The organism is Bifidobacterium moraviense (genome assembly GCF_012932365.1).
Classification (GTDB): Bacteria; Actinomycetota; Actinomycetes; order Actinomycetales; family Bifidobacteriaceae; genus Bifidobacterium; species Bifidobacterium moraviense.
On the sequence record NZ_JAAIIH010000006.1, the window covers coordinates 1 to 57671 of the forward strand.

Annotated in this window: 42 protein-coding genes (1 of these 42 running past the window's edge); 27 read left to right on the forward strand and 15 right to left on the reverse strand. The window is 67.2% G+C overall.

The annotated features are described in order from the left end of the window. Positions 1 to 250: 250 nt before the first annotated feature. From G1C96_RS05245 to G1C96_RS05255, 3 genes are all read right to left on the reverse strand, one after another. Positions 251 to 2437 carry an InlB B-repeat-containing protein gene (locus tag G1C96_RS05245; protein ID WP_169275606.1) on the reverse strand — a complete coding sequence of 729 codons (2187 nt, stop codon included), beginning with the start codon at positions 2435 to 2437 and terminating at the stop codon, positions 251 to 253. A gap of 105 nt (positions 2438 to 2542) precedes the next feature. Further along, the gene (locus G1C96_RS05250; RefSeq protein WP_169275607.1) at positions 2543 to 3820 is read right to left on the reverse strand and encodes a tyrosine-type recombinase/integrase; all 1278 of its coding nucleotides are present in this window, start codon (positions 3818 to 3820) and stop codon (positions 2543 to 2545) included. Positions 3821 to 3994: 174 nt separating this feature from the next. After that, the gene (locus tag G1C96_RS05255; RefSeq protein WP_205832059.1) at positions 3995 to 5017 is read right to left on the reverse strand and encodes a glycosyltransferase; all 1023 of its coding nucleotides are present in this window, start codon (positions 5015 to 5017) and stop codon (positions 3995 to 3997) included. A gap of 156 nt (positions 5018 to 5173) precedes the next feature. On the opposite strand from G1C96_RS05255, the gene G1C96_RS05260 reads away from it, so the two are divergent. Beyond that, positions 5174 to 6094 carry an NAD-dependent epimerase/dehydratase family protein gene (locus tag G1C96_RS05260; protein ID WP_169275608.1) on the forward strand — a complete coding sequence of 307 codons (921 nt, stop codon included), beginning with the start codon at positions 5174 to 5176 and terminating at the stop codon, positions 6092 to 6094. Positions 6095 to 6218: 124 nt separating this feature from the next. Next, on the forward strand, positions 6219 to 7595 hold the full coding sequence (locus G1C96_RS05265; protein WP_169275609.1) for a glycosyltransferase family protein: 1377 nt from the start codon (positions 6219 to 6221) through the stop codon (positions 7593 to 7595). A gap of 56 nt (positions 7596 to 7651) precedes the next feature. Here G1C96_RS05265 and G1C96_RS05270 read toward each other — a convergent pair whose 3' ends face one another. Continuing rightward, positions 7652 to 9547 (reverse strand): DUF4422 domain-containing protein, encoded by a 1896-nt coding sequence (locus tag G1C96_RS05270; protein WP_169275610.1) that lies wholly within the window; start codon positions 9545 to 9547, stop codon positions 7652 to 7654. A gap of 166 nt (positions 9548 to 9713) precedes the next feature. On the opposite strand from G1C96_RS05270, the gene G1C96_RS05275 reads away from it, so the two are divergent. The 4 genes from G1C96_RS05275 to murA all read left to right on the forward strand — a co-directional run bounded on the left by G1C96_RS05275 (position 9714) and on the right by murA (position 14761). Beyond that, positions 9714 to 10541, forward strand: a complete 828-nt coding sequence (locus tag G1C96_RS05275; protein ID WP_169275611.1) for an ABC transporter permease — start codon at positions 9714 to 9716, stop codon at positions 10539 to 10541. Between the two features lie 117 nt (positions 10542 to 10658). Continuing rightward, positions 10659 to 11888 carry a CPBP family intramembrane glutamic endopeptidase gene (locus tag G1C96_RS05280; protein WP_169275612.1) on the forward strand — a complete coding sequence of 410 codons (1230 nt, stop codon included), beginning with the start codon at positions 10659 to 10661 and terminating at the stop codon, positions 11886 to 11888. Between the two features lie 166 nt (positions 11889 to 12054). After that, complete coding sequence (locus tag G1C96_RS05285) at positions 12055 to 13248, forward strand: beta/alpha barrel domain-containing protein (protein WP_169275613.1); 1194 nt, start codon at positions 12055 to 12057, stop codon at positions 13246 to 13248. A 190-nt stretch (positions 13249 to 13438) separates the two neighbouring features. Beyond that, positions 13439 to 14761, forward strand: a complete 1323-nt coding sequence (gene murA, locus G1C96_RS05290) for a UDP-N-acetylglucosamine 1-carboxyvinyltransferase (protein WP_169275614.1) — start codon at positions 13439 to 13441, stop codon at positions 14759 to 14761. A 914-nt stretch (positions 14762 to 15675) separates the two neighbouring features. Here murA and rplS read toward each other — a convergent pair. Continuing rightward, positions 15676 to 16044, reverse strand: a complete 369-nt coding sequence (gene rplS, locus G1C96_RS05295) for a 50S ribosomal protein L19 (RefSeq protein ID WP_169275615.1) — start codon at positions 16042 to 16044, stop codon at positions 15676 to 15678. Between the two features lie 1264 nt (positions 16045 to 17308). Here rplS and G1C96_RS05300 point away from each other — a divergent pair. From G1C96_RS05300 to araA, 4 genes are all read left to right on the forward strand, one after another. Beyond that, positions 17309 to 18685 carry a sugar porter family MFS transporter gene (locus tag G1C96_RS05300; RefSeq protein ID WP_169275616.1) on the forward strand — a complete coding sequence of 459 codons (1377 nt, stop codon included), beginning with the start codon at positions 17309 to 17311 and terminating at the stop codon, positions 18683 to 18685. Between the two features lie 436 nt (positions 18686 to 19121). Next, the gene (locus G1C96_RS05305) at positions 19122 to 20753 is read left to right on the forward strand and encodes a xylulokinase (protein WP_169275617.1); all 1632 of its coding nucleotides are present in this window, start codon (positions 19122 to 19124) and stop codon (positions 20751 to 20753) included. 75 nt (positions 20754 to 20828) lie between these two features. Continuing rightward, complete coding sequence (locus G1C96_RS05310) at positions 20829 to 21521, forward strand: L-ribulose-5-phosphate 4-epimerase (RefSeq protein WP_169275618.1); 693 nt, start codon at positions 20829 to 20831, stop codon at positions 21519 to 21521. A gap of 167 nt (positions 21522 to 21688) precedes the next feature. Further along, positions 21689 to 23206 (forward strand): L-arabinose isomerase, encoded by a 1518-nt coding sequence (gene araA, locus G1C96_RS05315; protein ID WP_169275619.1) that lies wholly within the window; start codon positions 21689 to 21691, stop codon positions 23204 to 23206. A 347-nt stretch (positions 23207 to 23553) separates the two neighbouring features. On the opposite strand, the gene G1C96_RS05320 is transcribed toward araA, so the two are convergent. From G1C96_RS05320 to G1C96_RS05335, 4 genes are all read right to left on the reverse strand, one after another. Continuing rightward, positions 23554 to 25377: an AMP-dependent synthetase/ligase gene (locus tag G1C96_RS05320; RefSeq protein ID WP_169275620.1), complete on the reverse strand. Its 1824-nt coding sequence runs from the start codon at positions 25375 to 25377 to the stop codon at positions 23554 to 23556. Positions 25378 to 25676: 299 nt separating this feature from the next. Further along, positions 25677 to 27437 carry an ABC transporter ATP-binding protein gene (locus tag G1C96_RS05325; protein WP_169275621.1) on the reverse strand — a complete coding sequence of 587 codons (1761 nt, stop codon included), beginning with the start codon at positions 27435 to 27437 and terminating at the stop codon, positions 25677 to 25679. A 271-nt stretch (positions 27438 to 27708) separates the two neighbouring features. Beyond that, entirely contained in the window at positions 27709 to 28446 is a 738-nt protein-coding gene (locus G1C96_RS05330; protein ID WP_169275622.1) for an energy-coupling factor transporter transmembrane component T, read from the reverse strand. 94 nt (positions 28447 to 28540) lie between these two features. Continuing rightward, positions 28541 to 29191 (reverse strand): MptD family putative ECF transporter S component, encoded by a 651-nt coding sequence (locus G1C96_RS05335; RefSeq protein WP_169275623.1) that lies wholly within the window; start codon positions 29189 to 29191, stop codon positions 28541 to 28543. A 1155-nt stretch (positions 29192 to 30346) separates the two neighbouring features. On the opposite strand from G1C96_RS05335, the gene G1C96_RS05340 reads away from it, so the two are divergent. The 4 genes from G1C96_RS05340 (at position 30347) to G1C96_RS05355 (ending at position 34731) form a co-directional block, all read left to right on the forward strand. Then, on the forward strand, positions 30347 to 30919 hold the full coding sequence (locus G1C96_RS05340) for a hypothetical protein (protein WP_169275624.1): 573 nt from the start codon (positions 30347 to 30349) through the stop codon (positions 30917 to 30919). A gap of 93 nt (positions 30920 to 31012) precedes the next feature. Then, on the forward strand, positions 31013 to 31882 hold the full coding sequence (locus tag G1C96_RS05345; protein WP_169275625.1) for an aldo/keto reductase: 870 nt from the start codon (positions 31013 to 31015) through the stop codon (positions 31880 to 31882). A gap of 10 nt (positions 31883 to 31892) precedes the next feature. Further along, a complete protein-coding gene (locus G1C96_RS05350; protein ID WP_169275626.1) occupies positions 31893 to 32720 on the forward strand; it encodes an HNH endonuclease family protein in 828 nt (275 codons plus the stop codon). Between the two features lie 700 nt (positions 32721 to 33420). Next, entirely contained in the window at positions 33421 to 34731 is a 1311-nt protein-coding gene (locus G1C96_RS05355; RefSeq protein WP_169275669.1) for an Nramp family divalent metal transporter, read from the forward strand. 407 nt (positions 34732 to 35138) lie between these two features. Here G1C96_RS05355 and G1C96_RS05360 read toward each other — a convergent pair whose 3' ends face one another. Then, positions 35139 to 36716 (reverse strand): MDR family MFS transporter, encoded by a 1578-nt coding sequence (locus G1C96_RS05360; RefSeq protein WP_169275627.1) that lies wholly within the window; start codon positions 36714 to 36716, stop codon positions 35139 to 35141. A 238-nt stretch (positions 36717 to 36954) separates the two neighbouring features. Here G1C96_RS05360 and rfbB point away from each other — a divergent pair, with 238 nt between their 5' ends. From rfbB to rfbA, 3 genes are all read left to right on the forward strand, one after another. Beyond that, positions 36955 to 37977: a dTDP-glucose 4,6-dehydratase gene (gene rfbB / locus G1C96_RS05365; protein WP_169275628.1), complete on the forward strand. Its 1023-nt coding sequence runs from the start codon at positions 36955 to 36957 to the stop codon at positions 37975 to 37977. A 76-nt stretch (positions 37978 to 38053) separates the two neighbouring features. After that, the gene (locus G1C96_RS05370) at positions 38054 to 39505 is read left to right on the forward strand and encodes a sugar nucleotide-binding protein (RefSeq protein WP_169275629.1); all 1452 of its coding nucleotides are present in this window, start codon (positions 38054 to 38056) and stop codon (positions 39503 to 39505) included. An 84-nt stretch (positions 39506 to 39589) separates the two neighbouring features. Continuing rightward, a complete protein-coding gene (gene rfbA, locus G1C96_RS05375) occupies positions 39590 to 40480 on the forward strand; it encodes a glucose-1-phosphate thymidylyltransferase RfbA (RefSeq protein ID WP_169275630.1) in 891 nt (296 codons plus the stop codon). 17 nt (positions 40481 to 40497) lie between these two features. Here the strand turns inward: rfbA and G1C96_RS05380 are convergent, their stop codons facing one another. Next, a complete protein-coding gene (locus G1C96_RS05380) occupies positions 40498 to 41883 on the reverse strand; it encodes a 3'-5' exonuclease family protein (protein WP_417852172.1) in 1386 nt (461 codons plus the stop codon). A 395-nt stretch (positions 41884 to 42278) separates the two neighbouring features. Then, positions 42279 to 42713 (reverse strand): hypothetical protein, encoded by a 435-nt coding sequence (locus G1C96_RS05385; RefSeq protein ID WP_169275631.1) that lies wholly within the window; start codon positions 42711 to 42713, stop codon positions 42279 to 42281. Between the two features lie 375 nt (positions 42714 to 43088). On the opposite strand from G1C96_RS05385, the gene G1C96_RS05390 reads away from it, so the two are divergent. From G1C96_RS05390 to pstB, 6 genes are all read left to right on the forward strand, one after another. Then, the gene (locus tag G1C96_RS05390; protein ID WP_240945118.1) at positions 43089 to 44489 is read left to right on the forward strand and encodes a sensor histidine kinase; all 1401 of its coding nucleotides are present in this window, start codon (positions 43089 to 43091) and stop codon (positions 44487 to 44489) included. Between the two features lie 238 nt (positions 44490 to 44727). Further along, the gene (locus G1C96_RS05395; RefSeq protein ID WP_169275632.1) at positions 44728 to 45435 is read left to right on the forward strand and encodes a response regulator transcription factor; all 708 of its coding nucleotides are present in this window, start codon (positions 44728 to 44730) and stop codon (positions 45433 to 45435) included. 266 nt (positions 45436 to 45701) lie between these two features. After that, positions 45702 to 46820, forward strand: a complete 1119-nt coding sequence (gene pstS, locus G1C96_RS05400) for a phosphate ABC transporter substrate-binding protein PstS (protein WP_169275633.1) — start codon at positions 45702 to 45704, stop codon at positions 46818 to 46820. A 113-nt stretch (positions 46821 to 46933) separates the two neighbouring features. Beyond that, a complete protein-coding gene (pstC, locus tag G1C96_RS05405; protein WP_335341924.1) occupies positions 46934 to 47908 on the forward strand; it encodes a phosphate ABC transporter permease subunit PstC in 975 nt (324 codons plus the stop codon). After that, complete coding sequence (gene pstA / locus G1C96_RS05410) at positions 47908 to 48903, forward strand: phosphate ABC transporter permease PstA (RefSeq protein ID WP_169275634.1); 996 nt, start codon at positions 47908 to 47910, stop codon at positions 48901 to 48903. Before pstC ends, pstA begins: the two co-directional genes overlap by 1 nt. Positions 48904 to 48932: 29 nt before the next feature. After that, a complete protein-coding gene (pstB, locus tag G1C96_RS05415) occupies positions 48933 to 49712 on the forward strand; it encodes a phosphate ABC transporter ATP-binding protein PstB (protein WP_169275635.1) in 780 nt (259 codons plus the stop codon). 1088 nt (positions 49713 to 50800) lie between these two features. Here pstB and G1C96_RS05420 read toward each other — a convergent pair. The 3 genes from G1C96_RS05420 to trxA all read right to left on the reverse strand — a co-directional run bounded on the left by G1C96_RS05420 (position 50801) and on the right by trxA (position 54149). Then, on the reverse strand, positions 50801 to 52183 hold the full coding sequence (locus G1C96_RS05420; protein ID WP_169275636.1) for an NCS2 family permease: 1383 nt from the start codon (positions 52181 to 52183) through the stop codon (positions 50801 to 50803). Between the two features lie 340 nt (positions 52184 to 52523). Continuing rightward, positions 52524 to 53582 carry an aggregation-promoting factor C-terminal-like domain-containing protein gene (locus G1C96_RS05425; RefSeq protein WP_169275637.1) on the reverse strand — a complete coding sequence of 353 codons (1059 nt, stop codon included), beginning with the start codon at positions 53580 to 53582 and terminating at the stop codon, positions 52524 to 52526. Positions 53583 to 53804: 222 nt separating this feature from the next. Next, on the reverse strand, positions 53805 to 54149 hold the full coding sequence (gene trxA / locus G1C96_RS05430) for a thioredoxin (protein ID WP_169275638.1): 345 nt from the start codon (positions 54147 to 54149) through the stop codon (positions 53805 to 53807). A 207-nt stretch (positions 54150 to 54356) separates the two neighbouring features. Here trxA and G1C96_RS05435 point away from each other — a divergent pair, with 207 nt between their 5' ends. The 4 genes from G1C96_RS05435 to G1C96_RS05450 form a co-directional block, all read left to right on the forward strand. Continuing rightward, positions 54357 to 54983: an NUDIX hydrolase family protein gene (locus G1C96_RS05435; protein ID WP_169275639.1), complete on the forward strand. Its 627-nt coding sequence runs from the start codon at positions 54357 to 54359 to the stop codon at positions 54981 to 54983. An 87-nt stretch (positions 54984 to 55070) separates the two neighbouring features. Next, positions 55071 to 56015 carry an alpha/beta fold hydrolase gene (locus G1C96_RS05440; protein ID WP_169275640.1) on the forward strand — a complete coding sequence of 315 codons (945 nt, stop codon included), beginning with the start codon at positions 55071 to 55073 and terminating at the stop codon, positions 56013 to 56015. Then, positions 56012 to 57175 (forward strand): NAD(+) diphosphatase, encoded by a 1164-nt coding sequence (gene nudC, locus G1C96_RS05445; RefSeq protein ID WP_335341925.1) that lies wholly within the window; start codon positions 56012 to 56014, stop codon positions 57173 to 57175. Before G1C96_RS05440 ends, nudC begins: the two co-directional genes overlap by 4 nt. A 144-nt stretch (positions 57176 to 57319) precedes the next feature. Further along, a protein-coding gene (locus G1C96_RS05450) for a L,D-transpeptidase (RefSeq protein ID WP_169275641.1) crosses the window boundary here: on the forward strand, positions 57320 to 57671 show its 5' end (the start). Its footprint extends 1601 nt past the window's final position; the window shows 352 of its 1953 coding nt (coding positions 1-352); it begins with the start codon at positions 57320 to 57322; its stop codon lies beyond the right edge, outside the window.

Genomic DNA, 57671 nt, shown 5'->3' on the forward strand with positions numbered 1-57671 from the left:
CCGCCAAGGGCGTCTGATCCGCTTTCGGTAGACTGATTCCCTGAAAAGCGAAGAGGTCGGCTCCGGGTATCCCGGAGCCGGCCTTCGTTCGTTTGGCGTGGAAGCGCCGGGAGGCGGCGGCCCGGCGCATACCCCATACCGCCATCTTGCGTGTGGATGATGAAAGGGGACTTGCGTTCCGGCAGTGCCGGAACGCAAGTCCCCTTTTCTTTAGTCAGGCATCAGGCTTCCGCCGATCGGAATATTCCGATCAGAAGGCCTTGTAGGCGACGCCTTCAACGGTCCAGCCGGACTGCTGCAGGATGGCCTGCTCGGAATCCGACACGGACAGCAGGTGACGGTTCAGCTCGCCGTTGTACAGACGGACCACGTTGCGCAGGCCGTTGTAGGCGGGCACGGTGAACGCGGAGCCCTCGATGCTCCAGGAAGCGTCGGCCTTCAGAGCCTTGATCTCCGCGGCGTCGGTGGACCACACGTGGTCGCCGGTCACCAGATTGAACGCGCGGGTGACTTCCTTCGCGATCGCGAAGGAAGCAAGACCATCCTCGATGTCGGCCTTCTTGTCGTCGTCGATGGTGGTGCCGTAGGCAGCCTCGACGGCGGCGGTGAAGTCAACGTAGTTTTCGGCGTTGGCGGGCTCGTAGAAGAGCGCGCCCTCGTCGTTCCAGTTGCCGTTGGTGTGCTGGGTGGAGGTCAGGCCGTCGATCTCGGCCTGAGTGGCGGAGTAGAAGTGCTCGCCGGAGACCGGGTTGTACAGACGGTGCACGAAGTCGGCCTTCTGCGGGTTGCCGTTGGTGGACTGGGCCTTGAACTGGAGCTGCTTCCAGCCCTCGTTCAGCTGGTTGACGATCTCGGCGCTCTTCTCGGCGGACAGGTCGCCCACGGTCTGGGCGGCAGCGGTCTCGTAGGCCTTCTTGGCGGCCTTGTAAACCGGCTCGTACCTGGCCCAGGAGGCGGCAGTGAAGTCGGCCTCGTCGTTCAGGGTCACGTACTCGAGTGCGGCCTTGGCCAGATCCGTGGTGACCGGGGTCCACACGGCCGTCAGGATGACGTCGTAGCCATTGTTGAGGATGGCGACGGTCTTAGAACCGTCAGTCAGCTCGGATTCGGTGTATTCGGAGCCGTTGTCCGCGGTCCAGCCAGACAGCAGGTAGCCGGTACGGGTCCAGTCCGGGATCTGATCGGCGGTCAGGGACTCGCCGTTGTTGACCTTGACCTCGGTGGAGGCCTGAGCGCCGCTGTAGTCGGTGTCCTTGAAGGTGACCTTCACGGTCTTGGTCTTGTCGGTGTCCCACTTGGCGTAGGCGACCACGGTGCCGCCGACGAAGGCGTCGGTGACCTTGGTGCCCTCCTGTCCGAACTTGTACTCAACGTTGGAGCCCACGGCGGTCTCCCAACCGGCGAACACGGACTTGTCCTTGGTCGGGGCGGTCGGAGCCTGGATAAACTCGCCGCTCTTGTAGTACGCGCCGGCAACCTTGGTGCCGCCGGTGGAATCGAACTTCACGAGCTTGTAGGTGGTCGGGGAAGCCGGGGCGAAGGTCGCATCCTCGGAGGCCTTGTAGTCGGCGCCGAAGGCGACGGTCTTGTCGGCGTTCGCCGGATCGGTCCACGCGGACTCGGCGGTGTACTCGTCGCCGGCCTGCAGGGTGACGAGAGACGGCAGCTTCACGGTCTCGTCCTTGGCGACATCGACCTTGTAGTCCGTGTCGGCGGTGCCGTCGGTCTTGGCGCCCGGGACCTGGCTGTCGGCGTCACCGGTGAAGGTCAGGGTGACGACGGACTGGTAGTAGTCCTTCGCGGCCACGGTCACCGTGGTGTCCTGAGGGTTCTCCCAGGAGACGGTGGTCAGGTCCGTGACGGTCTTCGCGGACTCGTCGCCGACCTTGACGGTGTAGTCCTTGGCCAGAGTGCCGTCAGCGGCGTCCGTCGGCAGCTGGGCCGCGGTCAGCGCGGAGTTCAGCGGGGCGTAGAACTTGTACGCGTCGGCGTTGGCGGTGCCGGCGATCGGGAAGAAGGAGTACTCGCCCGCGTTGGAGAAGGTCACCTCAACGGCGTTATCGGCGGCCACGTACTTCGGAGTCAGGGTAACGTCTCCGGTCACCGGGGCGGAGAAGTCCACGGCGTTGCCGTTCGCGTCGACCCAGCCGACGAACACGGAGCCGTCGGAAGCGACGGCACCATCGGCAGGCGCGAAAGTCTTGTCGGCAATGTTGAGAGAATCGGACAGAGCGAAACCGGCGGTCAGTGCATCGTCGGTAGTGGTCTTGTTGCCGGCCTTGTCAACAACGATCAGATCAAACTTGCCATTCGGCGTGTCGGACGGCGTGCTGTCCGCAGCATTCGCCGTGAGCGCGCTCACGCCCATCGTGGCGAGCATGGCCACCGACGCCAGGCCGGCCAGCGACGCGCGCCACACCTTGTTGTTTCCTGTCATGTCAGGAACCTTTCTTCTAGGGACATGGGTTCATGCGTCGCGCCGAGCAACAAAACCCAGTCGGGAGAACGGTTCCGACGTCATCGTCGTGCCCAGTCCCAGCGATCAGCCACGTCTGGACACGAGGGCGGCGGTCACTTCGGCGTCCACGGCGTCGGCCACCTGTCCCAGCCGCTCGGGGAAGAGGAAGCCGTAGACGTCCAGGGTGAGGCTGGCGGAGGTGTGGCCCATCTGGCGCTGCAGGATCTTCACGTCGGCGCCGGCCTTGATGGCGATGGCGGCGTATGAGTGGCGCAGGCTGTGCGGGGTGAGGCCCTCCACGTCCTGCAGACCGGCGAGTTCCACGGCCTTGTGCCAGACGCGTCGGCGCCAGTTGTGGTCGTTCACGTGTCCGCCTTTGGCGGAGCGGAACACGTAGGCGGTTTCCGGCTGTCCTTTGATCTGTTCGCGCAGCGGCTTCACGAGGAACTTGGGGATGGCCACGGTGCGCGGCTTGCCGGATTTGGGCGGTCCCAGCCGCTGCTTGGAGGCGCTGTTCTTCCATGTGCGCCGGATGCGGATCTGCCGGTTCGTCAGGTCCAGATCGCCCACCTGCAGTGCGAACGACTCGTTGATGCGCGTGCCCACGTAGCTTTGGAAGCGGATGATGAGTCCGTCCACCGGGCGCCCGATCACTTCTGCGGAGCGGGCGAGCTGTTCGATCTCCGGTACGTTGAGGAACACCAGATCCTTGTATTCCGGGCGTGGCACCTCCACGTCGCGCGCCGGGTTCTCCATGAGGTAGCGCGCCTTGACGGCGTATTCGAGCACGCCGGCGAACACCACCTTGACGATGCTTTTGACGGATCTGGGGGAGAGGGGTTTGGCGGCGCGACCCCGATGCAGCTCCGCCGGATAGTCGCCGGTGGCGAGGCTCGCCACCCAGCGGGCGATGTCGTCGTGCGTGATCGCGCCTATGGGCACGTCGCTCCACCGCGGGTTCACGTAGACGCGCAGTTCGCATTCGTAGCGCAGCCGCACGCCTTCGCTCACGTTGTTCTTGGAGCGCAGCCACATGTCCGCCACGTCTCTGAACCTGCGTTTCGCGTCGTGCGGGCTGGCGTAGCGCCCGCGGCGCACGTCGTCCTCCATGGCGGCGCGGAACGCTTCGGCGTCGGCGAGCTTGGCGAACGACTGCGAGTGTTGTCGGCGCGTGGTGCCCTCCACGGTGTACCAGCGGCATCGCCATCGGCGTCCCCTGCCGTAGCGCGACGACCGCCACCGTTCGTCCACCTGCGCGCGCATCGGGTCGCGGCATGCCGCGAGCGACCGTTTCGCCTGCGGCGGGGGCGGGACTCCGTCGTCGTTCTTCAGCCACAGGTCATCGATCCATACGCGCGCCATGCCTTTCATTATCGGCGTTGCACGATGGTCGTCCTGGCGTTGTTTCGGCCGTGAAACCGTTGTGGCGACGGGCTTTCGGGGACACGATCCAGACACGATGAAGGAGAGCCGCCGTGAGCGTGGCGATACGGTGCTCATGGCAGCTCTCCATGAGCACTACGTAGTAGGGAACGATCAGTCGTTCGGGGTGTTCGGGCGCTTGCCCAGCGGTCCCTTGGCCGGGTCCTCGCCGATGCGATACAGCGGCATGCCCATGGCGTTGTGCACGATAATGCCCAGATACTCCGCCATCACGCCGATCGCCAGCAGGATCAGACCGCTGAAGATGAGCACCACCACCATGAGCGACGTCCATCCCTGCACGGAGATGGCGTGGCTGAAGAGCTGGATGCAGATGAGCACGATGGCCCAGATGATGCCCACGATCGAGGTCAGTGCTCCGAGGACGCTGATGAAGCGCAGCGGCCTGGTGCCGCTGGTGAAGACCATGCGCCAGAAGTGGCCGAGCAGGCGGGACAGGTTGTAGGTGGACTGGTGGTCGCCTTCGGAGCGCAATGCGACCGGGCAGGTGGCGATGCGGCTGGCGATCCATCCCAGAGCCACGTCCAGATAGACGTCGTTGCCGGACTGGTGGGCGAGCGTGCGCGCCACGCTGCCGAGGATCAGGCGAAAGCTCTGGTATTTGGGCGCGTCGTTGGAGCCGAGCAGATGCTTGGCGACGAACTTGGCGCCCCATGAGGTGATGTTGCGGAAGAACGAGTGCGGCGCGGCGTTGGTGGGATCGGCGTAGACGACGTCCGCCTGCTGTTCAAGGGCATGGTCGAGCATGTCGCCGATGCAGTTGGGATCGTGCTGGCCGTCCTCGTCCATGGTAACGACCCAGTCGCCGGTGCTCTGCGAGATGCCGGCGAGCGTGGCCGGATGCTGTCCGTAGTTGCGGGTCAGCCATACTCCGTGCACGAACGGGTACTGCCGTTCAAGGCTGCGGATGACCTCATCGGAACGATCGCGGCCGTGGTCGTAGGCGAGCAGGATCTGGCTGACGCGGTAGCGGTTGCCGCCTTTAGAGCGACGCACGGCATGGAACGCAGCCAGTTCGGAGACGACGCCCGTGAGCGTCTTTTCGCCGCCGTACACGGGGATGACGGCGGAAACCGTATGGATGTACTGCTGTTCCTCTGGTGCTGCTTCGCCCAATCCAAAAGCCTCCTCGCGTGATGACACGTGCTAACATGAGAGCGTCCACATAAAATATAGCAATCCATCAGTGCCGGCGGTACGAGAGCCCCGGGCGCTTCGTTTGCTTTGGGAATACTGCCGTCCGGCGGCTAACAGGAATGGGGCGGCGCAACGGTGAAAACACTGGTTCTGGGAGGATCGGGCTTCATCGGAAGTGCCCTGAACGCGCTGCTGCTTGAGTCGATCGACACGGACGTCGTCGTATTCGACGCGTCGCAGCCGCGGTCGTTTCCCGACGATGCGCGCGTGCGGTTCGTCAAGGGCTTCTTCGACTCGGGCACGGACTTCGACCAGCTGACCAAGGGAGTGGACGTCGTCATCCATCTGGTCAGCACCTCGGTGCCTGGCACGGAACAGGACGCGCTCCGCGAGATGAACCGGAACGTCATTCCCTCCATCGCGTTGTTCGAGGCCGCCGTGGCCAACGGCGTGCGTAGGATTGTGTTCATGTCCAGCGGCGGCACCGTCTACGGCAAGGGCGACGGCAACGGCACGCCGAACGCGGAGACGGATCCGCTGCGTCCCATGAACACCTATGGGTTCCAGAAGGTGATGATCGAGAACGCGCTGCGCTTCGTCTGCCGCAACTCCGCCACGGAGTATCAGATCATCAGGCTGTCGAATCCGTACGGGCCGGGGCAGAACCCGCACGGCCCCCTCGGTCTGATTACCAAACTGGTGTACCAGACGCTGCACCATGAACAGGTCACGATCTACGGCGACGGTTCCGTGACGCGGGACTTCATCTACATCGATGACGCCGTGCAGGGCATCATCGATATTCTGCGGCACGGCAACGCCAACGACACCTACAATCTGGGCACCGGCGTGGGCGTCTCGGTGCGTGACGTGGTGGAGACCATACAGCGTGAGCTGCCGGAACGCATGTTGCTCACGCATCAGCCCGGACGACCGGTGGACGTGCCGGTCTCCGTGCTCGACGTGGGCAAGTACCGGGCCATCAGTACGATTGCACGGTTCGTTCCGCTCGACGAGGGGATACGACGCACGGCGCGGTTCTTCGAAGGCCACTGACCGTTGGAGCGACCGATTGCCTAGGAGACCGACTGGAACCATGCGCAAAGGACGGCACGTCATGCAGACGATCGAAGAAGATGCAAGCTCCGGACACGGCCGGCATGGTCGCGGGCCGATCCGTGTGAGCGAACGTGTGCTGCTCTGGCTTGCCGTTACGGCGTACTTCCTGATGCTGTGCTACATCGCGTACCGCCTGCCGTTCAGCGAATATCCGAAGGCGTTCCCGGACGAGGACGCGCGTCTGAGTCTGCCGCAGTACTTCTACGACACCGGACGCCTGCCCACCGGCGCCGAGGAAGCCGTGCGCTACCCCGGGTGGGGATTCTCCTATGCCAGCTATCCGCTGATGCTCACCACGCTGGTCGCCGGCGTGCTGATGAAGGTCATGGGACTGTTCACGTCCAACCCGGACTGGATCGTGTTCGCCGCGCGACTGGTGAGCATCACCTCCGCTTCCGCCGTGGTGTACTTCGCGTTCCGGACCGGACGGGTGCTGTTCGGCAGACCGCTGGGATACCTGTTCGGGCTGTTCCCCATGCTGCTGCCGCAGTTCATCTTCTGCGGGCTCTACTTCAACAACGACATGCCCGCCCTCTGCGGCGCGTCCATGGTGCTGTACGCGTGGGCGCTGGCTCTGAGGAACGGTTGGCAACCCTCGAACGCCGTGTTGCTGGGTGCCGGCATGGGCATAGTTGCGGTGACGTACTACAACGCGTATTCGTGGATCCTGCTGAGTCTGGTCTGCTACGCCTGCGTCTGGCATTCACGCGTCAGGGACTGGGGGTTCCTGCGACCGGCACGTTCGGCGTTCTGGCGCATCACCGGTCTGATCGTCGGCGTGACCGCCATCATCGCGCTGCCGTTCTTCATCCGCGCCGCCGTCATCAACCACGGAGACTTCCTCGGCTTCGCCACGATCAGACGCTACGGCATGCAGTACGCCGTCCCCGAGCTTCGGCCCGATCTGCGTCCCACGCCGCAGCATCTGGGCATGTCGCTGGGGGAGATGCTCACCACCGATCACTACATGGGAGCCGGCACCAACTGGCTGCTGATGGTCTACAAGAGCTCCATCGGCCTGTTCGGCTACATGGCGGTGCCGGTGCCGAACGTCATGTACTGGGCGTACGGCGTCTTCATCGTCGCGGGACTGGTCGGGTTCCTGCTCGCCTGCGTGCGCCGTCTGCACCATAGGGGAGACGACGATACCTATGCCGTGCTCGACGCGCTCATGTTCGCCAACATCGTGCTGGTGATGGGATTGGCGATGTACTACAGCTACGCGACCGACTATCAGGCTCAGGGACGCTACGTGCTGCCGATGCTGCTGTCCGTCGTGTATTTCGTCGTCGGAGGATGGCGGTACTGGGTGAGGACGCTGGTCTCGCGTGCGACACCGTCCCTGCAGACGAAGGCGCAGTGGGTCTTCGTCGCGGCGGCCGCGCTGCTCATGCTGTTCGGCGACTACGTCGCCATCGCCAAGTACCTGCTGGTATAGGTATACGGACCGTGAGGCGCACGGCCGTTCTGGTCGCGCGCCTCACGGCGTCATGCTCACCGCTTCCCCTGCACCTTCCTCGCGACCACCTTCATCAGCTCGCGCTGCTTGGAGCCCACGGGGGCCACCACGTCCACGTACTTGCGGATGGGGCTGTCCTCGCGCAGGGCGCGGTCGTGGTGCACGGCGGGTTGCGGCTTCTCGATGCCGTCCAGGATGGCCATCATCTGCAGCGAGAACGGCGTGGAGTGCGCGTAGTGCCAGTAGAGCGGGCCGAAGTCGCACCACGGGTTCTTCCACGGCTTGTCGTAGCCGGCGTAGTGCACGATCTTCGGGTCCTTGCGCGAGGCGAGGTACGCCCTGTACATGGCGGCGGGGGCGAAGTTGAAGATGCCGTGCACGCGGCCGGCGCAGTCGTGCATCACGTTCCACTCGTACGGCAGGTAGTGCACGTCGCCGCGGCACTCCTTGTTGAGGATGTCTTGGTCGTTGTAGATGTAGTCCGGGTCGGAGGCGATGGCGAGCCACTCGTCCACGGTGTGCAGGTCGCGCATGCGGTTCAGGTCCATCACCAGCACGCCCGCCTGGAAGTAGCCGTACGGGTCCGCCATGCCCAGCTTCGCGTCCGCGTAGCGGCGGCGCTCGCCGTTCGGCATGTTGAGGTTGCCCACGAAGTCCAGGTCGTGCACGGCGCCCAGCACGTGCCCCTCCAGATCCGTGTCGAACAGCTCGGCCACGTCGCCGCGGATGATGAGGTCCGAATCGAGGTACAGGATCTTCGAGTAGTACGGCAGCGCGTCCTGGATGATGAACCGGTAGTAAGTCTCCATGCTGATGTGCGCGTTGCTGGTGGTCAGGTCGTAGCCTTCCACCGCGGGGCGCACGTCGTAGAAGCGCACGGTGGCGTTGGGGAACTGCTCCAGGTACTGGCGGATGAGCTGGCGGTTCTCCGGCGTGATGTCCTTGTGCAGCACGATCACGTCGTAGAAGCGGTCCGGGTTCGCGTTGCGCAGCATCGAGTACATCGTGGTGGTGAGCATCGGCACGTAGTTGTCGTCCGCGGCGAACACCACGGGCACGGTCAGGCGCGGGTTGGTGCTCAGCGGCTCCAGATCGCCCGCCGGCTCCGGGTCGGTGAAGTGCACGCACTGCAGCGTCTTCACCTTCCAGTCGCGTCCGGCGCCGGCCCTGCGCTGATGCGCCAGCCAGATGTTGAGCAGTCGCTCGGACAGGTGCCCCGGCGTGCGCATCGTCTCCATGTCCGCGTGCGTGAAGTCGCTGGTCTCGCAGAACTCCTGCAGGAGCGGGAACAGCCACTCGCAGTAGGCGAAGAAGATCTCCCGGCGCATGATGAACATGTTGCAGAACGCGGCCTCGTGCCCGTTCAGCACGGCGTCCGCGTCCTCTCGGTACTCGGGATGGCGCGCGCACAGGATGTCGTACACGTGGCGCAGGTCCTTGAGGCGCAGATGCGGGTTGTTCGCCCAGTGCTCCTTGAGGTTCGACGTGCCGTCGATGAGCTTCGTGTCGTTGATGGGCGACGTGATCACGTCCCAGCCGTCCACGGCGGCGGCGATGGACGCGTCGTCCAGCCCGTATTCGCGGATCGCCTTCTCGCTGATGAACGTGTCCATCACCTCGCCGTAGTCGTTCTGGCGGTGCGGCGTGTCCGAGAAGTCGAAGTAGCGGCGATAGTGGCAGAAGCCGTAGTAGTCGGCGTGCGCGTTCTTCCACGCCCAGTACTGTGCGGTCAGCTCGCAGTACATCGGGTTGAGCTGGGAGATGTTCTCGCCGACGTTGTCGTACAGCGTGCCCTCGAGCGTGCGCTCGGCGGTCTCCGCGCCCACCTGGATCGGCACGAGCGAGGCGCAGTCCGGGAACGCGGCGGGCTTGTGTGCGCTGATGAAGATGCGGATTCGCGCGGGCTGGGCGCCGGCTTCTGTGTTCGTCATATGGGTATTCTCCCCGCTCGTTCGCGATTATGGACGGTTCCCTCTAGAATAATGACAGTTTTTCCGCAACGGGGCCGCCGCAGGACGGCGCGCCCGCGTTCGCGGGGCGGCAGGATGCCCGTGGCACGTCGCCGGTCAACCGAGGAACAGGACGGATAGGACGCTCGTGAAAGACGCATGCAAGAAACTCGCCGAGAAGTACCGCTACTCGATCGTGGTCTTCCGTGAGCTGGTGAAGACCGACTTCCAGCTGCGCTACCAGGGGTCCTTCCTCGGCATGGCGTGGTCCGTGCTCAAGCCGCTGATGCTCTTCGGCGTGATGTACGTGATCTTCGTGCAGTTCCTCCACTTCACGGACGGCACGCCCACGTTCCCCATCTCCCTGCTGTGCGGCACCTGCCTGTGGAGCTTCTTCTCCGAGGCCACGTCCATGGGTCTGGCGTCGATCGTGAACCGCGGCGACCTGCTGCGCAAGGTGCACTTCCCGAACTACATCATCGTGGCCGCCACCACCATGGGCTCCATGATCTCCCTGGGGCTGGGCCTGATCGTGGTGATCCTCTTCGGCTTCTTCGCGCACGCCGAGTACACGTGGCGCGTGCTGCTGGTGCCGTTCAGCATCATTCAGCTGTACTGCCTCACGCTGGGCGTGGCGCTGATCCTCGCCACCATGTACGTCTACTTCCGCGACATCCAGCACATCTGGGAGGTCGTGCTGCAGGCGCTGTTCTACGCCATCCCGATCATCTACCCGCTCTCCTTCGTCTCCAAGAACTACCCGGCCGTGGCCAAGATCATGCTGCTCAACCCCATCGCGCAGCCGATCATGGACATCCGCCACAACCTGCTGTCGCCGAAGTACGTGCCCACGGTGTGGACCGAGATCAACTCGTGGTGGATCCCGATCATCCCGTACGTGCTCACCGTGCTGATCCTGTGGTTTGGCATCCACCTGTTCCGCAAGAACAGCTCGCGGTTCGCGGAGATGCTGTAGGCCGCTGCCGCCGCACGGCGTGCGCGCCGCGGACACCGTGGGGCGCCGCCGATACCTTCACCAGCCGTTCATCTGCGGGCCGGGCCGCGTCGCACGTCGGGCCGTTAAGCTGAAGTCATGTCGACGCCGCAACAATCGCCCCAGTTCCAGCCGCCGCAACCGCAGTATCAGCCGGCACCGCAGCCGCAGCCTCCGCAGTACTCCCAGCCTCCTCAGTACTCCCAGCCGCCGCGGCCGCAGTCAGCTCCGCAGCCGGCACCGCAGCCGCCGCAGTACCCCGCGCCCTACCAGCCACAGGGCCAGTACCCGCCCGCGCAGCCCCCGGCGCCGCAGCCCGCTCCGGCCCCGATCCCGCAGATCCCCGCGTACAAGCTCGCGCGCAGGATCATGCGCCGCGCGGTGAACCGGCCGGCCGGACTCGCGCTCATGTACGCGCTCATCGCGCAGACGCTGGGCATGGCCTGCTCCTTCGCGATCAGCTTCTCGCTCGGCTTCGCTCGCGGCGCCGGCGCCACGGCCATGAGCGCGCAGGACCTCGTGGCCGAGTCGAACCGGCTGGTCATGGAGCACATGGGCGTGATCAGCCTGGGCAGCTTCGGCGTGGCCATGCTGGTGCTGGTGCTCGTGGACCGTCGCCGGATCCTGCGCCGCGGCTTCTGGGTGGGAAGTCACGGCGAGGCAAAGCGCATGCGCGCCTCGTGGCTGGTGAGCTTCGTCGTGGTCATGATCACCGCGCAGGCCGCGTTCGCGCTGCTGGAGGCGCTCGCCTCGGCGGCGGGGATCAGCGTGGTCTCGCCGGCCATGCAGACCATCAACCAGTCGGCCGTCAACTGGCAGATGTGGCTGTTCGTGGGGCTCGTCGGCCCCGTCTTCGAGGAGATCGTGTTCCGTGGCGTGCTGCTGCAGTCGCTCGCGCCGTACGGGCGCAACTTCGCGATCGTCACCTCGTCGCTCATGTTCGCGCTGTACCACGGCGACTTCGCACAGGGGCTGTTCGCCTTCTTCGTGGGACTGCTGCTCGGGTTCGTGGGGCTCGAATACTCGGTCATGTGGTCGATCGCGCTGCACGTGTTCAACAACGCGGTGCTCGGCGGCGCGCTGCCCTCGCTGGCCGCGTCGTACGGCGACGCGGGCAACACGGCGTACGGGCTCGCGATTCTGGGCGTCGGCATCGTCGGCGGCATCGTGGTGTTCGCGCGCCACGGCCGCGAGATCCGCGCCTACGCCGCGCTCAACCGGTCGCCGCGCGGCACCTACTGGGGCTGGACGGCGCCGTGCTTCCTGATCTTCGTGGGGCTGGAGACGATGGTCGTGCTCGTGTCGCTGACCCTCGTGCTCGCCTCGTAGCCGCCGCCCTGTAGTCGTGCGCCAACCGTACGACGCAGCACAGATTTGGCGGAAGTGACCCCGGAGCGACGATTTCCGGGCTCTCCGGGGTCACTTCCGCCAAATCTGCCGTATGCGGGCGGATTCGCCGGGCACGCGTGACCGTGGCTGCTCGTAGGCTTGAGGCATGAGTGATTTCGAGCCGTTCTACGATGTCAACCGCACCTATGACGAGAACTACGCGGCCGGCCCGTTCGGCCTGTTCGCCGACGCGCTTGAGGATGCGTCGGACGACGTCGAACCCGCCGCGTCCGGCACCGCATCGCCCGCCGCAGACGCCGCGCACACCGCGTCCGCCGCGACCGTCGCGTCCGCCGTACCCGCCGCGAACGAGTCGCACGAATCCTTCCTCGGCTTCCGCGTGAACCTGCCGTTCGGCGTCCCCGCCGGACCGCTCCTCAACTCCCGCTTCACCACCGCCGCGTTCCGCATGGGCTTCGACATGGCCGTCTACAAGACCGTGCGCTCGCGCGCGTGGGGCTGCAACCCGTTCCCGAACGTGCTGGCCGTGCACCCCAAGGACCCCAGCGGCGAGCTGACGCCCGGCAGCGCCGAGCTCGACGAGGGCGTGCTCGCGGACACCAACTACGAGCTGCCCATCTCCATCTCCAACTCGTTCGGCGTGCCCAGCCGCAGCCCGGACGTGTGGCAGCCGGACATGGCGGAGGCCATCCGCGCGGCCGGCCCCGGCCAGCTGCTCGTGCCCAGCTTCCAGGGCTCGCGCACGGAGGGCATGACGCGCGAGGAGTACGTGGCCGACCACGCCTTCACCGCCAAGCTGGTGTGCGAGACCGGCGCGCGGCTCATGGAGATGAACACCAGCTGCCCCAACGAGGGCCACAACCGCCTGCTGTGCCACGACGCGCACCTCGTGGGCGAGATCACCGAGGCGGTGAAGAACGAGATCGGCGACCGTCCGCTCATCGTCAAGCTCGCCTACCTGCCGGACGACCTGGACCTCGAGCGCATGGTGCGCGAGACCGTGGCGCGCGGCACCGTGCAGGGCTTCTCCACCATCAACACCATCAGTGCCCGACTCGTGGACGCGCAGGGCCGTCAGGCGCTGCCCGGCAAGGGACGCGACCGCTCCGGCGTGTGCGGCAACGCGATCCGCTCCGCCGGCCTCGACATGGTGCGCCGACTCGCCGCCGTGCGCGAGCGCATGGGCCTCGACTTCGCGATCGTCGGCGTGGGCGGCGTCATCACGCCCGCCGACTATCTGGCGTATCGCGAGGCCGGCGCGAACGCGGTCATGTCCGCCACCGGCGCGATGTGGGACGCGAATCTGGCGCACGAGATCAAGGCCGCGGTCGCGCGCTGAGCGACGCACGTCCCGCGGGTCGCGCGCCCGCGGTTTCGCGCCGGGCTGAGCTGTTAGGCTCCGGGCGCATTTCACCGTGTCCCCACACGCGCTGTGGCAGACTAAGGGATAGTTCAACGGCGCGGGCGCGGTCCGCGCGGCGAGTGGCGGAACGTATTCGCGGGAGCATCGAAAGCATTCGGGAGGAAACGTGGCAAAGGACAACGACATCCTGCACGTGAACGGCGGCAAGCCGCTCAACGGCACCATCAAGGTACGAGGCGCCAAGAACTTCGTGAGCAAGGCCATGGTCGCCGCGCTGCTCGCCCCCGGCGTCTCCGTGCTCAGGAACGTGCCCGAGATCCGCGACGTGCACGTGGTCTCCGACCTGCTGCGCCTGCACGGCGTGGACGTGACCGTGGACGGCGAGAAGGGCGTGGTCACCATCGACGCCACGCACGTGCGTCTGGCCGACGTGGCCGACGTGGACACCCTCTCCGGCTCCTCGCGCATCCCGATCCTGTTCTCCGGCCCGCTCGTGCACCGCCTCGGCGAGGCGTTCATCCCCGCGCTCGGCGGCTGCGCGATCGGCGGCCGACCCATCGACTTCCACCTCGAGACCCTGCGCAAGCTCGGTGCCACGGTGGACAAGGAGCACAAGGACGGCATCCACATCACCGCGCCGAACGGCCTCAAGGGCGCGAAGATCCACCTGCCGTACCCGTCCGTCGGCGCCACCGAGCAGACGCTGCTCGCCGCCGTGCTGGCCGAAGGCAAGACCGAGCTGTCCGGCGCGGCCATCGAGCCGGAGATCATGGACCTCGTGGCCGTGCTGCAGAAGATGGGCGCGATCATCTCCGTGGACGTGGACCGCACGTTCCGCATCGAGGGCGTCAAGGAGCTCAAGGGCTACACGCACACGTCGCTCACCGACCGCATCGAGGCCGCTTCGTGGGCGTCGGCCGCGCTCGCCACGCACGGCGACATCTTCGTCAAGGGCGCCACGCAGCCGGAGATGATGACGTTCCTCAACGTGTTCCGCAAGGTGGGCGGCGAATTCGACGTGACGGACAAGGGCATCCGCTTCTGGCATCCGGGCGGGGACCTCAAGCCCGTGGCCATCGAGACCGACGTACACCCCGGCTTCATGACCGACTGGCAGCAGCCGCTCGTGGTGGCCCTCACGCAGGCGAACGGCCTGTCGATCGTGCACGAGACGGTGTACGAGAACCGCTTCGGCTTCACCAAGCCGCTCGTGCAGATGGGCGCCACCATCCAGCTGTACCGCGAGTGCCTCGGCTCGCTGCCGTGCCGCTTCCAGCAGCGCAACTACAAGCATTCGGCCGTGATCTTCGGACCCACGCCGCTCACTGGCCGCGACATCGACGTGCCGGATCTGCGCGGCGGCTTCTCGCACCTCATCGCGGCGCTGGCGGCGTCCGGCCCGTCCAACGTGCAGGGCATTTCGCTCATCGACCGCGGCTACGCCGACTTCCGCGGCAAGCTGCACCAGCTCGGCGCGGATATCGACTGACGGATATCGGCCGGGCGGACAACGGCTGACGGACAACAGCTGGCGGACAACAGCTGACGCCGGGATTGCTGGTTGTGTCGGCCGGCCTGCGGGTGGCGGCCCGTCTTCTCGCGCATGCATCCCCGTTCGCGGCGCCTTATGACCTGCGGCGGGGATTTTCGTTGCCGCCGGCGCGAGGGGAAGACGCGGGGACGGCGTTCCGCGGCGCCGGGTCTCGCCGGGGCAACTGAACCGCGAGCCGGGGTGTGACGCGCGCCGGGTCTCGGCCGGCGCCGGCACGGCGGACCGGTCTTGGTGTTGGCCCGGCGCCGGCGCAGCGGGTCATCGGGCACGGCGGGAGGCGTCGGAACCCGCGAGCCGGTCCCCGATCGCGCGCGCCGGCTCGGAGAGGGGTATCTGCGGAGTCAGGGGTAGATTCCGCCGTCTGCACGAAGGTATCTGCAGAGTCAGGGTGCCCGAAAGGCCATACCGCGGGTATGGCATGAGACGAATCGTTGCAATGACGCCAATCACCGGTGCCGGTCAGACACGGATGCGCGGTCTAGGCACCCTGACTCTGCAGATACCTGTCTGCACATCCGGGAATCTACCCCTGACTCTGCAGATACCCCTCGTTTCCGGCCGCCGGGACCCGCAGGCGACGCGCCGGCAGCCGGTCGCCGGTGCCGGTGCCTGGCAGACCGATGCCGGTGACCGGTGACCGGTGACCAGGCCGGCAGCCGGTAACCGGAGGACGGAAGAAGAGCCCCGCGCAATGTCGTCGAACCGCGGCACGACGTCCGCGAGCGATTAGCCGGCGGCTCGCAGAAGGCGCGAACAGCAACGAAAGTGCATGAAAAAGGGCCGCACCCTTGCGGATGCAGCCCCTGAAGCTATTCGGCCCGATGGCCGACGCGCCGATGCCGAGCGAAGACTCAGGCAGCGGTCTTGTTGTTGCGGCGCTCGACGATGCGAGCGGCCTTGCCGCGCAGAGCGCGCAGGTAGTACAGCTTGGCGCGACGCACGCGGCCGGAGCGCACGAGCTTGATGGAGTCGATCACCGGGGAGTGCAGCGGGAAACGACGCTCGACGCCCACGCCGAAGCTGATCTTGCGCACCACGAAGGTCTCGCGCAGACCGGCACCCTGACGGGCGATCACCACGCCGGTGAAGGTCTGGATACGGGAGTTGTTGCCTTCCTTGATCTTGACGTTGACGTCGACGGTGTCGCCGGGACGGAACGCCGGGATCTCCTCGGCGGGCTTGAGGTGCTTGGCCTCGAAGGCTTCGATGTAGTTAGCCATGATTGTCCTCCGCACTGCCGCATGTCAGCGCTGGTACGGGACCTTGCGGTCCGTGCGGTGTTCCCCTCGGTCTGCCGACGGGAAGCCTCGCCAATCCGCCGGGAGTCGGATCCGGCAACGCGCAGCCGATGCATGCGCGCGGATCGCCCGGCTGGACCTGATGAACGACGGGATCATGCGGCTGCCCGTCGTCCGGCACAGCAAAGCACGATATTACCGCGCCCCCTGCCCAATGGCGATGGGCATGGCCGCGTCGCATGGTCCGCGTGACGGTGAAGGGGAGGGTTGCGTCACGTGGGTCGCGCGGGCGTTTCGGACGCGGTGCTGGGATTGGCGGAATTCCGGGGTTTTGAGGGTGTGCGGTCCGCATGACGCACGGTCCGCGTGACGCACGGCGCGGTCCGCGTGACGGTGGTGGCGCGCGGGGGCGTGGCGTGCGGGGACGTGCTGTGCTGCGGGAAGGGTGTTGCGCGTCACGGGGAGCGCGGCATGTGTCACGGGGAGCGTCCGCTCCGCGTGACGGGGTAGATGGGAACGTTGGGATTCCGGGGTTTTGGGGTGGTGCGTCACCGGGAGCGGACGCTCCGCGTGACGATGGGGGCGCTCCACGTGACGCGGAGCGCGGCTCGTGGGCGATGGTGTGGGCGATGGCGTGCGGCGACGGCGAACGGCGACGCGCGTGCAACACACGAGCGCGTAAAGCGCATGCAGCGCATGCGCGACGGCGTGAAAGCGGCATGGAGGTGGCGTGGAAGTGGCGTGTGCGAGACGGCATGCGGCGACGCGCATGCGGCGCGTGCGCAATGGCGTGGGCGACGGCACGCGGCGACGCGTGTGCAACGTGTGCCGACGGCGTGAAAGTGGTGCGGAAGCGGCGTGCGGCGACGCGTGCGCGACGGTGCGGAAGCGGCGTGTGCGATGGCGTGACGCCGTGATCGAAACTGATCGTTTGGTGTGCGGCCGTCGCGGCGCAATCGCTTTCATCCGGCGTCGCGCGCCCTGCGGATTCGTCTGGCAATCATCCAGTGTATGATTGCTCACACCGCCTCGCGACACGCCGTATAAGACAATGTTTGCAACGGTTATAACCCTTTTTGACACCACCGACTGTGAGCGATAACATCGTCTCGGTTATCGACGATGATCGCTTTTGGGTGGTCATGATCGATTGGCTGGACCCAGTCGCCCGCCCGGGTGAGGAAACAAGGCAGTATCCCTGCGAGCGAAGGGGTCCAAAAGGGTGAAACAAATCAAGGGAAGAACAATGTCTCAGACTGCAACGAGCGCCGGCGAGAAGCAGGGCTCCATGAAGTATGTGGTCATTCTGGCGGTGAGCGCCGGTCTGGCCGGTCTGCTGTACGGCTACGACACCGTCAGCATCTCGGGTGCCATCACGTACCTGTCCGCGCTGTGGACGCTGAGCCCGGCGCTCGAGGGCCTCATCATCTCCTCCATCATGATCGGCGGCGTGATCGGCGTGGGCGTCTCCGGCTTCATCTCCGACCGCATCGGCCGCCGCCCGGTGCTGCTGATCGGCGCCGCGGCCTTCTTCGTGGCCGCCCTCTGGTCCGCCATGGTCAACGACCCGACCTCCATGATCATCGCCCGCATCCTCGGCGGCGTCGGCATCGGCCTCGCCTCCTCGCTGGCCATCACGTACATCACCGAGTGCGCCCCGGCCAAGTACCGCGGCACGCTGTCCTCGATGTACCAGCTGCTCACCATCCTGGGCATCTTCCTGACCAACCTCATCAACTTCTGGATCGCCGGCATGGGCGGCATCGAGTCCGACTTCGCCGACAAGGCCTGGCGCTGGATGCTGGGCATCGGCGCGCTGCCGGCGCTGATCCTCTTCATCGCCCTCGCGCTGTCCCCGGAGTCCCCGCGCTTCCTGCTGCAGAACGGCAACAAGGAGAAGGGCTTCGCGGTGCTCGAGCGCATCGGCGGCACCGCCTCCGCCAAGAAGGAGGCCGCCGAGATCGAGGCCTCCATCGAGGAGAACGCCAAGGGCAAGCTCTCCGACCTGTTCCACGCCCCGCTGGCGCACGCCATGCTCGTGGGCATCTTCCTGGCCATCTTCAACCAGGCCGTGGGCCAGAACGCCATCTCCTACTACGCGCCGACCATCTTCAAGCCGATCTTCCAGGGCGACACCGCGTCCTTCCTGTGCTCCACGCTGATCGGCCTCGTCGAGCTCGTGTTCACCGTGGTGGGCATGTACCTCATCGACCGCCTCGGCCGCAAGCCGCTGATGCTCGCCGGCTCCCTCGGCATGTGCGTCTTCTACTTCCTCATGGGCCTGTCCATGCTGCTCGGCTGGAGCGGCTACGCCACGCTGCTCTTCGCCTGCCTCGTGATCGCGTCCTTCGCGTTCTCCATGGGCCCGGTCACGTGGGTCATGATCTCCGAGCTGTTCCCGACCTACCTGCGCGGCCGCGCCGCCGGTCTGTGCACCGTGTTCCTGTGGGGCGCGAACTTCCTGGTGGCCCAGTTCACCCCGATGATGTTCTCCTCCTGGGGCGGCGGCACGTTCATCTTCTGGGCCGCGATGGATCTCATCGCGTTCCTCGGCGTGAAGTTCCTGGTCCCGGAGACCAAGGGCCGCACGCTGGAGGAGATCCAGAGCTTCTGGTCCAAGTGATCCGGCTCCGCGCCTCGGCTTCGGCATGGTGATGCCGCGGCGTTCCGGCGCGCGTGACGCGGTGCGATTCGTCCGCCGTTTCATGACGCGCCGGTGCGTTGCGGCGCACGATGCGCTATTGTTGGGCATGACGATGTGAGCGCTCACAACAGAGCCTCGCGCAGACGCTCAATTAATGGAGATTGATACCGATGGATGCACGGCGAACGGTTGGAACCCCGGCCTTCGCCGACGCATCCGCACCGGGTGCCCGGTGGCTTGTGAACGTACACAACGCGAACGCGCGCAGCGCCTCGCGACCGTCCGTGCACGACCCACTGGTCCGCTCGTGGCCCGGCAGGCACCGCGCCTAGCGGCGACCGGCCGGCACATACGAAGCAACACGACCACACAGACGATTACGCCACACACCAAGATTCGCGACAAGGAGTTGCACATGGCTGCCAGCAGCGAGGTTTCGCCTCAGGAGTTCGCCGAGAAGATCCGCGGCGGACGCACGTCCCTCGGCATCGAGTTCGGTTCCACCCGCATCAAGGCGGTGCTCATCGACGATCAGTACCGCACCATCGCGTCCGGCGACTACCAGTGGGCCAGCCACCTCGTGGACGGCCTGTGGAGCTACGACCTCGCCGAGGTGTGGCACGGCCTGCAGGTGGCGTACGCCGCCATGGCCAACGATGTCTACAACGCGTACGGCGAGCGTCTGACCCGCATCGGGCACATCGGCTTCTCCGCCATGATGCACGGCTACCTCGCGTTCGACAAGGACGGCGAGCAGCTCGTCCCGTTCCGCACCTGGCAGAACACCAACACGCACGAGGCGCACCTCAAGCTCTCCGACCTGTTCCAGTACAACATCCCCGAGCGCTGGTCCGTGGCGCATCTCTACCAGGCCGTGCTCAACAAGGAGGAGCACGTCTCCAAGGTCGACTTCATCACCACGCTCGCCGGCTACGTCCACTGGAAGCTCACCGGCAAGAAGGTGCTCGGCGTGGGCGACGCCTCCGGCATGTTCCCGATCGACCCCACCACCAAGACCTACGAGGCCGAGTTCCTGCGCAAGTTCGACGCGCTGCCCGAGATCGCCTCCCAGCCGTGGAAGATCGAGGACCTCCTGCCCACCCCGCTCGTGGCGGGCACCCCGGCCGGCGAGCTCACCGAGGAAGGCGCCAAGCTCCTCGACGTGGACGGCTACCTCAAGCCCGGCATCGTGCTGGCCCCGCCGGAAGGCGACGCCGGCACCGGCATGGTGGCCACCAACTCCGTGCGCGTGCGCACCGGCAACGTCTCCGCCGGCACCTCCATCTTCGCGATGGTCGTTCTGGAGAAGAAGCTCGCCCGCCTGCACCCGGAAGTGGACCTCGTCACCACCCCGGCCGGCGATCTGGCCGGCATGAGCCACGCCAACAACTTCACCTCCGACCTCAACGCTTGGGTGGGCCTGTTCGGCGACTTCGCCAAGGCCATCGACCAGCCCGTGAGCACCGGCGCCCTCTACGGCACCCTGTTCCGCGCGGCCATCAGCGACCAGGCGGACGCCAACTGCGGCGGCCTCATCAACTACCCGTTCCGCTCCGGCGAATTCCTCGCCGGCCTCGAGGAGGGCCGTCCGCTCTTCGCCCGCAGCCCCGAAGCCCACATGAACCTCGCGAACTTCATGCGCGCCCAGCTGTTCAGCGCCTTCTCCCCGGTCAAGATCGGCATGGACGTCATGACCAAGGACGAGGAGGTCAAGATCGACTCCCTCGTGGGCCACGGCGGCATCTTCACCACGCCGAAGGTCGCGCAGAAGATCCTCGCCGCCGCGTTCGACACCCCGATCAAGGTGATGTCCACCGCGGCCGAGGGCGGCGCCTGGGGCATGGCCGTGCTCGCCGACTACCTGTGGCACACCCCGTGGCCGCTGGCCGACTACCTCGACCAGCGCGTCTTCAAGGACGCCGAGTCCACCACCGAGCAGCCCGACCCGAAGGACGTGGAAGGCTTCGAGAACTTCTTCGCCCGCTTCCAGGCCGGCCTCGCCATCGAGAAGAGCGCAATCCGCAACATCGATCTGGAAAGCAAGTGAGCCTCCGGATCCCGGAACCTTTTTACGAACAACAACCCAACAATCGAACAACCACCGTCAGAAAGGTAGCCCATCATGGCAACGTTGGCTGATTACGGTCCCGAAGTCAGGGCCGAGGTCAAGCAGGTGCGCGAGGTCGTCGCCACCCTGCACGAGCAGCTCATCAAGTGGAATCTGGTCGTCTGGACCGCCGGCAACGTCTCCCAGCGCCTGCGCACCGCCGACCTCTTCGTCATCAAGCCCTCCGGCGTGCGCTACGAGTACCTCACCCCCGGCTCCATGGTCGTGTGCGATCTCGACGGCAACGTCGTCGACGGCACCGAGGCCCCGTCCTCCGACACCGCCTCCCACGCCTACATCTACCGCAACATGCCCGACGTCTACGGCGTCGTCCACACCCACTCCACCTACGCCACCGCGTGGGCGGCCACCGGCCAGAACATCCCCTGCGGCCTGACCATGATGGGCGACGAGTTCGGCGGCCCGGTGCCGGTCGGCCCGTTCCGCCTCATCGGCTCCGAAGCCATCGGCAAGGGCGTCGTCGAGACCCTCAAGAAGTACCCGAAGTCCCCGGCCGTCCTCATGCAGAACCACGGCCCCTTCACCATCGGCAAGGACGCGGAAGCCGCCGTCAAGGCCGCCGCCATGACCGAGGAAGTCGCACACACCATGTGGGCCGCCAAGCAGCTCGGCGACATCATCGAGATCCCGCAGGCGGACATCGACAAGCTCAACGACCGCTACCAGAACGTCTACGGTCAGCACTGAGCGGAGACGCGGAGCGCCTTGCGACGCGCAGTTTCCCTAGGCTCCCCTCACTGAGGGGAGCTGTCAGCGAAGCTGACTGAGGGGAGCCCCAAACCGGCCCTCCCGCCAGCCCCGCACCCAAAGATTTATAACTTAACACCACCACAATGAAGTCAAAGGAGCCAATCATGGCAATGGAAAACCCCTTCGAGGGCAAGGAAATCTGGTTCGGCGTCGGTTCGCAGGACCTCTACGGTGAGGAAGCCCTGCGTCAGGTTGCCGCCCACTCTGCTGAGATGGTCGACTACCTCAACAAGACCGGCGTGATCCCGGCCAAGATCGTCCTCAAGCCCACGCTGAAGTCCTCCGACGGCGTCAAGCAGTTCATGGTCGAAGCCTCCGCCAACCCGAACGTCATCGGCGTCATCGCCTGGTGCCACACCTTCTCCCCGGCGAAGATGTGGATCCGCGGTCTCGAAGTGCTGACCAAGCCGCTGCTGCAGCTGGCCACCCAGCACCACAAGGAGATCCCGTGGGAGACCATCGACATGGACTTCATGAACCTGAACCAGGCCGCCCACGGCGACCGCGAGTTCGGCTACATCGTGTCCCGTCTCGGCATCCAGCGCAAGATCGTCGTCGGCCACTACACCGACCCTGAGGTTGCCGCCAAGATCGGCACCTGGGCTCGCGCCTGCGCCGGCTGGGATGCGTCCAACAACATGAAGGTCATGCGTTGGGGCGACAACATGCGTAACGTCGCCGTCACCGAGGGCGACAAGACCGAGGCCGAGCGCGTGTTCGGCGCCTCCATCAACACCTGGGCCGTGAACGAGCTCGTCGCCGCCTACGACAAGGTGAAGGACGATCAGGTCAAGGCTCTCATCGAGGACTACAAGGCCAAGTACGACGTTGATCCGGCTCTGCTGGACGCCAAGTACGATTCCCTGTTCATCGCCGCCAAGGAAGAGGCCGCGATGGTCAACATGATGCGCGAGAACGGCTGCACCGCCGGCATCGACAACTTCGAGGATCTGGGCGCTCTGCCGCAGCTGCCGGGCGTCGGCCCGCAGCGCTTCCCCGCTGAGTACGGCTGGGGCTTCTCGGCCGAGGGCGATTGGAAGACCTCCGTGCTGGTGCGCATCGGCGCCGTGATGGGCTACGGCCTTGAGGGCGGCGCTTCCCTGATGGAGGACTACTCCTACAACTTCACCGAGGGCAACGAGCTTGACATGGGCTCCCACATGCTCGAGGTCTCCCCGGCCATCGGCACCATCGCGAAGCCGAAGCTGGAGATCCACCCGCTGGGCATCGGTGGCAAGGCCGACCCGGTGCGTCTGGTCTTCTCCGGCAAGCCGAAGAAGGACGCCGTCGTGGTCTCCATGGCCGACGAGCGCGAGCGCTTCCGTCTGCTCATGGATGTCGTGGACGTCGTCGAGCCGCAGGGCTCCCTCAAGGAGCTGCCGTGCGCCCGCGCCGTGTGGAAGCCGCAGCCGTCCCTGAAGACCGCCGTGCAGTGCTGGATCACCGCCGGTGGTTCGCACCACACCTGCATGACCACCTCCGTGGGCCGCGAGGCTTGGGAGGACTTCGCTCGCATGGCTGGCGTGGAGCTCGCCGTGATCGACGACAAGACCGACGCTCGTCAGTTCGAGAAGGAACTGCAGCTGTCCGAGATGTACCACCGTCTCAACAACCAGCACTGAGCCGGTATCGGCACCGGTGCGCTAGCGGGCTGACGCGGTGCGCCGGATGCTGCCGGCCCGTCGCGTAACGCGACGCATGCATGGGCAGGGCCCGATTCCATTGCGGAGTCGGGCCCCTGCCGCGTTTTCGGACGTGCTTCGGACGTGCTTCGGACGTGTCCGCCGTCCGGATGCACATCCGACGATGGTCCCGGGTGTGGTTTCGGACGATATTCGCCGTTCCGTCGTCCGTCCGGATGCACATCCGATGACGGTTCCGGGTGTGGTTTCGGACGATATTCGTCGTCTCGTCGTCCGGATGCACATCCGACGATGGTCCTGGGTGTGGTTCCGGACGGCGTGCCGACTCAGCGCTTGCCGGCGTACAGATCGCGGTCGATCACGTCCGCGAACACGCGGTTCACGGCCGGACGCACCACCTTGAGCGACGGCGTGAGGCACTTGTTGTCCTGCGTGAGCTGCACGGGCAGCACCACGAACTTGCGCACGGACTCGGCGCGCGAGACCGTCGCGTTGGCGCGGTCCACGTACGTCTGGATCTCCGCGCGCACCTCGTCGTTCGCGGCCGCCTCCTCGAGCGGCATGTCCGCCGGCAGCTTGCGCGTCGGCAACCACGCGGCCAGCCCCTCCGGGTCGAGCGTCACCAGCGCGCCGATGAACGGGCGCTGGTCGCCCACCACCACCGCGTGCTCCACGATCGGGCACTTGGCGATCTCCTCCTCCAGCGGGATCGGCGACACGTTCTTGCCGCCCGCCGTGATGATGATGTCCTTGATGCGCCCGGTGATCGTGATGCGCCCGTCGTCGTCGATCGTCGCGAGATCGCCGGTCCTGAGCCACCCGTCGGACGTGAACGCCTCGGCCGTCTTGGCGGGCAGGTTGTGGTAGCCGCGGAACACGTTCGGCCCCTTGACCTGCAGCTCGCCGCCCTCGCCGATGCGCACCGAGGAGCCGGGCGCGGGCTGGCCCACCGTGCCGATCACGTTGTCCGTGACGCGCGTGGCGGCGAACGGCGCCGCGGTCTCCGTCATGCCGTAGCCCTGGATCATCGGCAGCCCGATGCCGTTGAAGAAGTGCGCCAGATCGAGCGAGAGCGGCGCGCCGCCGCACGCCACGTAGCGGATCCTCGGGCCCAGAGCCCCGCGCACCGTGCGATACACGGTCGTCTCGAACATCGCGCGCTCCGCCACCTGCTTCGCCGTGGGACGCTCGCCCGCCTGTTCGGTGCGCGACCACGCGATCGCCGCGGCCGCGGCCTTGGCGAACAGGCGTCCCTTCCAGCCCGAGCCGGCCTTGCGCGACGCCGCGTTGTACACCTTCTCGAACACGCGCGGCACGCCCAGCAGGTACGTCGGCTGGAACGAGCGCAGGTCCGGCAGCAGCGAGCGCGTGTCCGGCAGATAGCCCACCACGCCGTCGTCCGAGGCGATGGACGCGTACTGGATGAAGCGCGCGAAGCAGTGCGCGAGCGGCAGGAACAGCAGCAGGCGCGGATGGTCGTCGGTGATCATCTCGTGCAGCGCCAGACTCGCGGCCTTGACGATCGAGACGAAGTTGCGGTGCGTCAGCTCGGCGCCCTTGGGCGCGCCCGTGGAGCCGGACGTGTACACGATCGTGGCGAGGTCGTCCGCGCGGCCGGCGGCGATGCGGCGGTTGAGCTCGATGTCCGTGACCGACGCGCCCAGCCCCTGCAGCGCGCCCATCGCGTTGTTGTCGAGCATGAGGATGCGGCGCAGCGCGGGGCACTGATCCATCACCGTGTACAGGCGGTGGAAGCGCTCCTCGTCGTCCGCGATGGCCAGCTTCACGTTCGAGTCGTTGAGGATGCGCTGCGCCTGCGCGGCGGAGTCGGTGTCGTAGATCGGCACGCTCACGGCGCCGATCGCCGCCAGCGCGAAGTCGAGCACGCCCCATTCCCAGCGCGTGGAGGAGAAGATCGTCACCGCGTCGCCGCGCTCGATGCCGAACGCCATGAAGCCCTTCGCGGCCTCGCGCACCAGATGATGGAACTCGCCGGTGGTGATGTTCGCCCAGCTGCCGGGACCGGTCTTGCGGCTGGCGATCACCGTGTCCGCGCCGGTGCGTTCCAGACGGTCGGCGAGCAGGCTGAAGATCGTCTCGTCGTCGGCCACGGTGATCGACTCGCCGGGCGTGGTGTATTCCTGAAGCATTGCGTGACTCCTGTCCGTGTGGTCCGTGTGTCCGCGGCGAGGCGCGGCCGGGATCGGGCTCGGGCGTTCGGATGCGTGACCGGGCTCGGGTGCGGCGACGGCGGCGGGGTGCGGGCGTCGCGCGGCACATGGTTCCAATGTGATCACTCTAGGCCCGATCGTCCGATTCGGGGTTGCCGAATCCTACAAAAAGCGGGGCGGACGGTTGGACGGGTGCGGCGCGGGGCGCGCGACGGGTGCGGGGTACGCGGCGGATGTGGGGTGCACGACGGTGCGGGGTACACGACGAGTGCGGCGCGTCACGCTGCGTCTGCCGCGACGGACGCGGTGCGGGCGGTGAGCGCGCGCACCAGACGCCGGGCGTTCGCGGCGTCGAGGACGTCGTGCGGATCGCGTCGGTCGTGAGCAGGGTCCGCGGCGTTCGCGACGCGCAGCGGGTAGGCGTCGACCGCACGCCCGTGGTCGATGGTGAGCACGTCGTCGGCCACGCACAGCGCGAACTCCGGGTCGTGCGTCACCACCACGACCGTGCGCCCGCTCGCCGCGAGCCCGCGCAGCAGCCCGGCCACCTGACGCATGTGGCGCATGTCGAGGCCGCTGGTCGGCTCGTCGAAGATGATGATGCCGCGCGCGGACGCCAGCGCCGCGGCGATCGCCACGCGCTGCTTCTGCCCGCCGGAGAGGGACAGCGGATGCCGGTCGGCCACGTCGGCCAGGTCGAGGCGCGCGAGGATGCCGCGGGCGGCCTGCTCGCGCGCGGATTCTGCGGATGCGGCGGATTCTGCGGGTGCGGCGTCGGCGTCCTGCTGCCCATCGCGGTCGCCGCGCTCCGGCATGGCCAGCAGCACCTCGTCGAGCACCGACTCGGTGAACAGCTCGCAGTTCACGTCCTGCAGCACGGTGAAGCAGGCCTTCAGACGCGCCTTGCGGTTGAGCGCGCGGGAATCGGGAGGCGGCGTCACCAGATCGCCCTTGCAGCGCCGGTCCAGCCCCTGCAGGCAGCGCACGAACGTCGACTTGCCGGCGCCGTTGAAGCCGGTGACCGCGGTGACGCGGCCCGCGGGCAGCGTGGCGCGGTCGACGCTCAGCGTCGGCGCCTTGGCGCGTCGGTACGTGTAGGAGAAGCGGTCGACGACGTAGTCGCCGCGGGAGGGCGTCGGCGTATCGGTCGCGGCGTTCGTGCGCGTCGCGACCGCCGCAATCGTTCCATCGGGCACGCCCGGCGCGTTCGGCGTCTCCGCCGCGTCGGTCATGTCCGGGGTCTGCGCCGCATCCGCCGAACGCATCATCGCCGCCGCCTGCGCCGCGATCTGCTCGGCGCGCACCGGACGCAGCCCCAGCCCGAGCCGCTCGTCGTCGGACAGCGCGCGCAGCTCGTCGCCGCTCATCTCGCGCTCGAGCCGGCCGTCGCGCAGATACAGCGCGCGGTCCACGAGCCCGTCCAGCCAGTACAGGCGATGCTCCGCGATCACCACGGTCTTGCCCTGCCGCTTCCACAGCGCCACGATGCCGCGCAGATCCTCGATGGCGCGCGCGTCCAGATTGCTGCTCGGCTCGTCCAGCACCAGCACGTCCGGGCCGGCCGTGGAGACCGAGGCACACGCCACCTTCTGCTTCTGCCCGCCGGACAGCGCCGTGATGGGCCGGCCCAGCAGGTCCTCCATGTGGAAGTCGCGCGCCACGGCGCCGATGCGCTCGCGGATCTCAGCCGGCGGCATGCGGAAGTTCTCGCAGGCGAACGCCAGCTCGCCGGTCACGTCGAGCGTGAAGAACTGGCTCTTGGGGTTCTGGAACACCGAGCCCACGTGCTGCGCGATGCCCGCGAGCCCTCCCGAGGCGTTCGCGGTGTCGAGGCCCGCCACGGTGACGCGGCCGGTGAGCGTGCCGTCGAAGTAGTGCGGCGCAAGGCCGTTGATGAGACGGGTCACGGTGGTCTTGCCGCAGCCGGAGTCGCCGCACAGCAGCACGGTCTGGCCGGCATGGATGCGGAAGTCGAGGTCCGTGACGCCGGCGTGCATGCCGCCCGCGTACTCGAAGGAGACGTGATCGAAGCGAATCATGCGGTCAGACCTTTCCGAAGCGGGACATCGGGTCGATGATGGCACGCGACGGACGCGAACGCCGCAAGAAACCAGAGTTCATCGGCAGAAAGTATCCTCTCTTGCGCGCGAGGGGCGCACTCAGAAGAAGGGACCCTTCTTCTGAGTGTCCATGCCGGATAGCAGCCCGCGGACGCGCGGAACGATCCTTGCAATATGGCCGTTGTTCCCCGCCGCCGGAGCGTGTCTTCCCGCCGAGGACACTCAGAAGTCGGGTCCCTTCTTCTGAGTGTCATGCCAGCACCCCGAATCCCACGCACGCCAGTGCGCCGAAGCATGCCGCGCAGCCCGCGATCAGCAGCGCGTCGGCCCAGCCGAACCCGATGCGCGCGATGCTCGTGCGCGTGGGCGAGGCGCCGAGTCCGCGCGTCAACGCCGCTTGGCTCAGCTCGTCCGCGATCTTCACCGAGTTCGTCACCATCGGCACCACGCGGTACTCGAACATCTCCGACGCCTTGCCGCCGCCCACGTGCACGCCGCGCATGCGCATCGCGTCGTTGATCTGCCGCGCTTCGGCCGTCACGGTCGGGAAGAAGCGGAACATCACCGCGAGCGGGATCGTTACCGCCTGCGGCACGTGCGCCCGCTGCAGCGCGGCGATCAGCTCGTCCGCCGTGGTGGTGAACAGCAGCCAGTACGCGGCCACCGCGCTGGGCAGCGTCTGCGTGGTCATGCCGATGCCCGCGTAGATGAACCAGCCCAGGAACCCGCCCACGTGCGGCAGCGCCCACTCGGCCAGCGCATACGACGCCGCGAGCATCAGCGCGAAGCACGCCGCCGCTCGCACGCGGCCGCACACGCCGAGCAGCAGGAACGAGACGGCCGTGAGCGCCCAGCGGATCGCGCCGGCCGTGGCCGAGTTGCCGCCGAGCAGCGTCAGGCAGAACGCGCCCACGGTGAGCGTGAAGAGGATCTTGGTGCGCGGATCGAACCTGAGGATGCCGCGGTAGGAGGAGGTGGCGAAGTTCATGCGATCATGCGGTGCGATTGTGTGGTGAGACTATGCGGTGCGACTAGGCGACTGTGCGACTGTGCGATGCGGCGCGGAGCGCGGATCGCGCGGATCAGACCAGTCCCGCGCGCTGGAAGTGCTTGCGCATGAGCAGCTTGGCGATCCACGCGCCGATCAGGCCGCCCGCCACGCCCATGAGGACGATCACCGGAAGCATCCACGTGGGGAACAGGTTCGCCATGCCGTCGGCCCATTCGGCGCCCTTCTTCGCGGCCATCGCGGCGAGGTAGTCGTTGCGCCCGATGTAGAACGGCAGGAACAGGCCGAGGTTCCACAGGTTGAACACGCCCGCCGAGACGATGTTGAGGCCGAGCTTGCGGTAGCCGCCGGCGCGCGCGATGAGGTCGGCCGCCACGCCCGCCACCACGGCGGTGACGATGGTGTACCAGTTGCCGTGGATGACGCCCATGATGAGCGCGAGCAGCACGCCCACGATCGTCACCGCGCCGAAGTTGCGGGACTTCATGAGCACGAGCATGTACGGCACGCCGCCCAGGATGCCGCAGGCGAGGCCCATGAACAGCTGGCCGCCGGGGATGAGGTTCGCGATCATCGCGGCCACGCAGATGAGCACGAAGTACAGGACGGTGTACACGCCGATGAAGATGTAGTCGCGCGTGCCGAGGCGGCCGGGCTTGGCGGGCTGCTCGGGGGTCGCGGACGTTGCCTGCGTTGCGGCGGAGGGCGTGGTGCTGTTGGTCATGATCGTTCGTTCGCTTTCGCTGGATTGCGTTGTTCGTACGGGAATCGGGCCGCGGCGCCGTTCGACGACGGGCCTCGGCCACACCTGATTCAGCACAGTAGGCGGTCGGCGGGCGAAAGTCACTACTTGTTTTTCGGGGCGATCCGTGCTAGCGCGCGGGGCGTCGTTCGCGTGGAACGTCGTGCGCGTGGAGCCGGTGTGCGCAGCGCGTCGTGCGCGTGGAGCCGGCGTGCGCAGCGCGTCGTGCGCGTCGTGTGCGTCGTACGCGCCGCGGCACGTCGTGTGCACCGCGGCACGTCGTGCGCCGCGCGTCGACACGACTCTCAGCAAGCGAAGGCCCGAGTTTTGGCGGACGGTGGCGTGATTCCGCCGATTTCGGGGAAACTCGGTCCTTCGTTTGCCTGAAGACCGGCGGCCGGAGTCTGCGTTCGGCAAGGGAAGGCCCGGGTTTTGGATGCCGGTGGCGTCATTCCGCCGATTCTGGGAAAACTAGGCTCTTCGTTTGCTGGGATGGGTGCACATCCGGCAAGGGAAGGCCCGGGTTTCGGGCGGATCGGCGTCATTCCAACGGCCGATGAGGAAACCCGGCCGTTCGCGTGCCCAAGGACCGATGATCGGGGTTCGCGTTCGGCAAGGGAAGGCCCGGGTTTCGGATGCCGGTGGCGTGATTCCGCCGATTCTGATAAAACCCGAGGCTTCGCTTGCCCGGGAGGGGCGGCGACCGACCGGCGACCGGAAGACGCGCGCGGATGCGGATGATGTCGAACGATGCCCGGCGTTGGTTCCACGGGCATCCCGGGCGCCGTTCGTAGCCGGTCGTCGGCACGGTTCAGGTTGGTCGCCCGACATATAATCGGCCCAGAGCATGGGCGGACACGTCGGAGCCCGGGGTCCGACGCCCGGCACGCGGCGCGTCGATCGTCATATGGCGCGTACGACGATGCGGCGACGTCGAACGGCGAGCGCGTCAGGCGTCGCGTCAGGTACCGATCGTGCATCGCGCCGACGTCGTGCGATGCGACGTCGGCACATGGCGCGGCGGTCGCGACGCGCACGACGTGCCGACGCGGCCGTGCGCCTGCGACGACCGCGACCGCGACCACGCCCCAACCACGACGATCACGAACCAGACCACGAACAGACCAAGGAGCGCACATGAGCGAGCGCGAACAGCACGAACAGAGCACCGGCACGGGCACGACCGCGGGCAAGGAGGCGCGCCGCAGCCGCCTCGCCGACGTGCTGGCGAACATCCCGCCGAACGCCCCCGCGCGCGATCTGGGCCTGCTGCTGGAGGGCGTGACGAGCGGCACCCCGATGCGCATCGTGGCCGAGGAGGACCTGCCGCACTCGATCGCGCGCCCCGCCGAGGTCCCCGAGAACTGGCGCGAGCTGGCCGACGCCCGCGCGAAGTCGTACGGCGCCACCGCGGAGGATCTGGCCGCCGCGGACGCCTTCGAGCATGAGCTCAACGAGCACAAGGCGTGGGGCCTGTGCTTCTTCGGCTGGTCGAACGCGGCCGGCTACGGCTACACCGACGACCACGACGCACGCACCGAGGCCGAGGACGGCTGGGATTCGTACGCGCACTTCGCCGCGCTGCCGTTCGGCGCGCAGACCGCGCTGGCCGTGCGCGCGCTCATGGGCGACACGGACGCCGACCGCGTCTCCGCATGGCACTTCCTCAAGCACGAGCGCCACATCACGTGGGACGTCGACTACCGCTGACAGGCAGGGGCCGACGAACAGAAGACCGGCAGAAGCTGACAGGCAGAACACGCAGAACACGCAGAACACGCAGCAACAGAGCGAGGAGCGAACATGAGCGAACTGGACAAGGACGCCGCCAAGGTCCCGATGATCGAACTGGCGGACGGCAACCGCATCCCGCAGGTGGGACTGGGCGTGCTGCGCATCGACGACGAGGGCGTCACCCCGGTGGTCGAATCCGCGCTGGCCGCCGGATACCGCCACATCGACGGCGCCGCGGGCTACAACAACGAGGGCGGCGTGGGCCGCGCGCTCGAGGCCGGCGGATGGACCACGGGCGAGCGTCGCCGCGACCTGTGGGTCACCACGAAGCTGCGCGACTCCGAGCAGGGCTACGACTCCACGCTCAAGGCGTTCGACCGTCAGATCGGGCTCCTCAGGCTCGACTACGTGGACATGTACATGATCCACTGGCCCACGCCGTTCGACTGGCGCAGCGACGTGAGCTGGAAGGCCATGAGGAAGCTGCGCAACGAGGGCCGCATCCGCACGCTGGGCGTGTGCAACTTCCTGCCTGAGCATCTGGAGCGTCTGCACGACGAGACCGGCGACTGGCCGGCGATCAACCAGCTGGAGATCCATCCCACGTGGCAGCAGCGCGAGACGGTGGCGTTCTGCAAGGCACACGGCATCGCGGTGGAGGCGTACTCGCCGATGGCGCGCGGCAAGGATCTGGCGGCCGGCGACGGCACGATCGAACGCATCGCGGCCGCGCACGGCGTGAGCCCGGCGCAGGCGATCCTGCGCTGGCACGTGGAGAACGGGACGATCATCATCCCCAAGTCGGCGCACGCGGCGCGTCAGCGCGAGAACATCGACCTGTTCGGCTTCGCGCTCACGCCCGAGGAGCATGCGGCGATCGACGCGCTCGACGGCGACGGGCGCATGGGGCACGACCCGATGACGTTCTCGTACGCCTGATCGGGCGCCCATGCCTGACCGACCACGCATACCGCACATACCACGCCAAGCGGCGCGACGCCGGCATCGGGGCCAGCCGCGCAATCCGCGGCGTGATTCGCGCGCCGACGCCCGCTACCGCAACGCGTCGTTCACCGCCACCGTGCGCGGACGCGCGGCGATCGCGCTCGCGGCGGCCGTGGCGCTCGGCGTGATCGTGGGCATCGCGCTGCCCAGGCTCAGTCCGGCGATTGGGCGCCTCACCGGTCTGTACACGGCCGTGGGCGGCGCGGCGGATGCGTTGAACGCGCTCGCGGTGGTGGACGATCCGCGCCCGGGGTCCGCGTACGACCGCGACGCGTTCGGATTCCGCCAGACCGACGATGATGGCGACGGATGCGACGTGCGCGAGGCGGTGCTGGCGCGAGACCTGACCGACGTGACGTTCACCAAACCCGGCGGATGCCAGGTGAAGTCCGGTACGCTGCACGACCCGTACACCGGCGCGACCATCGCGTTCACGCGCGGCGCAGGCACCAGCGCGGCGGTGCAGATCGACCACGTGGTGGCGCTGGAGAACGCGTGGAAGTCGGGCGCGAGCGCATGGAACACGGCGCGGCGCTACCAGTTCGGCAACGACCCGCTCAACCTGCTCGCCGTGGACGGACCGACCAACGAGGAGAAGGGCAGCGCGTCGGCCGCGTACTGGCTGCCGCCGGACAAGGCGTACCGATGCGCGTACGTGGCGCGGCAGATCGGCGTCAAGGCCAAATACGCGCTCAGCGTGACGGGCTCGGAGAAGCGGGCCATGCAGGGCGTGCTGCACGCGTGCCCCGGGCAGGACGTGCCGCGTTCGTAGCCGCCGCTTTCGTCGCGACGCGCAATGTCGCGCAACGTGGGCCGGCCCATGCGTCACCGGGAGCGGCATCTGCGTCACGCGGAGCGTCCGCTCCATGTGACGCGAGTGGTTAAATCGTTGAAATTCCGGGGTTTTGCGGTGGTGCGTCACGGGGAGCGTCCGCTCCGCGTGACGGTGGTGGCGCTCCGAGTGACGCACGACGCACGACGTGCACATGATGATGGGTCGGTGCTCCGCGTGGCGCAGGATGTGTGCGCGACGTGGGCCGGGCGTCCCGCGTCGCAGGGTGAGAGCGGTAACATGCTCGTCGCGCGACGGGGGTACAACGTGCCACGGAACAGAACGAAGAGGAGCGCATCGGCATATGGCAATTGAGCGCGACGACGCGGCCGTGAACGGCGGCAACAGGGGAACGAACGGCGATTCGACGGCATCGGCATCGGCGACGGCAGGCATCGGCATGGCATCGCACAGCGGCAACGGCACGGCCGCGACGTCAGACGAGGCGGCGGGCGCAGCGCAGAACGCGACGCGGGACGCGGCACAGGGCAAGCCCGGCGCGGGCAAGTGGCTCGACGCCAAGGCGCCCACGGGCACCGGCTTCGGCCGCCGGCGCCACGGCGGGCACGACGACTACGCGAGCTACTGGCCGTCCGGCGCGAGCGCCGACGGCGAGACCACGCAGTTCCCGCAGCTCGGCGTGCAGGTGGGCCATGCCGGGCACGAGGCGGAGATCGACGTGGAGCGCGGACACGCGCACGAGGCCGTGCGGACCGGCGCCGGCGCGAACGGCAAGCGCAAGGGCCATGCGCTCGCCAGTATCCTGGGCCCCGCGTTCGTGGCGGCCGTGGCCTATGTGGACCCGGGCAACGTGGCCGCGAACATCACGTCCGGCGCGCGCTACGGCTACCTGCTGGTGTGGGTGCTCGTGCTCGCCAACGCGATGAGCGTGCTCATCCAGTACCAGTCCGCCAAGCTGGGCATCGTCACCGGCAAGTCGCTGCCGCAGTTGCTGGGCGAGCGCATGAGCGATGCGGGCCGGTTCATGTTCTTCATGCAGGCCGAGGTGATCGCCATCGCCACGGATCTGGCGGAGGTGATCGGCGGCGCGATCGCGCTGAACCTGCTGTTCAACCTGCCGCTGTTCGTTGGCGGATGCGTGATCGGCGCGGTGTCCACGGTGATGCTCATGTTCGAGGGCGGGCGCACGCAGCGCGTGTTCGAGAAGATCGTGATCGCGCTGCTGCTGGTCATCACGTTCGGCTTCATCGCGGGACTCGTCATAGCGCCGCCGTCGCCGGGCGACGTGCTGGGCGGCATGATCCCGCGCTTCGCGGACACGGATTCGGTGCTCATGGCCTCCTCGATGCTGGGCGCGACCGTGATGCCGCACGCCATCTACCTGCATTCCACGCTGGTCAACGACCACTACGCGGGCGGCGAGCAGAAGCCGAGCGTCCGCACGCTGCTGCACGGATCGAAGATCGATGTGGTGTGGGCGCTGCTGCTGGCCGGCACGGTGAACCTGTCGCTGCTGCTCATCGCCGCGAACAGCCTGTACGGCATGCAGGGCACGGATTCCATCGAGGGCGCGCAGCGCGCGATCGTCTCGGTGCTCGGCCCTGGCATCGGCGTGATCTTCTCGATCGGCCTGCTGGCCTCGTCGCTGAGCTCCACGTCGGTGGGCACGTATGCGGGCGCGGAGATCATGCGCGGCCTGCTGCACGTCAAGGCGCCGATGTGGGCGTGCCGCGTGGTCACGCTGGTGCCGGCGCTGGTGGTGCTGTGGTTCGCGCCGAATCCGACGATGGCGCTGGTGGTGGGGCAGGTGATCCTCTCGATCGGCATCCCGTTCGCCATCGTGCCGCTGATGCGCTACACGCACGACCGGCAGCTCATGGGCGACTACGCGGACGGCATGGTCAAGCACGTGATCTTCATCGCCGTGGCGGTGCTCATCATCGCACTGAACGTGCTGCTGGTGTTCCTGACGCTCACCGGGCGCGCCTGAGCTGCGGCGGTTCGTGGCTCGCGATCTTCCTCGGCCGCTTCCGGCTCCGTTGCCGCTGCCGTCTCCCCGCGGGACTGATTCCGCTCATTGTGCGGCGGCGATTTCGCGGATTGAGCGAATCGAGTTCCGGGGCGCCTGTTTTGGCCGGCTCCCGGACTGGATTCGCTCAATCCATGGTTCGTCGGGACTGGATTCGCTCATTCCGTGACTGACGCCGTGACTGACGCCGTGGCCGACATCATGCGGCATGGGCGTCCGGGCTCCGATGCGGATGTGCAAACGGACGGAATCGGCCTCCGGAATGTCCGCATGCACATCCGTTGCCGGTATGCGGATGTGCAAACGGACGGAATTGGGCCCGGAAACGTCCGTATGCACATCCGAACCCGCCGCGTGCCGTCGGACCGTCAGCGACGCGCGCGGCGGACGCGGGCGGCGCGTGCCTGTGCGCGCTGCACCACGTCGTGCGTGGACCCCGCGCCGGCGCCCTTGACGCCGAAGAGCACGATGAGCAGCTGCACGAACACCAGTCCGGCGCTTACGCGCAGCGTCCATTCGGTGCCGAAGATGCTCGCGAGGACGTGGTCGCCGCCGTGCAGCCGGGTGAGCGTCTCCATGAGGATGACGAGCACCGGCGCGCCGATGGCGCCCGCGATCTGGCGCACGGTGTTCGTGACCGCCGACCCCGCGGACACCTCGTCCGGTTCCAGGCAGTTGAGCGACCACGTGGTGATGGGCATGATGATGAAGCCCATGCCGATCTGGCGCACGAACTGCCAGATGGAGATCCACCAGATCCACGTATCGGTGCCGATCAGGCTCATCATGATGGTGCCGAACAGCAGCACCACGGTGCCGGTGAGCGCCACCGGGCGCGCGCCGAGCCGGTCGAGCAGCTTGCCGCCGAAGAACTGCGAGATGCACATGCCGAACGCGCCGGGCATCATCACCAGGCCGCTGATCGTGGCGGAGAAGCCGCGGTCGTCCTGAATGTACAGCGGCATGATCACCATGATCGAGCTGAACGCGAAGAAGCTCAGCGCCGCGCAGATCGTGCCCACGGTGAAGCTGCGGTTCCTGAGCACCCCAAGGTCGAGCAGCGGAGGCTGCACTGAGTCGTCGCCCGCCGCCTCGGCCGCCGCGTGACGCCGCGCCCCGCGCACCTGCCGCAGCACGAACCACGCGATGCCCGCCACGCCGATGAGCGTGACCAGCCACACCATCGGATGCGTGAACGGATACGCCTCGATGTTGGTGAAGCCGAACATGAGCCCGCCGAAGCCGATCACCGAAAGGCCCACGGAGAAGAAGTCGGTCTTGGCGGAGGCGTCCACGCGGCCGAAGTCGCGCAGCCCGAAGAACGCGAGCGTGAGACACAGCACGCCGATCACCGTCAGGGAAAAGAATATGGAGCGCCACCCGAACGTGTCGGTCTGCGCGCCGCCGAGCGTGGGGCCCAGCGCCGGCGCCACGCTCATCGCCATGCCCACGGTGCCCATCGCGGTGCCGCGGCGCGAGAGCGGGTAGATGGAGAACACGGTGATCTGCAGCACCGGCCACATCACGCCCGTACCGATGGCCTCGAGCAGACGCCCGGCCATGACGAGCAGGAACGACGGCGAAAGCCACGCCAGCAGCGAGCCCACGGTGAACACCGCCATGGACGTGAGCACGATCTGCCGCGTGGTGAAGCGGCGCGTGAGGAACGCGGTGAGCGGGACCATCACGCCCATCACGAGCTGGAAGATGGACGTGAGCCACTGCCCGGTGGTCACGGAGATGTGGAAGTCGGACACGATGGTGGGCAGCGCGGGACTGAGCTGCAGCTGCGTGAAGTTGCCCACGAACGTGATGAACGTGAGGATGGCAAGCGAGGCGAGCGCGGGGCGCGTCAGGTGGCCGTCCACGTACGCCTCGGCGCTGCCGAGGGCGCGCGATGCGCCGCCGCGATTGTTGTCCCCCGTGATGCCCAGCCGTGATGCCATGCGCCGCCGTCCTTGATCGTTTCGTGGATCGAAAGCTACGCAAGTCTACGCTCACCCCGGGAGCGCGGCGGCGTGGGGTGTCGTGCGGCGAGGGACGACGGTGCGTGCGGACGATGCGGCGGCGCGATGCCGTGCGCGCGGATCGCCGTCGACCGGAAAGACGTGGCACAATGAGAGCATCCACATAACCGGGACCGAGAACCCCGGTTAGTTCTACACACAAGGAAGCCAAACCAACATGCCCGACGAGACGTTCGTTCCCCACAACATCATCGTGACCGGCGGCTGCGGGTTCATCGGCTCGAACTTCGTCCACTACGTCCGCAACAACCACCCGGACGTGCACGTCACGGTGCTGGACGCGCTCACGTACGCCGGCAATCTGGAGAACATCCGCCCGCTGCTGGGCGACCGCGTGGAGTTCGTGCACGGCGACATCTGCGACGCCGAACTGCTCGACAGGATCGTCCCCGGGCACGACGCGATCGTGCACTACGCCGCCGAGTCGCACAACGACAACTCGATCGCGAACCCCGAGCCGTTCCTCCGCACCAACGTGGAGGGCACGTTCCGCCTGCTCGAGGCCGCGCGCAAGTACGACGTGCGCTACCACCACGTCTCCACGGACGAGGTGTACGGCGATCTGGCGCTGGACGATCCGCACCGCTTCACCGAGGAGACCCCGTACCACCCGTCCAGCCCGTACAGCTCCACCAAGGCCAGCTCCGACCTGCTGGTGCGCGCGTGGCACCGCACGTTCGGCGTGCGCATGACCATCTCGAACTGCTCGAACAACTACGGCCCGTACCAGCACGTGGAGAAGTTCATCCCGCGCCAGATCACCAACATCCTGGACGGCCTCAGGCCCAAGCTGTACGGCAACGGCCTGAACGTGCGCGACTGGATCCACACCGACGACCACAGCCGCGCGGTGTGGACGATCCTCACGCAGGGGCGCATCGGCGAGACGTACCTGATCGGCGCCGACGGCGAGCGCAACAACCTGACCGTGCTGCGCGACATCCTGACCGTGATGGGCAGGGACCCCGACGACTTCGACTGGGTGCGGGACCGCCCGGGCCACGACCGCCGCTACGCGATCGACGCCACGAAGCTGCGCACCGAGCTCGGCTGGCGGCCCGTGCACACCGACTTCCAGTCGGGCCTGGAGCGCACCATCGCGTGGTACACGGACAACCGCGCGTGGTGGGAGCCCGCCAAGGCCGCCACCGAGGCGCGCTACAAGGCGCAGGGGCAGTGAGCGCGGCGCGGCGCAACGCGGAACGGCAAGGCACAGGACGGCACGGCACAAGACGGGACGGAAAGGCGATAGCGACATGGACTTCGAGAAGGAACTGAGCGTCACGGAGACGAACATCCCCGGACTGCTGGTGTTCGACCTGCCGGTGCACGGCGACAACCGCGGCTGGTTCAAGGAGAACTGGCAGCGCGCCAAGATGACCGCGCTGGGCCTGCCGGACTTCGGACCGGTGCAGAACAACATCAGCTACAACGCCTCGCGCGGCGTGACGCGCGGCATCCACGCCGAGCCGTGGGACAAGTTCATCTCCGTCGCGACCGGTGAGATCTTCGGCGCGTGGGTGGATCTGCGTCCGGGCGAGACGTTCGGGCGCGTGTACACCACCAGGCTGGATCCGAGCCGCGCCATCTACGTGCCGCGCGGCGTGGGCAACAGCTTCCAGGCGCTGCGGGACGGCACGGTGTACACGTATCTGGTGAACGCGCACTGGAGTCTGGAGCAGAAGAAGACCTACACGTTCGTGAACCTCGCGGACCCGCAGCTCGGCATCGAATGGCCGATCCCGCTGGAGGAGTCCGAGCGTTCCGAGGCGGACCTGCATCATCCGATGCTGGCCGACGCGCGCCCGATGGCGCCGCGCCGCACGCTGGTGACCGGTGCGAACGGGCAGCTGGGTCGCGCGATCCGGGACTACGTGGCCGCGCACGGCCTGCAGGGCTTCGAGTTCACGGACATCGACGAGTTCGACTTCTCCGACCCGGCCGCGTACGACCGGTTCGACTGGAGCCTGTATGGCACCGTCATCAACGCCGGCGCGTACACGGCCGTGGACCGCGCCGAGACGCCGGAGGGTCGCGCGGCCGCGTGGAAGGCAAACGCGCAGGGGCCGGCGCTGCTGGCGCGCGCGGCGCGGGAGCACAACCTCACGCTGGTGCACGTCAGCTCCGACTACGTGTTCGACGGCACCGCCGAGGTGCACAGCGAGACCGAGGCGTTCTCCCCGCTGGGCGTGTACGGGCAGACCAAGGCGGCGGGCGACATCGCGGTGGCGAACACGCCGAGGCACTACATCCTGCGTTCGAGCTGGGTGATCGGCGAGGGGCGCAACTTCGTGCGCACGATGATGACCCTGTCCGACCGCGCGGCGGACCCGTCGGACGCGCTGGACCACGTGACCGTGGTGGACGACCAGTTCGGCCGCCTCACGTTCACGCGCGACATGACGGAGGCGATCTTCCATCTGCTGGATGCCGCGGCGCCGTACGGCACGTACGACCTGACCGGCTCCGGCGCGGTGAGGAGCTGGGCGGACATCGCGCGCGCGGTGTTCGACCTGACGAACGGCAACGGCGACGCGGTGCGCCCGGTCTCCACGGCCGAGTACTTCGCCGCCGCGAAGGCGCCCGTCGCACCGCGTCCGACGCACTCCGCGCTGGATCTGGGCAGGATCACGGCCGCGGGGTACGCGCCCGCGGACTGGGAGGAGTCGCTGCGCGCGTACGTGCGCGCGGAACTCGCGAAGCGCTGAAACCGCACGTCGAATCGGCAGGCGCTGGATCAGCAGGCGCCGCATCATCACATCGAACCATCAGGAAACGCAAGGACGGCAACCATGAAGGGCATCATCCTGGCCGGCGGCTCCGGCACCCGCCTCTACCCGCTCACCACCGTCACGTCGAAGCAGCTGCTGCCCGTGTACGACAAGCCGATGATCTACTATCCGCTGAGCGTGCTCATGATGGCCGGCATCCGCGACATCCTCATCATCTCCACGCCGAAGGACCTGCCGAACTTCGAACGTCTGCTGGGCGACGGGTCGCAGTACGGCGTGCGGTTCTCCTACAAGGTGCAGCCCAGCCCGGACGGTCTGGCGCAGGCGTTCATCCTGGGCGAGGAGTTCATCGACGGCGAGCCGTGCGCGCTGGTGCTGGGCGACAACATCTTCTACGGCAACGGCCTGGGCAAGCAGCTCAAGGACGCCGTGCGCCACGCGGAGAACGGCGTGGGCGCCACGATCTTCGGCTACTACGTGGACGATCCCGAGCGCTACGGCGTGGTGGAGTTCGACGACAAACGCCGCGTGGTGAGCATCGTGGAGAAGCCCGAGCATCCCGCGTCCAACTACGCGGTGACCGGCCTGTACTTCTACGATTCCCGCGTGGTGGACTTCGCCAAGCAGGTGCGTCCCTCCGCGCGCGGCGAGCTGGAGATCACCGACCTCAACCAGATGTACCTGAAGGACGGCTCGCTGCACGTGCAGACGCTGGGCCGCGGCTACGCCTGGCTGGACACCGGCACCATGGACTCCCTGTACGAGGCCGGCGAGTTCGTGCGCACCGTGCAGCGCGCGCAGGGCCTGCCCATCGCCGTGGCCGAGGAGATCGCGTACGAGAACGGCTGGATCAGCAAGGCCATGTTGCTCGAGGCCGCGGAGCGCTATGGCAAGAGCCCGTACGGCAAGCACCTCAAGGACGTGGCGGAGGATCGCATCATCAAGCGATAGCGCGGTGATGCGGACGGCTACCGCCGCCTGCAGTGCTTGCCGCCCACGCCGGGGCGACCGTCCGGGCCCCACGGTCCGCGGCCCTGCGCGCGCAGTTTGGCGAGATGATGTTTCATGGCCACGAGCATGACGTGCGCGTCCTCGAGCCCCAGATGGCGCTCGTCCTGATCCGGGGACAGCGCGCCCTGACGCTTGGCGTAGGCGTCGAGGCGGTTGTCGCCGTGCGGGTGGTCGTCGTCCGGCATCGAGCCGGGATCCCACCGGCGGCTCATGGGCAGCGTGTCGATGATGGTGATGAGGCCATCGCGCCACGCCTCCGCGTATCCGGCCACGTTCAGCATGAAGAAGCCGTGCTCGAACGTCGCGTTGTGCGCCACGTACGGCTGTTCCGTGAGCCGCCGCAGCAGACCGGCCTGCGCGGCCGGCCACTCGTCGAACGCGCGCAGACCGGACTGCGGTCCCCGCGTGCGCACGTCGATGCCGGTCAGCTCGGCGATCGGCCGGTTCTCGCGCCGCGCCGCGCGCTCCGGCACGCCGAACGAGAGTCTCGCCTGCCCGAACGCGTCGCCCTGCTCGTAGCGGTCCTCCTCGTACCGGTACGCGTCGCCGGGCGTCTCGGGGCGCGGGGAGATCATGTTCATGTATTCGAATCCGGCGTCGATGACGTACACGCGTGCCGGATCGATGCCGGTGGTCTCGATATCGATGCCCATCACGCGGTCCACGTCGCGGCCGGGCAGATAGGCGTCGCGCCAGTCCGAATCGGCGTCCGGGACGTTGCGTGCGTCCCCGGCGCTGCCGCCGAAACGCCGCTGCGCGCGCTGCCGTTCGCGCTGCTCGCGCTGCTCGCGCCGGCGTTCGGCGCGTGCGTCGAGGATGTCCGCCGTGCGGTCCCGCACGTCCGCCAGGGCATCATCGCCGTTCACGTCGCCGTCGGTCGCGCTCAGCACCTGCACGGTGGCGCGCCCCCGCCGCTCCTCGGAGACCGACCAGCGGCCCTCGGCCACGCCGCGGTCGATCAGACACAGGATCTCGTCGTTGAGACGGCGGTTCGCGTACGCCATCGCGCGCGCCAGACGGTACGAGGGCAGCACGCGGTCGAAGTCGGTCATGAACGCCGTGGAGCATTGCGCGATGATCGGCTCGAGACGGTCGCGCACCGCATAGTCACGTCTGAGCAGGTCATGCACGTCCGATGCGGCGCCCGCCTCCAGATCGGCGTCCGAGGCGCACCCGATGCCGTGCTCCGGATCGAGCCCGGCCACCCAATCCCAGTCGATCGTGGCGCCGTCCGCGTCGCGCGGCATGATCTCCGCCCACGCCGCGATGTCCGCCCTGGCCTCGCTCAGCCATGTCGTGCGGTTCGTCCGATTCGCCTGCGCGTTGCGCATCGCGTCGTTCATTACGTCCATACCGGCGATTGTAGCGTCGGGTGAATGTGCGCAGGGTGGCGATGGCGCATGATGCCGTGCGAACGTGATGTTCGATATTCATCGCGATGCATATATGGATCGCATATGCGGCGCATGATGCATGCCGTGGTGCCGTCGCGCATGGCATGCATACCTGCAAGGCCATATGAAGAAGGCCCGGCGTGTTCGGCGCCGGGCCCGAGAGAGGAAACGGAGAAGAAGGGGTTCAGTTATGTGTGGTCTGCGGCCACGTTCCCCATATAACCGCGCGATGCTTCATGCGGCGTGCGCGGCGGCTGGGAATTTCATGGGATGTGGTCGCGGAGCGTTCGCTGAAAGCCCCTGCCGATCCGCTCGTTCCTATCGGTTCGCCTGATCCCGCCGGCTCACTTGCTCTTCTTGGGGCCGCGGTGCTTCATCGAGCCGGCCACGGCGTCGGCCACGTCGAAGATCACCACCTGCTCCTTGGGGAACTCGGTGCCGGGCACGGCCTTGTAGCTGGTCTCGCCTTCCGGCGCGGGCTCCAGCGGGAAGAACGGCAGCACGGCCTCCAGCACCTTCGGCGTCTTGACGGAGATGGACAGCAGCTGCTTCTCCACCGGCTTGCTGAACTTCACCGCGTTCGGCTCGTCCTTGGCGCACGGCTGGATGGCGATGCGCCTGCTGCGCTCGTTGATGAACACCTTCACGTACGCCGGATAGCCCAGCGCCTTCGCGGTGTCCTTGTTGAACCGCAGCACGGAATCGGTGACGGTGAGCTTCGGCTTCAGCGCCGGCTCGGTGAGGCTCACCTCGGTGAATCCCTGCAATGATGCTGCCATGATGCACTCCTTGCGAATCATATGTCGAACGATATATGCGAATATATGCGCGACGATGACGGTCATGAACATCACCAGCATAACATCGTTCGATCGAAAGACGAACATCGATGATGTTCCGATCGACGTGCCGATGATGTCACTGGTGATATCGACGCGATAATGTCGCCGCATATTCGGCGTCGATATCGCACTTCCACATCCGCTTCGTTGCCGTTCGTCGTCGCCGTACGCCTTGTGCGATGTCCGCATGATGTCCGCATGATGTCCGCATGATGTCCGCATGATGTCCGCGTGATGTCCGCGCACGACGGTAGACAGCACAGTATCGGGACGTTCCATCGGGAACCCGGAAGCAGTCAGGCGGGAGCAATCATGGGAGATCTCAGCACCGCGCAGACCGTGGCCGCCGTGGTGGTCGCGCTGCTCGCACTGGTCGTGGCGTGGGTATGGGGCTATCGCGTGGGCCGCATGCTCGAGGAGGAGCGCGAAATCGGCGATCGGCGCGGCGACGAGGAGGACCGTTCGCTGTTCGGCGACGACGTGCCGGTGCGCGAGGCCGAGCACGGGCTCATCGACGTGATGCCCAGCGCCGTGGTCATCGCCGACGAGCGCGGCATGGTCCACTACTATTCCCCAGGCGCGCGCCAGCTCGGCGTGGTGCAGGGCGGCTGGCTCTCGTCGCGCGAGGTGGAGGACATCGTGCGCGAGACCGCGGCGGCGGGGGAGATCGTGCAGCGCGAGATCGAGATGCCGGTCAACTACCCCGCGGGCGTGCGCCCCCGTACGCGCCCCAGCGGGCGCGGCATCAGGGCCGGCGACGCGGCGCCCACGGACACGCTGCACCTGCGCGTGCGCTCCGGGCGCATCACGCAGCGCCTGTACGCCGTGCTCATCGAGGACGTCAGCGAGCAGCGCCGCTTCGAGGCCATGCGCCGCGACTTCGTCACCAACGTCTCGCACGAGCTCAAGACCCCGGCCGGCGCCATCAGCCTCCTCGCCGAGACCATCGCGGACGCCGCCGACGATCCGGACATGGTCCGCTACTTCTCCGGGCGCATCTCCAAGGAATCCGCGCGCCTCACGGAGATGGTCAAACGCCTCATCGACCTGCAGAAGGCGCAGAGCGTGGGCATGAACCTGGCCGCGGCCAACGTCTCCGTGCTCAGGGTGGTGCGCGAGGCGGTGCAGGAGAACGCCGTGCAGGCGTCCGCCAAGCGCATCGCGATCGGCATCTCGTTCAACGGCGCGTCCGTCGCGTCCACCGCGGCGGAGGCGAGCGAGCGCGGCGAGCGCGGGGACGCCACCGTGTTCGTGGACGAGGAGTCGCTGCGCACCGCCGTGAAGAACCTCGTGGAGAACGCCGTGCGCTACTCGCCGGAGCGCACACAGGTGGGCGTGGGCGTGACCGTGGACGACGGGCGCGTGACGATCCGCGTGGTGGATCAGGGCATCGGCATCCCCGCCGATTCGCTCGACCGCATCTTCGAACGCTTCTACCGCGTGGATCCGGCGCGCTCGCGGGCCACGGGCGGCACCGGGCTGGGGCTGGCGATCGTCAAGCACTGCGTGCAGGAGTGCGGCGGCACGATCTCCGTGTGGTCGCGCGAGGGGGAGGGTTCGACCTTCACGATCGAGCTGCCCACCGCGCAGGCCGCCATGGCCGCCGCCGGCGTGGATGCGGATGCCGGCGACGGCAGGGCCGCCAAGGTTCCCGCCGTGCCCGCGGCCCCGGATGCGCCCGCGACGCCGGATGCATCGGGCGGCGCCGCCTGAAAATTACGTAGCGAAGCGCGACGCTATGTAGTTCGGGAAAATGTGCCCGGAAAGGGGAACGGGACGTGAAGCGGGGGTGTCCGCGGTGGGTATGATGGGTGGCGAATTCATGAACGTCGGACGTTCCGGGCGCGTTGCGTATGCGCCATGAGCGGTGTGGAAACGCCCGGCGATGCACGAGTAAGTCGGTAAGTCCAGAGCGTCCCGCCGAGGGGAGCGGAAGGAGAGAGTCGGACGCATGACTCGCATCTTGATCGTCGAAGATGAGGAATCGTACCGAGAGCCGCTGGTGTATCAGCTGCATCGGGAAGGCTACGAGGTGTCCGCGGCCGCCACGGGGGAGGAAGGTCTGGAGCTGTTCACCAAGGGCGGCATCGATCTGGTGCTGCTGGACCTCATGCTGCCGGGGCTCGACGGCAATTCGCTATGCCGCCGCATCCGCGAGCAGAGCCGCGTGCCCATCATCATGCTCACCGCCAAGAGCGCGGAGATCGACAAGGTGGTGGGGCTGGAGATCGGCGCCGACGACTACGTGACCAAGCCGTACTCGTTCCGCGAGCTGCTGGCGCGCATCCGCGCCGTGCTGCGCCGCAATCAGGGCGGTTCGCTCGACTCGTCGTTCGCGGACGAGGACGTGCCGCTCAAGTGCGGCGACATCTCGATGCTCGTGGGGCAGCATCAGGTGATCGTGCGCGGCGAGGTGGTGTTCTTCCCGCTCAAGGAGTTCGAGCTGCTCGAATACCTCATGCAGAACAAGGGGCGCGTGATGACGCGCCACCAGCTCATCGACCGCATCTGGGGATCCGACTACGTGGGCGACACCAAGACGCTGGACGTGCACGTCAAGCGCGTGCGCTCGAAGATCGAGGAGGATCCGGCGCACCCGCGCTACCTCACCACCGTGCGTGGTCTGGGCTACAAGATCGACGAGCCCAGCGGCGACTGAGCCGGTCGCGCCGCACGCGCGGACCGGTCGTGCGATCCGGCCTGCCGAGCCTCGCGGAACCCGCGGAAAACGTGGGTTCCGCGAGGCTTTTCGCATCCGCGCGCGGACGTGTTCGGCGCATGATTCGCGCGTGCGCCACACATCAGGAAGTGTTCATCTTCCGTTCACTCATTTTGGGTTCCCCCTCCTCCCCGCGACCCTAGGCTTGATGGTGTCATGAGAAGGGCGGTTCATGTGACCGTCCCCATTCGATAGAGGGAAAGAACATGCGCAAGATTGTGATTCGTTCGATCGCCGCCGTCGCGTCCATCGCGGCGATGGCTTCTCTGGCCGCGTGCGGCGACAACGCCCCGGCCGCCTCCAACTCCGGCTCCGGCTCCGCCGCCTCCGGCGAGCAGATCTCCGGCACGTTCACCGGTGAGGGCGCCACCTCCCAGGAGCAGGCCATCAAGGCTTGGATCAACGGCTACAAGCAGCAGAACCCGAACGCGAACATCTCCTACAACGGCACCGGTTCCGGCGCTGGCGTGACCAAGTTCCTGTCCGGCGCCACCGCGTGGGCCGGCTCCGACGCCACCCTGAAGGACGACGAGGCCTCCCAGAAGCCGAAGCAGTGCGCCGCCGACGCCAGCATCTTCGAGGTGCCGGTCTACATCTCCGCCATCGCCGTGGTGTACAACATCTCCGGTCTGGACAACAGCAAGCACATCCAGATGGACGCCGCCACCATCGCCAAGATCTTCGACGGCAAGATCACCAAGTGGAACGATCCGGCCATCACCTCCCAGAACCCGGATCTGACTCTCCCGGACAAGGCCATCACCGTGGTTCACCGCTCCGAGGACTCCGGCACTACGCAGGACTTCACCAGCTACCTGCAGGATGCCGGCGGCCAGGAGAACTGGTCCTACAAGCCCGCCAAGGCGTGGCCGAACAAGGTCGGCCAGGGCGCCGAGGGCACGGCCGGCGTGTCCAACACCGTCTCCATGGGTGACGGCACCATCGGCTACATCGACGCCTCCAAGATCGGCAAGCTCGGCTCCGTGGCCGTGAAGGTCGGCGACGCCTACGTGCCGTACTCGGCCGAGGCCGCCGCCAAGGTCGTGGACGCCTCCCCGATCGACGACACCGCGAAGTCCCCGCGCGTCGTGATCAAGCTCGACCACAAGACCACCGAGGCCAACGCCTACCCGGTCGTGCTCGTCTCCTACGACGTGGTCTGCTCCGCCTACGCCGACGCCAACACCGGCAAGTTCATCAAGTCCTGGCTCACCTACGAGGTGAGCGACGAGGGCCAGCAGCTGGCCGCCGAGAACGTCGGCTCCGCCCCGATGTCCGACACGCTGCGCGCGAAGGTCACCAAGTCCATCGAAACCATCAAGTGAGTCGGCCGCTGATCGGCTGAATTCACGCTCATTCACCGCCTTCAATGCTGTAGTCTCCCGCCTCGCGCGGGGCTACAGCATTGCTGGTGTGTGAACGATCGTAAGGAGAGCTTGTGAGTACCCCGCAAAGCAAGGCCGCGGCCGCGGCAGAGATCGACCACGCGGCTTCCGGCAAGAACGCGGACAAGGTGTTCAAGGGGATCGCCTACGGATGCGGCATCCTCATCCTGTTCACCCTCGCCGCCGTGCTGATCTTCCTGCTCATCGAGGCCTGGCCGCTGTTCGGCGGCGATCAGGCCGCCGTGGGCGATCGAGTCCAGGCCTACTCCCAGAGCACCACGTCGAACTTCTGGGTGTTCGTGGGCATCCTGATCTTCGGCACCGTGCTGGTGTCCGCGCTGGCCCTGATCATCGCGTTCTTCATCGCACTGGGCATCGCCCTGTTCATCTCGCACTACGCGCCCAAGAAGCTGGCCACCGGCCTGAGCTACGTGGTCGACCTGCTCGCCGCCATCCCCTCCGTCATCTACGGTCTTTGGGGCTTCCTGGTGCTGGTCCCCGCCATCCAGCCCGTGTGGGACTGGGTCGCGAAGTACTTCTACTGGACGTACATCTTCTCCGGCCCGGTCGCCAACCCGGCGCGTTCCGTGGCCACCGTGGCCATCGTGCTGGCCGTCATGATCCTGCCGATCATCACCTCCGTGTCCCGCGACATCTTCATCCAGACCCCGCGTCTGCAGCAGGAGGCCGCGCTCGCGCTGGGCGCCACCAAGTGGGAGATGATCAAGCTGGCCGTGATCCCGTTCGGCAAGTCCGGCGTGATCTCCGCCGCAATGCTCGGCCTCGGCCGCGCACTCGGCGAGACGATGGCCGTCAAGATGATCCTCGACGGCGGCTACGAGATCTCGGTGCGACTCCTGCAGGCGCACCAGAACCAGACCATCGCAGCGCAGATCGCCGCCAACTACAACGAGGCCACGGACACCACCAGCGTCGCCATCCTGATCGGCGCCGGTCTGGTGCTGTTCCTGCTTACCTTCGTGGTGAACTTCTTCGCCCGTAAGATCACAGAGAAAGCGAACGCCTGATGAGTGCCGCAACGAATTCATCCAGTCAGATCGAGGGCGCGCCGAACATCGACTTCTCCAAGTTCGAGACCACCCGCTCCCATAACGCGGCGCGTCAGCGCAAGGACAGGGTCATGACGGTGCTCATCGCGCTGGCCTTCGTCGTCGCGCTGATCCCGCTGATCTCCGTGCTGTTGACCACCATCGCGGGCGGCATCAAGCGCCTCAACTTCGATTTCCTGTCGCACAACATGCAGGGCGTGTTCGGCGGCAAGCCGACCCCGTCCGGCGGCTACGGTGGCGTGCTGCACGCCATCATCGGCACGCTGGAGATCACCGGCGGCGCCATGATCATCTCCATCCCGATCGGCCTGATGTGCTCCGTGTACCTCGTGGAGTACGCGCGCGGCGGCAGGCTGGCGCACACCGTGAGCCTGCTGGTCGACGTGATGAGCGGCATCCCGTCCATCGTGGCCGGCCTGTTCGCCTACTCGCTGTTCACCATTCTGGGCGGCCCGGGCACCATCAACGGCTTCGAGGGCTCCGTGGCCCTCTCGCTGCTCATGATCCCGACCGTCGTGAAGACCAGCGAGGAGATGCTCAAGATCGTCCCGAACGATCTGCGCGAGGCCTCCTACGCGCTGGGCGTCACCAAGCAGCGCACGATCACCAAGGTCGTGCTGCGCACGGCCCTGCCGGGCATCGTCTCCGGCGCCATCCTCGCCATCGCGCGAGTCATCGGTGAGACCGCGCCTCTGCTCATGACCGCCGGCTTCATCCTGAACACCAACGTGAACCTGTTCAACGGGCCGATGGCCACGCTGCCGGTGTACGTGTTCAAGGAGTTCTCCGACCAGACCGTGACCTGCCCGGCCGCCGCCGGCGCCGGCTGCGTCGAGGACATCCCGACCGAGCGCGCCTGGGCCGCCGCCCTCGTGCTGATCATCATCGTCCTGGTGCTCAACCTCATCGGCCGACTCATCGAGAAGATGTTCGCCGTGAAGACCGAGCGCTGAGTCGTCCGTAATAGCAAAAGGAAATTCACATGGGACAGCGTATTGATGTCAATCATCTGAACATCTACTACGGCGACTTTCTGGCCGTGGAAGATGTGAACCTCCACATCGAACCCAACAAGGTCACCGCGTTCATCGGCCCCTCCGGCTGCGGCAAGTCCACCGTGCTGCGCACGCTCGACCGCATGCACGAGATCATCCCCGGCGCCCACGTCAAGGGCGAGGTGCTGCTCGAGGGCAACAACCTGTACGGCAAGGACGTGGACCCCGTCTCCGTCCGTCGCCAGGTGGGCATGGTCTTCCAGCGCCCGAACCCGTTCCCCACGATGTCCATCCGCGAGAACGTGCTCGCCGGCGTGCGCCTGAACAACCGCAAGATCTCCAAGTCCGACGAGGACGATCTGGTGGAGTGGGCGCTGCGCGGCGCCAACCTGTGGCAGGAGGTCAAGGACCGTCTGGACAACCCGGGCATCGGTCTTTCCGGCGGCCAGCAGCAGCGTCTGTGCATCGCCCGCGCCGTGGCCGTGCACCCGCAGGTGCTGCTCATGGACGAGCCCTGCTCCGCCCTGGACCCGATCTCCACGCTCGCCGTGGAGGATCTGATCAACGAGCTCAAGGGCGACTACACGATCGTGATCGTGACCCACAACATGCAGCAGGCCGCGCGTATCGCCGACTTCACGGGCTTCTTCAACCTGAAGGCCGTGGGCCAGCCCGGTCACCTCGAGTACTTCGCGGACACGAACACCATGTTCAACAACCCGCAGAACGACGAGGCCGAGCGCTACATCTCCGGCCGCTTCGGCTGATCCTTTCCGTCCGCGGCGGACGGTCGCGGTGCGGATGCGCGTGCGCCCTCGGGTGGATGCGCGCCCGCGTCCGCGGCACGACGCGGCGGACGGATCTTTCCCTCTTGGGTCGACCCTCGTGCTTGCCGTACGGCGCACGGGGGTCTTCCCGTATTCGGGCGCGGTGGGGCGTGTGCTGCGACGGAGACGATGACGATCTTGTCCTCCGGGCGCGCGGTGACGTTCGCCCAGTCGGCGAGGTCCACCGGAGCCTGATGCGGGATGTGCGGGGTGGGCAGCGCCTTGAGCGTGGTGGGGAGATCCTTCGACTGCGGCTTCGCCTCCGCTCAGGATGACGGAGGAGGGGGCTTCGCTTTCGCTTGGGATGACGGAGGAGGGGGCTTCGCTTTCGCAGACGGAGGAGGGGGCATCGCTTTCGCAGACGGAAGAGGTATCGCCGTCGCCGGTGGGGCGTGTGTTGCGCGGTGCCGGTGGGGCGTGTGCTGCGAGGTGCGGTGGGGGCGCTGCGCTGTACGGTGCGTTGCGCTGCGTGCTGTGCCGCGCATCCGATCTGCTCATTCTGCGATGTGGCGATGTCGGATTGAGCGGATCCGATGCCGGGGGACGTGGAATCGGACCGTCAGACATTGGATCTGCTCATTGTGCGTAACGGCGGCATCGGATGTGCTCATTCTGCGATGCGGTGATAGCGGATTGAGTGAATCCGATGCCGTAGGACATGAAACCGGGTCGCCAGGTATCGGATCTGCTCAATTTGTGTAATGGCGGCATCGGATGTGCTCAATTTGCGGTGCGGAGGTACGGGATTGAGCGGATCGGATGCGCGGGGCACGAGGCGTGCGGTGCGGCGGCGGGACGAGGTCCCGGTGCATGCCGCGATGCCGACTGCGACCGGCGTGTGGCATACGACATCGGCATACGGTCACGGCGCTACATCGGCACGCGGCACCGGCACGCGGCATCGGCACGCGGCATCGGCACGCGAAAGACCCCCGCAGGGCAATCCTGCGGGGGTCTTACCGGCTGGCTATCTGGGGTTATCTGGGCTATCTGCCCGCTGCTGCGGCACGATCAGCGCGGATCGCGGATCACAGCACGGCCAGCAGGATGAAGTTGAGGATGAAGAGCGCGGAGACGATCCAGATGATCGGATGCACGCTCTTGGCGTCCTTCTTGCAGATCTTCACGATGCAGTACGTGATGAAGCCGCCGGCGATGCCGTAGCTGATGGAGTACGCGAGCGCCATGAACACGGCCGCGAAGAACGCCGGGATGGCCTCGGTGATGTCGCTCCAGTCGATCTCCCTGAGCGAGGCGGCCATCATGCAGCCCACGATCACCAGCACGCCGGCGGTGGCGGCGGACGGGATGGCGGAGATGATGGGGGAGAGGAACGCGGAGAGCGCGAAGCAGATCGCCACCACCACGGAGGTCAGTCCGGTGCGGCCGCCCGCGGCGATGCCCGCGGAGGACTCCACGTAGGTGGTGGTGTTCGAGGTGCCGCAGATCGCGCCGATCGAGGTGGCGATGGAGTCGGCGAACAGGGCGCGGTCGAGCTTGGAGGAGAAGCCCTTGCCGTCCTCCATGTGCTGCATGTCCTCGTCGGAGAAGATGCCGGTGCGGCGGCCGGTGCCGATGAACGTGCCGAGCGTGTCGAACGTGTCGGACATGGAGAACGCGAAGATCGTCACGAGCACCAGCGGCAGCTTGGCCGGGTCGGAGAACAGCGCGGGGAAGCCGTCGGCGGTGAAGATCACGCCGAACGTCTGCGGCAGCTGCGCGAACGTGTCGCCGATGGAGAGGGATTCGGACATGGAGGTCAGGCCCATCGGGATGCCGATCACGGCGGTCACGGCGATGGACAGCAGCATGCCGCCCTTCACCTTGAGCACGGTGAACACGATGGCGAGCAGCAGACCGATGAGGAACAGCCACAGCGTGGGCGTGTTGAGCGTGGCCAGGCCCGGCGTGGCACCCACGGCCTCGGTGGTGGCCTTGTCCGGCGTGAAGGTGATGAGGTCCACGTTGAGCATGCCCACGTAGGCCACGAAGATGCCGATGCCGCCGCCGATGGCGTTCTGCAGCATGGGCGGGATGGCCTCGATGATCATCTTGCGGATCTTGGTGACGGTGATGACGATGTTGATCAGGCCGCACAGGAACACCATGCACAGCGTCTCCTGCCACGTGAACTTCAGACCGAAGCACACGGTGTACGTGAAGAACGCGTTGAGGCCCATGCCCGCGGCCTGCGCGTACGGCACGTTGGCGAACAGGCCCATGACGAGCGTGCCGATGATGGCCGCGATGATGGTGGCCAGGAACACGCCGCCCCACGGCATGCCGGTCTGGCTCAGGATGCTCGGGTTGACGATGATGATGTAGCTCATCGCGAAGAAGGTCGTCAGACCCGCGGTGATCTCGGTGGAGACGGTGGTGCCGTTCTCCTTGAGGTGGAAGAATTTCTCCATGCTTGGAACTCTCCTTGGATTTCTCTCTCCTGCCGCGGATGCGGCGGAAGCGGACTCGGAACGCGGCGCGGCGCGGCGGTGCGCAGAACGCCGTGCGACACGTCGTGCGTGACGACGTGATCGCGGAGGTGGTGCGTCGGGTGCCGTGCGTCCGGTGATGCGGCTGCGATCCGGTCCGAACGGCTCCAGCCTAGCATCGCCGTGCGTCCATCGCGTGACGCGTGAGGCTGACGCGTGACGTGCGCCGCCCGCAACGAGAACGGCTCCCTTCCCGTGCCGGGGTTCGGCGGGGAAGGGAGCCATTCGGCGTCGCGCGTGAGCCGCGGGACGGATCAGCGGATCAGTACCACTTGTGCGAGAGCCAGAACGAGTATGCGCCCTGGATGGAGCCGTAGCGCGAGTTGCAGTAGTTGAAGAACCACTTGAGCTGCGTCTGGTAGTTGGTGCGCCAGTCGTCGCCGAACGCGGCCATCTTGCTGCCGGGCAGCGCCTGCGGCAGACCGTACGCGCCGGACGACGGGTTGGAGGAGTTGACCTGCCAGCCGGACTCGTGGCTGATGATGAACACGGTGGCGGTGAAGTCGGACTCGCTGTAGCCGTTGGACAGCAGGTAGTCGTGCGCCCACTGCTGCATCTCGCCCACGGGGGCAGTGGTGCCGATCGACGCGGACGAGGACGAGCCGGAGTTGGAGCTCGAGGAGCCGGTGGACTTCGCGGCGGCCTTCTTGGTGCCCACGAGCACCACCTTGTCCACCGGGGCGGTCTTGACGTACTTGGCGATGGTGGAGGTGGAGACGACCGTGCTGCCGTTGCGCGTGACGAGGTTGGTGGACTCGACCACGCCGTTGACGCCCTCGGTCTCCACCTTGGTGGTGCCCTCGGCGAGCGTGTCGTCCTGCTTCTCCACGGTGTTGAACGGGATCTCCTCGTCGGAGGTCTCGATGGTGGCGTCGGCGCGCGTGATGGTGATGGTGGTGGATTCGTCCACGGGCTGGTCGAGCGCCGGGGTGACGGTGTCCGTGGGCTCGAGCGTGATGTTGCCGGCCTCGAGGACCGACTTGACGGTGGTGAAGTTCTCGCCGAGCACGATGCGGCTGTCGCCGTTGATGCTGACCGTGACGTACGAGGTGTTGGCGGTGGCGCCGCCCTGGCCTTCGCTGATGGCCTTGCGGACCGTGTCGCGCGAGACCTCGATGCCCTCCATGTTGGTGGCGGAGTAGGCACTGATCTCGGTGGAGTCCGACGAGGCGACGGCGGTGGGCTGGCTGTAGAAGCCGCGCGAGGCGAAGCCGATGCCGATCACGGCAGCGATGACCGTCACTCCCGCTCCCAGGCGCATCCACTGGCGCTTCGTGATGAGCTTGATCGCGGCGGTGTGGGCTGCGTGATGGCGAGCCATATCACTCCTTGGATTCGTTTGCAGATCCTCGGCGGCTTCGGCCCTGTCATAGGCGCAACGTGTGCCGTCGGCGTACACAATTCCTACATACTAGTCCGAGGAGGCTAGATATGCCAATCGAGGGGATCCGGGCAAACTAGATATGGGATCGCGGTAAACGTTGGACCCGTTGCGGTCGCTACGATGCGGCCGTCGCGGGTCCAACGGGGAATCCGCGTGACGTCACTCGGCGTTGGCGGCGTTCAGGTCGAGCTTGCGCGCCTGGGCGATGAGGTCGTCCAGATCGGCGGCACGCAGCGCGCCGGCCTGCTTGAAGATGATCTGGCCCTTCTTGGCGATCATCAGCGTGGGCACCGCGGAGATGCCCGCGGCGGCGGCGAGATCTTGGTTCTGGTCGATGTCCACCTTGGCGAAGACGATGTCCGGGTTCGCCTCGCTGGCGGCCTCGAACACCGGTCCGAACGCCTTGCACGGGCCGCACCAGGTGGCCCAGAAGTCCACCAGCACGATGTCGTTGTCGGTGACGGTCTTCTCGAAATCGGCGGAGGTGATCGCACGCGTAGCCATAATCGGTTCCTTTCCCTTTCGGCGTTCATCAACGCGGTCGCTGTTCCATCAGCTGGAATCCAAGCATTCCAGCACCAATGGACGCCTCGGCGCCGCGTTCGCCGTGGGTGGAGCGCCCCGCGCGTCGCGGGTTCGCCGCGTGCGCGTGGCCCGTCGCGTCCGTGTCGCGTCATGCGCTCGTCATGCGTTCGCCCGATAATGGGGGCCATGCCAGTCTTGAATGATGAGGTGCCGGATCCCGACGACTTCGACGCCGACCGTCCGCGCGGAGAGTTCGACAACATCACGCCCGAGGACTTCGTGCGCGGCAGCGGCCATCACAATCCGCCCGGGTGGTTGGGCCCGGCGGACATCGACCGCGCCCGCCGCCAGCTGCCCATCGCGTACGTGGAGATCGTGCCGGTGCGCGTGGACGACCTGGGGCGCGTCAACCGCGTCGGCTCGCTGCTGCGCGTAGGCGACGACGGGGACATCGAGCGCACGCTGATCACCGGCCGCGTGCTGTTCCACGAGTCGCTGCGCGAGGCCATCGCCCGCAACATCGCCAAGGATCTGGGCGACATCGCGCTGCCGGTGCTGCCCAGCAGCCTGCAGCCGTTCACCGTGGCCGAGTTCTTCCCCACGCCCGGCGTGAGCGAGTTCTACGATCCGCGCCAGCACGCCATCGCGCTGTGCTACGTGGTGGCGATCGCCGGCGACTGCAAGCCGCAGGACGAGACGCTGGACGTGGAGTGGGTGGATCCCCACAGCGAGGTGCTCGACCAGTTCGTGGCACAGATGCCCAACGGTCACGGCCGTCTGGTGCGTCAGGCGCTGGCGTGGGCCGGCGTGTGAGCCGGCGTGCGGCCCGGCGGATGCCGGATCGGACCCGAACCCGTTGCCCGCGAAGGGCGTGATCGTGTGGAGGACGCGATGGATGCGATGCGCATAGTGAACCATGTCTACAGCCGGGCGCCGAGGCACGGCGTGGGCGGCGCGCAGGACGTGCCGCTCGTGCTGGTGCACGCCTTCCCGGTGGACCACCATATGTGGGACGAGTGCGCGGCCAGGATCGCCGAGCAGGCCGAACGCGAGGGACTGGGCACGCTGACGATCTGGGCGCCGGACATGCCCGGGGCCGGCGAGGGGCCCGTCCCGGACGCCGCGGCGAGCGGCCCGATGGCCGACGACGGCGCGTACCCGCAGGCGCTGGACCGCATGGCCGACGCCTACGTGGCGCTGCTGCGCGAGGCCGGCTACCGCCGCGCCGTGTGGGCGGGGCTCTCGATGGGCGGCTATCTGGTGCTGGACATCCACCGCAGGCACCCGGACGCGGTGGCCGGCATCGCCCTGTGCGACACCAAGGCGGACGCGGACGGCCCGGAGGCGCACGCCAGCCGCCTGTCCATCGCCGAGACCATGGAGGCCACCGGCACGCGCGAGCCGATCATGCACTTCGCGGCGGCCAACCCGCTGCGCGACTCCACGGTCAAGCGCTCGCACGAGTTCATCGCGCGCATGACCGCGCTCATCGAGGCGCAGGACCCCAGGGGCGTGGCGTGGCGCGAGCGCATGGCCGCCGGACGCCCGGACCTCAACGACCAACTGCAGCTCATCACCGTGCCCGCGGCCGTGGTGTGCGGCGACAAGGACCCGTCCAGCCCGCCGGCGGTGATGGGGCCGATTGCCGAGCGCATGACCGGCACCACGCCGGCGTTCACGGTGATCGAGGACTGCGGGCACTTCTCCGCGATGGAGCACCCCGACGAGCTGGCGCGTCCGCTCGTGGCGCTCATGGCGCGCGTGCGCACGCTCGACGCGATGCGCGAGGACGGCGACGCCGAGGACGCCGCGAAGGACGACGCCGCGAAGGAGGATCGCGCGTGACGACGCAGCAGACGGTGCAAACGACACAGACGCAGCGGACGACTCCCGCGGCTTCCTTTTCCTCGCTGGCCCTCACGCAGGTGCTGCCGTTCCTGCCGCTCGCGCAGGGCGACATCGACTATCAGGTGTCCCGCCGCGGCGAGGAGTGGCTCATCGACGCGACGCTCGCCGAGCCGTCCACGCGCGTGATGTTCGTGGACGCCGGCCGACTCGCGGTGCCGCGAGGCGAGAGCATGAAGGTGAACCAGTCGGCGGCGCGGATGCGTCTGGCCACGGTGCCGGGCGCGTACGTGGCGGCCGATCTGGCCGCGCATCCCGGCGCGTTCGCGGTCTTCCTGGGCGCCTACGGCTCCGGGGAGCGGCTCGAGCACATCGTGGCCGTGGACGTGACGCGCGCCTCGCGGCCCGTCCGTGCCGACGATGCGACCGCCATCCCGCACGCGGCGAACGTGGGCGCGGACGACGCGTTCGACGCCGACGCCGACCGTCCCGGCGCGTCCGACTCCGGGCGGTCGCCGTCGATCATCGAGCAGGCGCACGACCGCTTCGACTGGGTGGACCTGCGCGGCTTCGCGCCGCACGCCTCCGCGCGCGAGGCCGGACTGGCCACCAGCGCGGCCAGCATCAGCATGTGGCATCGCGGCCAGCGCCACTGCCCGTGCTGCGGCGCGCCCGTCGCCCCGGCGCTGGGCGGCTGGGCGCAGCGCTGCACCAACGCGGACGACGGCGAACGCATCCTCTTCCCGCGCATCGAGCCGGCGGTCATCACGGCCGTGGTGGACGCGCAGGACCGTCTGATGCTGCAGCACAACGCCGCGTGGCACGGCAACCTGTATTCGGTGTCCGCTGGGTTCGTGGAGGCCGGCGAGAACCTGGAGCACGCGGCGCGCCGCGAGGCGAAGGAGGAGACCGGCGTGAGCGTGGGCGAGCTGCGGTATCTGGGCTCGCAGCCGTGGCCGTTCCCCGCCTCGCTGATGATGGCGTTCAAGGGCCGTGCGCTGGACGCGGACATCCACGTGGACGGCAAGGAGACCACCGACGCGGTGTGGATGACGCGCGACGAGTACACGCAGGCGGTGATCGCCGGACGCATGGACCCGCCCGGCAAGGCCACGATCGCCCGCTACATGATCGAGGAATGGCTCGGGCGCGAGCTGTGAGCGTTCACGTCCCGGGGGACGAGGAATCCGTGTGTGATCTTCGTCTCATCGGGACGCCGATCACGCCTCCGGCGAAATCCGAGGGTCACTCTCGTCGCGTATAGTGAACGGCAGTGTGACCTTAGTGATTGTTAAGGACCAGCCATGAGTGAAGAGACGAAGCCGTTCGATCCGCAGGAGACCATGCCGATGCCGCCCGTGGGCGACACTCCGCAGCGGTTCGATTTCCAGTCGGCGGATCGCATTGCCGAGGGCGACGAGGCCCCGACGGTGCCGTTCGTGCCGCAGATGCCGGAGATGCCCACGGTGACCATGCAGCCGATCGATGCGACGTTCGCCGAACCCGCCGCCGCGCCCGAGCCTCCCGCGCCCGCCGCTGCCGCCGCGCCGCTGCCGCAGGCCGAGCCGGTCTTCGCGCAGACCGCGGCGCAGCCGGTCATGCCGTCCGCGTCCGCCCCGGCCCCCACCACCGAGCACATCCCCGCCGTCAGGACTG

Bases quoted from the DNA above. Each gene is read 5' to 3' on its own strand.
- G1C96_RS05435 (WP_169275639.1), top strand. From the start codon at position 54,357: ATGCCAGTCTTGAATGATGAGGTGCCGGATCCCGACGACTTCGACGCC.
- G1C96_RS05310 (WP_169275618.1), top strand. From the start codon at position 20,829: ATGGCAACGTTGGCTGATTACGGTCCCGAAGTCAGGGCCGAGGTCAAG.
- G1C96_RS05360 (WP_169275627.1), bottom strand. From the start codon at position 36,716: ATGGCATCACGGCTGGGCATCACGGGGGACAACAATCGCGGCGGCGCA.
- G1C96_RS05345 (WP_169275625.1), top strand. From the start codon at position 31,013: ATGAGCGAACTGGACAAGGACGCCGCCAAGGTCCCGATGATCGAACTG.
- G1C96_RS05350 (WP_169275626.1), top strand. From the start codon at position 31,893: ATGCCTGACCGACCACGCATACCGCACATACCACGCCAAGCGGCGCGA.
- pstS (WP_169275633.1), top strand. From the start codon at position 45,702: ATGCGCAAGATTGTGATTCGTTCGATCGCCGCCGTCGCGTCCATCGCG.
- G1C96_RS05380 (WP_417852172.1), bottom strand. From the start codon at position 41,883: ATGAACGACGCGATGCGCAACGCGCAGGCGAATCGGACGAACCGCACG.
- araA (WP_169275619.1), top strand. From the start codon at position 21,689: ATGGCAATGGAAAACCCCTTCGAGGGCAAGGAAATCTGGTTCGGCGTC.
- G1C96_RS05250 (WP_169275607.1), bottom strand. From the start codon at position 3,820: ATGGCGCGCGTATGGATCGATGACCTGTGGCTGAAGAACGACGACGGA.
- G1C96_RS05335 (WP_169275623.1), bottom strand. From the start codon at position 29,191: ATGACCAACAGCACCACGCCCTCCGCCGCAACGCAGGCAACGTCCGCG.
- G1C96_RS05370 (WP_169275629.1), top strand. From the start codon at position 38,054: ATGGACTTCGAGAAGGAACTGAGCGTCACGGAGACGAACATCCCCGGA.
- G1C96_RS05395 (WP_169275632.1), top strand. From the start codon at position 44,728: ATGACTCGCATCTTGATCGTCGAAGATGAGGAATCGTACCGAGAGCCG.
- G1C96_RS05340 (WP_169275624.1), top strand. From the start codon at position 30,347: ATGAGCGAGCGCGAACAGCACGAACAGAGCACCGGCACGGGCACGACC.
- G1C96_RS05390 (WP_240945118.1), top strand. From the start codon at position 43,089: ATGGGAGATCTCAGCACCGCGCAGACCGTGGCCGCCGTGGTGGTCGCG.
- G1C96_RS05305 (WP_169275617.1), top strand. From the start codon at position 19,122: ATGGCTGCCAGCAGCGAGGTTTCGCCTCAGGAGTTCGCCGAGAAGATC.
- G1C96_RS05425 (WP_169275637.1), bottom strand. From the start codon at position 53,582: ATGGCTCGCCATCACGCAGCCCACACCGCCGCGATCAAGCTCATCACG.
- rfbB (WP_169275628.1), top strand. From the start codon at position 36,955: ATGCCCGACGAGACGTTCGTTCCCCACAACATCATCGTGACCGGCGGC.
- rfbA (WP_169275630.1), top strand. From the start codon at position 39,590: ATGAAGGGCATCATCCTGGCCGGCGGCTCCGGCACCCGCCTCTACCCG.
- pstA (WP_169275634.1), top strand. From the start codon at position 47,908: ATGAGTGCCGCAACGAATTCATCCAGTCAGATCGAGGGCGCGCCGAAC.
- G1C96_RS05330 (WP_169275622.1), bottom strand. From the start codon at position 28,446: ATGAACTTCGCCACCTCCTCCTACCGCGGCATCCTCAGGTTCGATCCG.
- G1C96_RS05245 (WP_169275606.1), bottom strand. From the start codon at position 2,437: ATGACAGGAAACAACAAGGTGTGGCGCGCGTCGCTGGCCGGCCTGGCG.
- G1C96_RS05325 (WP_169275621.1), bottom strand. From the start codon at position 27,437: ATGATTCGCTTCGATCACGTCTCCTTCGAGTACGCGGGCGGCATGCAC.
- G1C96_RS05440 (WP_169275640.1), top strand. From the start codon at position 55,071: ATGCGCATAGTGAACCATGTCTACAGCCGGGCGCCGAGGCACGGCGTG.
- G1C96_RS05320 (WP_169275620.1), bottom strand. From the start codon at position 25,377: ATGCTTCAGGAATACACCACGCCCGGCGAGTCGATCACCGTGGCCGAC.
- G1C96_RS05385 (WP_169275631.1), bottom strand. From the start codon at position 42,713: ATGGCAGCATCATTGCAGGGATTCACCGAGGTGAGCCTCACCGAGCCG.
- pstB (WP_169275635.1), top strand. From the start codon at position 48,933: ATGGGACAGCGTATTGATGTCAATCATCTGAACATCTACTACGGCGAC.
- G1C96_RS05285 (WP_169275613.1), top strand. From the start codon at position 12,055: ATGAGTGATTTCGAGCCGTTCTACGATGTCAACCGCACCTATGACGAG.
- G1C96_RS05280 (WP_169275612.1), top strand. From the start codon at position 10,659: ATGTCGACGCCGCAACAATCGCCCCAGTTCCAGCCGCCGCAACCGCAG.
- G1C96_RS05300 (WP_169275616.1), top strand. From the start codon at position 17,309: ATGTCTCAGACTGCAACGAGCGCCGGCGAGAAGCAGGGCTCCATGAAG.
- trxA (WP_169275638.1), bottom strand. From the start codon at position 54,149: ATGGCTACGCGTGCGATCACCTCCGCCGATTTCGAGAAGACCGTCACC.
- G1C96_RS05420 (WP_169275636.1), bottom strand. From the start codon at position 52,183: ATGGAGAAATTCTTCCACCTCAAGGAGAACGGCACCACCGTCTCCACC.
- G1C96_RS05270 (WP_169275610.1), bottom strand. From the start codon at position 9,547: ATGACGAACACAGAAGCCGGCGCCCAGCCCGCGCGAATCCGCATCTTC.
- rplS (WP_169275615.1), bottom strand. From the start codon at position 16,044: ATGGCTAACTACATCGAAGCCTTCGAGGCCAAGCACCTCAAGCCCGCC.